Source organism: Duganella sacchari, assembly GCF_900143065.1.
GTDB lineage: Bacteria > Pseudomonadota > Gammaproteobacteria > Burkholderiales > Burkholderiaceae_D > Rugamonas > Rugamonas sacchari.
In genome coordinates this window covers 1-57,671 of sequence record NZ_FRCX01000006.1, presented here as the reverse complement: position 1 = coordinate 57,671, position 57,671 = coordinate 1, and the positions used below count along the sequence as shown (strand labels likewise).

General features: G+C 61.7%; 46 protein-coding genes (1 of these 46 running past the window's edge). 16 read left to right on the top strand and 30 right to left on the bottom strand.

Annotated features, from left to right (window positions below; all coding sequences use genetic code 11):
* The 6 genes from purB to BUA36_RS14160 form a co-directional block, all read left to right on the top strand.
* Positions 1-1,325: the 3' portion of an adenylosuccinate lyase gene (gene purB / locus BUA36_RS14185; RefSeq protein ID WP_072785593.1), read on the top strand. The gene continues 52 nt to the left of window position 1, outside the view; the window shows 1,325 of its 1,377 coding nt (coding positions 53-1,377); the start codon falls outside the window, past its left edge; its stop codon occupies positions 1,323-1,325.
* A gap of 149 nt (positions 1,326-1,474) precedes the next feature.
* Positions 1,475-2,002, top strand: a complete 528-nt coding sequence (locus tag BUA36_RS14180) for a cytochrome b (protein WP_072785592.1) — start codon at positions 1,475-1,477, stop codon at positions 2,000-2,002.
* A gap of 23 nt (positions 2,003-2,025) precedes the next feature.
* Positions 2,026-2,580: a YceI family protein gene (locus tag BUA36_RS14175; protein ID WP_072785590.1), complete on the top strand. Its 555-nt coding sequence runs from the start codon at positions 2,026-2,028 to the stop codon at positions 2,578-2,580.
* 19 nt (positions 2,581-2,599) lie between these two features.
* A complete protein-coding gene (locus tag BUA36_RS14170) occupies positions 2,600-3,166 on the top strand; it encodes a YceI family protein (RefSeq protein ID WP_072785588.1) in 567 nt (188 codons plus the stop codon).
* 152 nt (positions 3,167-3,318) lie between these two features.
* Entirely contained in the window at positions 3,319-5,472 is a 2,154-nt protein-coding gene (locus tag BUA36_RS14165; protein WP_072785587.1) for a S46 family peptidase, read from the top strand.
* Between the two features lie 104 nt (positions 5,473-5,576).
* Positions 5,577-6,143: an NADPH-dependent FMN reductase gene (locus BUA36_RS14160; RefSeq protein ID WP_072785586.1), complete on the top strand. Its 567-nt coding sequence runs from the start codon at positions 5,577-5,579 to the stop codon at positions 6,141-6,143.
* Here BUA36_RS14160 and BUA36_RS14155 read toward each other — a convergent pair whose 3' ends face one another.
* Positions 6,144-6,842, bottom strand: a complete 699-nt coding sequence (locus tag BUA36_RS14155) for a hypothetical protein (RefSeq protein WP_072785585.1) — start codon at positions 6,840-6,842, stop codon at positions 6,144-6,146.
* A gap of 183 nt (positions 6,843-7,025) precedes the next feature.
* Between BUA36_RS14155 and BUA36_RS14150 the strand changes: the two genes are divergently transcribed.
* From BUA36_RS14150 to BUA36_RS14140, 3 genes are all read left to right on the top strand, one after another.
* Positions 7,026-8,714, top strand: coding sequence for a M14 family zinc carboxypeptidase (locus BUA36_RS14150; protein WP_072785584.1), 1,689 nt, complete (start codon positions 7,026-7,028; stop codon positions 8,712-8,714).
* A gap of 83 nt (positions 8,715-8,797) precedes the next feature.
* The gene (locus BUA36_RS14145; RefSeq protein ID WP_072786170.1) at positions 8,798-10,942 is read left to right on the top strand and encodes an FUSC family protein; all 2,145 of its coding nucleotides are present in this window, start codon (positions 8,798-8,800) and stop codon (positions 10,940-10,942) included.
* Positions 10,943-10,959: 17 nt separating this feature from the next.
* On the top strand, positions 10,960-11,877 hold the full coding sequence (locus BUA36_RS14140; protein WP_072785583.1) for an EamA family transporter: 918 nt from the start codon (positions 10,960-10,962) through the stop codon (positions 11,875-11,877).
* Here the strand turns inward: BUA36_RS14140 and BUA36_RS14135 are convergent, their stop codons facing one another.
* Positions 11,878-13,170 (bottom strand): sensor domain-containing diguanylate cyclase, encoded by a 1,293-nt coding sequence (locus tag BUA36_RS14135; protein WP_072785582.1) that lies wholly within the window; start codon positions 13,168-13,170, stop codon positions 11,878-11,880.
* A 192-nt stretch (positions 13,171-13,362) separates the two neighbouring features.
* Between BUA36_RS14135 and BUA36_RS14130 the strand changes: the two genes are divergently transcribed.
* On the top strand, positions 13,363-13,584 hold the full coding sequence (locus BUA36_RS14130; protein WP_072785581.1) for a hypothetical protein: 222 nt from the start codon (positions 13,363-13,365) through the stop codon (positions 13,582-13,584).
* 204 nt (positions 13,585-13,788) lie between these two features.
* Here BUA36_RS14130 and BUA36_RS14125 read toward each other — a convergent pair whose 3' ends face one another.
* The 10 genes from BUA36_RS14125 to astC all read right to left on the bottom strand — a co-directional run bounded on the left by BUA36_RS14125 (position 13,789) and on the right by astC (position 28,917).
* Complete coding sequence (locus tag BUA36_RS14125) at positions 13,789-15,246, bottom strand: APC family permease (protein ID WP_072785580.1); 1,458 nt, start codon at positions 15,244-15,246, stop codon at positions 13,789-13,791.
* Positions 15,247-15,588: 342 nt separating this feature from the next.
* On the bottom strand, positions 15,589-16,095 hold the full coding sequence (locus BUA36_RS14120) for a DUF1993 domain-containing protein (protein WP_072786169.1): 507 nt from the start codon (positions 16,093-16,095) through the stop codon (positions 15,589-15,591).
* A 136-nt stretch (positions 16,096-16,231) separates the two neighbouring features.
* Positions 16,232-16,759: an EF-hand domain-containing protein gene (locus tag BUA36_RS14115; RefSeq protein ID WP_072785579.1), complete on the bottom strand. Its 528-nt coding sequence runs from the start codon at positions 16,757-16,759 to the stop codon at positions 16,232-16,234.
* Positions 16,760-16,851: 92 nt separating this feature from the next.
* On the bottom strand, positions 16,852-17,853 hold the full coding sequence (locus BUA36_RS14110; protein WP_072785577.1) for a succinylglutamate desuccinylase: 1,002 nt from the start codon (positions 17,851-17,853) through the stop codon (positions 16,852-16,854).
* Positions 17,854-17,857: 4 nt separating this feature from the next.
* Positions 17,858-22,561, bottom strand: a complete 4,704-nt coding sequence (locus tag BUA36_RS14105; protein ID WP_072785575.1) for an NAD-glutamate dehydrogenase domain-containing protein — start codon at positions 22,559-22,561, stop codon at positions 17,858-17,860.
* Between the two features lie 99 nt (positions 22,562-22,660).
* Complete coding sequence (astB, locus tag BUA36_RS14100) at positions 22,661-23,998, bottom strand: N-succinylarginine dihydrolase (RefSeq protein ID WP_072785573.1); 1,338 nt, start codon at positions 23,996-23,998, stop codon at positions 22,661-22,663.
* 12 nt (positions 23,999-24,010) lie between these two features.
* Complete coding sequence (gene astD, locus BUA36_RS14095; protein WP_072785570.1) at positions 24,011-25,480, bottom strand: succinylglutamate-semialdehyde dehydrogenase; 1,470 nt, start codon at positions 25,478-25,480, stop codon at positions 24,011-24,013.
* Positions 25,473-26,528, bottom strand: a complete 1,056-nt coding sequence (gene astA, locus BUA36_RS14090) for an arginine N-succinyltransferase (RefSeq protein ID WP_072785568.1) — start codon at positions 26,526-26,528, stop codon at positions 25,473-25,475. Before astA ends, astD begins: the two co-directional genes overlap by 8 nt.
* A 14-nt stretch (positions 26,529-26,542) precedes the next feature.
* Positions 26,543-27,580, bottom strand: a complete 1,038-nt coding sequence (locus BUA36_RS14085) for an arginine N-succinyltransferase (protein ID WP_072785565.1) — start codon at positions 27,578-27,580, stop codon at positions 26,543-26,545.
* 95 nt (positions 27,581-27,675) lie between these two features.
* Entirely contained in the window at positions 27,676-28,917 is a 1,242-nt protein-coding gene (astC, locus tag BUA36_RS14080) for an acetylornithine/succinylornithine family transaminase (RefSeq protein WP_072785563.1), read from the bottom strand.
* A 227-nt stretch (positions 28,918-29,144) separates the two neighbouring features.
* Between astC and BUA36_RS14075 the strand changes: the two genes are divergently transcribed.
* On the top strand, positions 29,145-30,998 hold the full coding sequence (locus tag BUA36_RS14075) for an ATP-binding protein (RefSeq protein WP_072785561.1): 1,854 nt from the start codon (positions 29,145-29,147) through the stop codon (positions 30,996-30,998).
* Here the strand turns inward: BUA36_RS14075 and BUA36_RS14070 are convergent, their stop codons facing one another.
* Both BUA36_RS14070 and BUA36_RS14065 read right to left on the bottom strand, forming a co-directional pair.
* Positions 30,999-31,943 carry a GlxA family transcriptional regulator gene (locus tag BUA36_RS14070; protein ID WP_072785559.1) on the bottom strand — a complete coding sequence of 315 codons (945 nt, stop codon included), beginning with the start codon at positions 31,941-31,943 and terminating at the stop codon, positions 30,999-31,001.
* A gap of 3 nt (positions 31,944-31,946) precedes the next feature.
* Entirely contained in the window at positions 31,947-32,861 is a 915-nt protein-coding gene (locus tag BUA36_RS14065; protein ID WP_072785557.1) for a DMT family transporter, read from the bottom strand.
* Positions 32,862-32,939: 78 nt separating this feature from the next.
* Here BUA36_RS14065 and BUA36_RS14060 point away from each other — a divergent pair, with 78 nt between their 5' ends.
* From BUA36_RS14060 to BUA36_RS14050, 3 genes are all read left to right on the top strand, one after another.
* Positions 32,940-33,401 carry a MarR family winged helix-turn-helix transcriptional regulator gene (locus tag BUA36_RS14060; RefSeq protein WP_072785555.1) on the top strand — a complete coding sequence of 154 codons (462 nt, stop codon included), beginning with the start codon at positions 32,940-32,942 and terminating at the stop codon, positions 33,399-33,401.
* 19 nt (positions 33,402-33,420) lie between these two features.
* A complete protein-coding gene (locus BUA36_RS14055; protein ID WP_072785553.1) occupies positions 33,421-33,702 on the top strand; it encodes a hypothetical protein in 282 nt (93 codons plus the stop codon).
* Between the two features lie 93 nt (positions 33,703-33,795).
* Complete coding sequence (locus BUA36_RS14050; protein ID WP_072785551.1) at positions 33,796-34,632, top strand: HDOD domain-containing protein; 837 nt, start codon at positions 33,796-33,798, stop codon at positions 34,630-34,632.
* Positions 34,633-34,845: 213 nt separating this feature from the next.
* Here BUA36_RS14050 and BUA36_RS14045 read toward each other — a convergent pair whose 3' ends face one another.
* The 8 genes from BUA36_RS14045 to queA form a co-directional block, all read right to left on the bottom strand.
* A complete protein-coding gene (locus BUA36_RS14045; RefSeq protein WP_072785549.1) occupies positions 34,846-35,463 on the bottom strand; it encodes a glutathione S-transferase family protein in 618 nt (205 codons plus the stop codon).
* Between the two features lie 64 nt (positions 35,464-35,527).
* Entirely contained in the window at positions 35,528-36,223 is a 696-nt protein-coding gene (locus BUA36_RS14040; RefSeq protein WP_072785547.1) for a helix-turn-helix transcriptional regulator, read from the bottom strand.
* Between the two features lie 19 nt (positions 36,224-36,242).
* Positions 36,243-38,981, bottom strand: coding sequence for an ankyrin repeat domain-containing protein (locus BUA36_RS14035; protein ID WP_072785545.1), 2,739 nt, complete (start codon positions 38,979-38,981; stop codon positions 36,243-36,245).
* A 67-nt stretch (positions 38,982-39,048) separates the two neighbouring features.
* On the bottom strand, positions 39,049-40,071 hold the full coding sequence (gene secF, locus BUA36_RS14030) for a protein translocase subunit SecF (protein WP_072785543.1): 1,023 nt from the start codon (positions 40,069-40,071) through the stop codon (positions 39,049-39,051).
* Positions 40,072-40,096: 25 nt separating this feature from the next.
* Complete coding sequence (gene secD, locus BUA36_RS14025; protein WP_072785541.1) at positions 40,097-41,959, bottom strand: protein translocase subunit SecD; 1,863 nt, start codon at positions 41,957-41,959, stop codon at positions 40,097-40,099.
* A gap of 65 nt (positions 41,960-42,024) precedes the next feature.
* Complete coding sequence (yajC, locus tag BUA36_RS14020; RefSeq protein WP_202413759.1) at positions 42,025-42,312, bottom strand: preprotein translocase subunit YajC; 288 nt, start codon at positions 42,310-42,312, stop codon at positions 42,025-42,027.
* A gap of 119 nt (positions 42,313-42,431) precedes the next feature.
* On the bottom strand, positions 42,432-43,571 hold the full coding sequence (gene tgt, locus BUA36_RS14015) for a tRNA guanosine(34) transglycosylase Tgt (protein WP_072785537.1): 1,140 nt from the start codon (positions 43,569-43,571) through the stop codon (positions 42,432-42,434).
* A gap of 3 nt (positions 43,572-43,574) precedes the next feature.
* Positions 43,575-44,600: a tRNA preQ1(34) S-adenosylmethionine ribosyltransferase-isomerase QueA gene (gene queA, locus BUA36_RS14010; protein WP_072785535.1), complete on the bottom strand. Its 1,026-nt coding sequence runs from the start codon at positions 44,598-44,600 to the stop codon at positions 43,575-43,577.
* Between the two features lie 87 nt (positions 44,601-44,687).
* Between queA and recG the strand changes: the two genes are divergently transcribed.
* Positions 44,688-46,754: an ATP-dependent DNA helicase RecG gene (gene recG, locus BUA36_RS14005; RefSeq protein WP_072785532.1), complete on the top strand. Its 2,067-nt coding sequence runs from the start codon at positions 44,688-44,690 to the stop codon at positions 46,752-46,754.
* 212 nt (positions 46,755-46,966) lie between these two features.
* Here the strand turns inward: recG and BUA36_RS14000 are convergent, their stop codons facing one another.
* The 7 genes from BUA36_RS14000 to BUA36_RS13970 form a co-directional block, all read right to left on the bottom strand.
* Positions 46,967-48,178, bottom strand: a complete 1,212-nt coding sequence (locus tag BUA36_RS14000) for an MFS transporter (RefSeq protein ID WP_072785530.1) — start codon at positions 48,176-48,178, stop codon at positions 46,967-46,969.
* A 71-nt stretch (positions 48,179-48,249) separates the two neighbouring features.
* Positions 48,250-49,245, bottom strand: a complete 996-nt coding sequence (locus BUA36_RS13995) for a Gfo/Idh/MocA family protein (protein WP_072785528.1) — start codon at positions 49,243-49,245, stop codon at positions 48,250-48,252.
* Positions 49,246-49,295: 50 nt separating this feature from the next.
* On the bottom strand, positions 49,296-50,093 hold the full coding sequence (locus BUA36_RS13990; protein WP_072785526.1) for a DUF3025 domain-containing protein: 798 nt from the start codon (positions 50,091-50,093) through the stop codon (positions 49,296-49,298).
* Positions 50,094-50,096: 3 nt separating this feature from the next.
* Positions 50,097-51,149 carry a dihydroorotase gene (gene pyrC, locus BUA36_RS13985; protein WP_072785524.1) on the bottom strand — a complete coding sequence of 351 codons (1,053 nt, stop codon included), beginning with the start codon at positions 51,147-51,149 and terminating at the stop codon, positions 50,097-50,099.
* 42 nt (positions 51,150-51,191) lie between these two features.
* Positions 51,192-52,553, bottom strand: a complete 1,362-nt coding sequence (locus BUA36_RS13980) for a DUF2314 domain-containing protein (RefSeq protein ID WP_084560160.1) — start codon at positions 52,551-52,553, stop codon at positions 51,192-51,194.
* A 59-nt stretch (positions 52,554-52,612) separates the two neighbouring features.
* Positions 52,613-54,061: an amidohydrolase family protein gene (locus BUA36_RS13975; protein WP_072785522.1), complete on the bottom strand. Its 1,449-nt coding sequence runs from the start codon at positions 54,059-54,061 to the stop codon at positions 52,613-52,615.
* Positions 54,061-54,786, bottom strand: coding sequence for an amino acid ABC transporter ATP-binding protein (locus BUA36_RS13970; RefSeq protein ID WP_072785520.1), 726 nt, complete (start codon positions 54,784-54,786; stop codon positions 54,061-54,063). The genes BUA36_RS13975 and BUA36_RS13970 overlap by 1 nt, the downstream gene beginning before the upstream one ends.
* A 219-nt stretch (positions 54,787-55,005) precedes the next feature.
* Between BUA36_RS13970 and BUA36_RS13965 the strand changes: the two genes are divergently transcribed.
* Positions 55,006-56,241: a dicarboxylate/amino acid:cation symporter gene (locus BUA36_RS13965; protein ID WP_072785518.1), complete on the top strand. Its 1,236-nt coding sequence runs from the start codon at positions 55,006-55,008 to the stop codon at positions 56,239-56,241.
* Between the two features lie 37 nt (positions 56,242-56,278).
* Here the strand turns inward: BUA36_RS13965 and BUA36_RS13960 are convergent, their stop codons facing one another.
* Entirely contained in the window at positions 56,279-57,604 is a 1,326-nt protein-coding gene (locus BUA36_RS13960; protein WP_072782653.1) for an IS4 family transposase, read from the bottom strand.
* Positions 57,605-57,671: the final 67 nt, after the last annotated feature.

Genomic DNA, 57,671 nt, shown 5'->3' with positions numbered 1-57,671 from the left:
GCTACGCCGGTAAAACCGATCTGCTGCGCCCTATCCTGTCCGAATCCGGCTTCATGCACCACCGCGTCAAAGTAGAAATCTCCTGGCTGCAAGCACTGTCGCAGGCCGGCTTCGCCGAAATCAAGCCGTTCTCGGCCGAAGGCAATGCCCTGCTGGACAAGATCGCCAGCGGCTTCACCGAACAGGACGCCGCCCGCATCAAGGAAATCGAAGCCGTCACCAACCACGACGTCAAAGCCGTGGAATACTGGCTGAAAGAGCAAGTCAAGGATGTGCCGGAACTGGTGGCCGCCTCGGAGTTCATCCACTTCGCGTGCACCTCGGAAGACATCAACAACACCTCGCACGGCATGATGCTCAAGGCCGCGCGTGACAGCGTCATGCTGCCATCGCTGCGCAACGTGATCGCCAAGCTGACCGAGATCGCCCACGCCAACGCCGACCTGCCGATGCTGTCGCGCACCCACGGCCAGACCGCCAGCCCGACCACGTTGGGCAAGGAAATGGCCAACGTGGTGGCCCGCCTGCAGCGCGCCATCAAGCGCATCGAGCAAGTGGAAATCCTCGGCAAGATGAACGGCGCGGTCGGCAACTACAACGCCCACCTGTCGGCCTACCCATCGTTCGACTGGCCAGCCTTCTCGAAAAACGTGATCGAGCAGCGCCTGGGCCTGGTGTTCAACCCGTACACCATCCAGATCGAACCGCATGACTACATGGCCGAGCTGTTTGACGCCTTCGCGCGCGCCAACACCATCCTGCTGGACCTGAACCGCGACATCTGGAGCTACGTCTCGCTGGGCTACTTCAAGCAAAAGCTCAAAGCTGGCGAAATCGGTTCGTCGACCATGCCGCACAAGGTCAACCCGATCGACTTCGAAAATTCCGAAGGCAACCTGGGCCTGGCCAACGCCGTGCTGAAACACCTGTCGGAAAAACTGCCGGTCTCGCGCCTGCAGCGCGACCTGACCGATTCGACCGTGCTGCGCAATATCGGCGTCGGCTTCGGCTACACCCTGCTGGCCTACGACAGCTGCCTGCGCGGCCTGAACAAGCTGGAAGTCAATCCAGCCCGCCTCGAAGCCGACCTGGACGCCAACTGGGAAGTACTGGCCGAGCCGGTGCAGACCGTGATGCGCCGCTATGGCATCGCCAACCCGTACGAACAGCTCAAGGAACTGACCCGCGGCAAGGGCATCTCCAAAGTGGCGCTGCAAGAGTTCATCAACGGCCTGGCCGTGCCACAGGAAGCCAAAGACCTGATGCTGGCGATGACGCCAGCCAACTACATCGGCATTGCTGCAGCTCTGGCAAAAGCCATCTGATGTAAACAGGCAATCTGCCTTACACTAGCCCCGGCGGCGCGATCAGCGTCCCCGGGGCTTTTTTCATGCAAATCCGGCCTCTTCAAGCACGTCTCAGAATTCTTTGGTATATTTAGTCCTAACACGTACTATTCCAACGGAGCTGCTTTATGCCACGCTATACCAAAATCGCCATGTTGCTGCATTGGCTAGTCGCCCTGCTCATCATTGCCACCTTCTTTCTGGGGCTGTCGATGGTTGCCATCCCCGGCTTTTCCCCCACCAAGCTGAAATACTTCTCCTGGCATAAATGGATGGGCGTCACCGTGCTGGGCCTGGCCGTGATCCGCGTGCTGTGGCGCAAGGCCAACCGTCCGCCGCCGCCGCTGGCCTCGATTCCCGTGTGGCAGCACAAAATTGCGGACGGCATGCACTACCTGCTGTACTTCCTGATCTTTGCCGTACCGCTGTCCGGCTACTTCTACACCTATGCTGCGGGCGTGCCGGTGGTCTACCTGGGCCTGTGGCAGATGCCTGCCGTGATCGCCCCAGATCCTGAACTTAAGGCAACTTTAAAAACCGTTCATTATGTTCTGACCATGACAATGGCAGCCGCCGTCGTTGCCCATGCCCTGGCCGCACTCAAGCATCACTTCATCGACCGCGACGTCACGCTCAAACGCATGCTGCCGCTGTAACCCTCACCCACTGGAGCCCTATCATGACCACCATCAAAAAAATCGCCCTTGTTTCCCTGCTGGGTGTCGCCTTTGCCGCCAGCGCTGCCGCCCTGAAAACCGATCCGGCCAAAAGCACCGTGACCGCCACCTTCAAGCAAATGAACGTGCCGGTCGATGCCAAGTTCAAGAAATTCACCGCCGCGATCGACTACGACGCCGCCAAGCCGGACGCGGCCAAAGCCACGGTAGAAGTGGAGACCGGCAGCATGGACCTGGGCGATCCCGAGTACAACAAGGAAGTCACCAAGAAAGAATGGTTCAACGCCGCGCAATTCCCCAAAGCCACCTTCGTCTCGTCCTCGATCAAGCCAGCCGGCGCCGGCAAGCTGACCGTGACCGGCAAGCTGACCATCAAAGGCAAGGCGACCGACGTCAGCTTCCCGCTGACCGTCAAGGCCGACGGCAAGAACCAGGTATTTGACGGCGTGCTGCCGATCAAACGCCTGGCCTACAACATCGGCGAAGGCGAATGGAAAGACACCAGCATGGTAGCGGACGACGTCACCCTCAAATTCCACGTGGTCGCCGGCCAATAAGCACGGAGAAACCGACACGATGAAAGCACAAATCCTGATTGCCGCGCTGCTGGCCGCGTCCGCGACTTCCGCAATTGCCGCCACCTACAACATCGACCCGACGCACACCTATCCAAGCTTCGAGGCCGACCACATGGGCCTGTCCGTATGGCGCGGCAAGTTCGACAAAACCAGCGGCACCGTCACCATGGACCGCGCCGCCAGGACGGGCGGCCTGGACATCAAAATCGACCCGGCCTCGATCGACTTCGGCTTCGACAAAATGAACAGCCACGCCAGGGGCGCGGACATGTTCAACGTTGAAAAATTCCCGACCATCACCTACGTCAGCAAATCCTTCAAATTTGAAGGCGAACAGCTGGTGAGCGTGGACGGCGAACTGACCATGCTGGGCGTCACCAAGCCCGTCGCGCTCAAAGTGAACAAATTCAAGTGCATCATCCACCCGCGCCTGAAGCGTGAAGTCTGCGGCGCCGACGCCACTGCCGAGTTCAAGCGCAGCGATTTCGGCCTCAACTACGGCCTGCCCGCCTTCTCGCCAGAAGTCAAACTGGCGATCCAGATCGAAGCCATCAAAGCCGAGTGAACAGTTCGGCCCACTCCGGGGTCAGGTCCGTCATTTCTACACGGTCTCTGCCGTAGCGTGCGCTACGGCAGAGACCGTGTAGAAATGACGGACCTGACCCCGGATTTCATTGTTATACTGCTCAGCGCTTTTCAACCACTTCATACCGAGACATGAAAAAAACTCTGATCGCGCTCGCTATCCTGAGCACCAATGCCTATGCCGACGAGGGCATGTGGATGCCGCAGCAGCTGCCACAAGTAGCCAAAGATCTCAAGGCCGCCGGCCTGAAACTCGATCCAGCCACCCTGACCAAACTGACTGAGTTCCCGATGGGCGCTATCGTGAGCCTGGGCGGTTGCTCGGCCTCGTTCGTGTCGCCGCAAGGTCTGGTGGCGACCAACCACCATTGCGTCTATGGCAGCGTCGCGCACAATTCGACGCCGGAGCGCAATCTGCTGGCGAACGGTTTCCTGGCCCACAATCTGGGCGAAGAGCTGCCGGCCGCACCTGGCAGCCGCATCTTCGTGACCAAGGCGGTCACCGATGTCAGCAAGCAGGTTGTCACGCCGGAAGTGGCCAAGCTGAATGGCAAGGCGCGCAGCGACGCGATCGAGAAAAACACCAAGGCGATCCAGACCGCGTGCGAAAAAGACGCCGGCCACCGTTGCACTGTATCGTCCTACTACGGCGGCCTGGAGTTCTACTTGATCAAGCAACTAGAAATCCGTGACGTGCGCCTGGTGCACGCACCGCCTGAAGGTGTGGGCAAGTTCGGCGGTGATACCGATAACTGGATGTGGCCACGCCATACCGGTGACTACGGCTTCTACCGCGCCTATGTCAGCAAGGACGGCAAGGCGGCTGACTACAGCAAGGATAACGTCCCTTACGTGCCGCAGCATTACCTGAAACTGGCCAAGGAAGGCGTGAAGGAAGGCGACTTCATCATGGTGCTGGGCTACCCAGGCCGCACCAACCGTCACCGTCTGCCATCAGAAGTGGCCTTTACTTTTGACTGGAGCTACCCGGCCTTCGTGAAGACCTCGGCGGAAAAACTGGCCATCATCGCCGACACCACCAAGGACAACAAGGACACTGCGCTCAAGTACGCTTCGCAAGTGGCCAGCATCAACAATTACTACAAGAACCGCCAGGGCATGCTGGACTCTTACGCCGGCAGCGATATGCTGAAGCGTAAAACTTCCGAGCATGAAGCGCTCAAGCAGTGGATCAATGCCGACGCCAAACGCAAAGCCGAGTACGCCAGCGATATCGAGGCCGTCGAGAAGCTGATTGCCCAGCGCGATGCGGAGTCTCAGCGTGACTATAACCTGGCATCGTCCAGCCCACGCCTGCTGAACACCGCGCGCACGCTGTACCGCCTGGCCAATGAAAACACCAAGCCCGATGCCGAGCGCAAGTCGGGCTTCCAGGTGCGTGACGTGCCGCGCATCAAATCGTCGGTGGACGCACTGGTGCGCAACTACGATGAGAAGGTCGACAAGGCGCTGGTCATGAACAGCCTGACCAAGTACGCCGCGCAGCCTGCGGCCCAGCGCAACGCTGCATTTGATTCCGTGGTCGGCATCAAGGACGGCATGAGCGCCGCCGATCTGCAAACCGCACTGGACAAGCTGTACGCAGGCAGCAAGCTGGGCGACGCCCCCGAGCGTAAAGCCTGGCTGGAGCGCAAGCCGGCCGACTTCAAGGCCAGCGACGACGCCTTCATCAAAGCTGCCGTGGCCCTGTACGAGCCCGACCTGAAATCGGAAGCGGAAGATGAAGAGCTGGGCGGCAAGCTGCAGCAAGCCTACGCCAATTACATGAAGGCCAAGATCGCCTACATGCACAGCAAGGGCCAGGCGGTTTACCCTGACGCCAACAGCACCCTGCGCGTGACCTTCGGCAAGATCGCCGGCCGTGACAAGGGCGCTGACGGCACCAGCTGGAAGGCCTTCACCACCGTGGAAGGCGTGGCTGCCAAGGCCACCGGCCAGGGCGAGTTCAACGCCCCAGCCGCACAGCTGAAAGCGATCAAGGACAAGGACTTCGGCAAGTACGTCGATCCTAAACTCAAGTCGGTACCGGTGGCTTACCTGGCCACGCTGGACATCACTGGCGGCAATTCCGGCTCGGCCGCGCTGAACAGCAAGGGCGAATGGATCGGCCTGGCGTTTGACGGCACGCTCGATTCCATCATCTCGGACTGGGACTTCAACAAGGCCATGACCCGCGACATCCAGGTCGACCTGCGCTACATCCTGTGGAACATGAAGCATGTGGACCACGCCGACAATCTGCTCAAGGAAATGAACGCCGAATAAGCCGCCATATCTCTTAAGCCAGAAGCCACGCCCCAGTAATGCGGCGTGGCTTTTTTTCTGGATGGGTTACATTACTGTTTCCGCCACCCACCGAAGGAGATGTCATGCCCGCCAAGAAGATCGCCGTTGTGATCGGCAGCCTGCGCAAGGATTCGCTGAACCGCAAATTCGCCCACGAAATCATTGCGCTTGCGCCGCCGTCGCTGGAATTCGAGATTGTCGAAATCGGCGAGCTGGCCATCTACAACCAGGATCTGGAAGAAAACGGCGCGACCGCACCGCAGGCGTGGACGCATTTCCGCCAGCGCATCAAGGACGCGGATGGCGTGCTGTTCTTTACGCCGGAATACAACCGCTCGATTCCCGCACCGCTGAAGAATGCCATCGACGTTGGCTCGCGTCCTTACGGCAGCAGCGTGTGGAGCGGCAAGCCGGCCGGCATCGTCAGCATTTCTCCGGGCGCGACCGGTGCGTTTGGCGCCAACCACCATCTGCGCCAGTGCACGGTGTTCCTCGACATGCCGCTGCTGCAGCAGCCGGAAGCGTATATCGGCGGCGCCGCCAACCTGCTGGGCGCTGACGGCAAGCTCAATAACGACAGCACCAAACAGTTCCTCAAGAAATTCATCGACACCTACGCCACGTGGGTGGAAACCAACGCCAGGAAGTAATCAGCGTTTGATGGCGGTGAAGGTGTAGCCGGCCGCCGTCAGCGCAGCGGGCGCGCCGGACGGTGCGCCGCGGTTCAGCTGCAGCAGGCTGGGTCCGGCCACCAGCGCCAGGTCGGCGCCCGGCATGCGCTGGGCCAGTTCCGCCGCTGCCGCCTCCGCCGCGCTGACGTACAGCCGGTATGATGAACGGCTGTTGCCCATCTCCAGCATGTAACCCGCAATCGCCGCCGCCCCTGCGGCTCCCGCCATGGCCGTCACGCGCAGCCGGGTGTTCTGCTTGCGCAGGTCCAGCGCATTCCACACCTGCATCGGATACAGCTGCGGCCCGCCTGCGCTCACCGGCGCGGCGTCCACCTCGCCGACGATCACCGGCGCGCCATTCCGCAACGCCTGCAGTGGCGCGAAGCCAGCGTAATGCCCCGCGCTGGCGGGCAGCACCAGCAGCAGGTCCGCCTCGGGCCATGCGCGCGCAGCATCCTCGCTGTAGGCCTCGCCATCCGCATCCACCACCAGCAAGCTCAAGCCCTGAAAGCGCACCAGCGCCAGCCCGTGCGCGACCAGTTGCACGCGTCCTTGCGCCATGCCAGCCGTCGCTGCGCCGCCCGGCCCGCGCAACTCAATCACATACTTCGGCCCGATCTGGGCCACGCCCCAGCGGCACACCAGCGCCAGCAATATCACCACTATCACGGCCCGCATACGGTTCTCCCGGCTGATCGACAAGAAAACCAGTAAAGCACCATTAGATAAATTTACCTTGCAGCAACTCAACACCTGTGAGCGGGCGCTTAAAAAACGGGCATCGATGATACAATCTCGCCCTCGACAGCCAGCTTATCCAGCTTGCATTCCCTAGACATTCCCGCTGAGATCCAGACGACCATGCACCCAGACATGCCGACGCCGTACGAACAAGGTAATCAAAACCAGACCACCACCTGGAGCGACTGCATCGCCTTCTACGAAGAGCTGGCGCAACGCTTCCCGCACGTGCTGCGGTTTGAACAGATCGGCACGTCCGACGGCGGCATTCCCGTGCACGCCGGCGTCATCAGCGCCGACGGCGTGCATGACCGCGCCCAGATCAAGGCCGAAGGCCGCACCGTCTTCTTCAATAACAACGGCATCCACCCGGGCGAACCCGAAGGCGTGGACGCCTGCATGGCCATCGTGCGCGACCTGTGCTTCGATCCCGTCAAGCTGGCAGCGCTGGGCAAGACCGTGCTGCTGTTCGTCCCGCTATACAACGTCGACGGTGCACTGAACCGCGCCAACACCTCGCGCGTGAACCAGGACGGACCGGAGCAATTCGGCTTCCGCGGCAACAGCCGCCACCTGGACCTGAACCGCGACTTCGTCAAGTGCGACACGCTCAACGCCCGCATCTTCAACCAGCTGCTGACCAGCTGGGACCCAGACGTGATGGTCGATACCCACACCTCCAACGGCGCCGACTATCCGTACACCATGACGCTGATCCACACGCAGGCGGACAAGCTGGGTTACGGCCTCGGTCCCTTCCTGCGCGAGACCATGCTGCCGCATATCTACAAAGAGATGGACGCCAAAGGCTGGCCAACCTGCCCGTATGTCAATCCGGTCAAGGACACACCGGACGACGGCATCGCCGAGTTCCTGGAAGTGCCGCGCTTCTCGACCGGCTTCGCCGCCCTGCACCACGTGATCGGCTTCATGCCGGAAACGCATATGCTCAAGCCCTACAAGGACCGCTACGATTCCATGCGCGCCCTGCTGGACGTGACCATGGACTTCACCATCCAGCACGGTGAACAGATCAAGCAGCTGCGCGCCGCCGCCCGCGAGCAGGCCGCCAATGCCAAGGAATGGACCGTGGCCTGGAAAATGGACGAAGCCAATCCATCGACCTTCCGCTTCAAAGGTTACGCAGCAAAGCGCAGCGCCAGCCTGCTGGGCAACTACCAGCGCCTGTCCTACGACCGCAGCCAGCCGTGGGAAAAGGATATCGCCTACTACAACAGCTTCGTACCGGCAGCCACCGTGCGTGCACCGAAAGGCTACATCGTGCCGCAAGCCTGGCGCGAAGCCATCGAACGCCTGCAATGGAACGGCGTCGAGATGGCCCGCTTCGACGAAGCCTCGACCGTGGAAGCGCAGTACTACCACATCACCTCCGTGACCTCGCGCGCCAACGCCTACGAAGGCCATATGTACCACGACGACGTGCAGCTCGAAGCGCGCATCGGCAGCTTCACCGTGCAGCCGGGCGACTACTTCATCCCGCTCAAGCAGGCCAACGCGCGCTACGCTGTCGAGACGCTGGAACCGCAAGGCCACGACTCCTTCTTCCGCTGGGGTTTCTTCAACAGCGTGCTGGAGAAAAAAGAAACCTTCTCCGACTATGTATTCGAAGATCTGGCGCTGGAGATGCTGGAGACCGAGCCTGAGCTGAAAGCCAGGTTTGAAGCATGGAAGACCGCCAACCCGGCGCTGCTGTCGGACCAGGATGCGGTACTGGGCTTCATCTTCGCCAACGGCAAACGTCATGCGGAACCGGAGTGGCGCCGCTATCCGGTTCTCTCTGTACTGTAAAAAAGTAGTCCCTCTGCGTCATTCAACATGCACATCACGGCGATCCTGTGGTGTGCATGCAAGCTGCCCACAAGGCCCAGGCCATGCATTACGCGTTAAATTTCCGAACCTTCTTTTATAGCCACTATTTCTCGCTTGGCCTGCGCTTTGCTGCGGGCCTGGTCGGCGTCACCCTCATCACCCTGCAATTCGCCGACATGGCCGTCGCCATGACGGTGTGTATCGGCGCGCTCTGCACCGCGCTGATGGACATGCCCAGTCCCTTGCGCCACAAGTTCAACGAGATGAGTGCATCGGTGCTGCTGTGCAGCGCGGTCACTCTGTTAATCAGCCTTTGCGCGCCGTTCCACTGGCTGCTGATGGCGATGCTGGTGGTGGTCAGCTTTGGCGCCTGCATGATGGTCGTCTACGGCAAGAAGTCCATGCCGCTGCAACTGGCCACGCTGTTCATCATGACCATGTCGATGGAACACGACATGACGGCGCGCGAGTCCTTCATCCACACCGGCTTGTTCACGCTGGGCGCGGTGGCCTATCTGGCCTACGCCATGGGGATCTCTTGGCTGCTGCGTCACCGCATCAAGCAGCAGGTGCTGGCGGAGGCGCTGTTTGAACTGGCGGCCTACATCGACATCAAGGCCGACTTCTACGACACGCGCTACAACCTCACCGAGCAATTCAATAAGCTGATCCGCCATCAAAGTCTGCTGGCCGACCGCCAGCAAGCCTCGCGCGACCTGATCCTGCGTTCGCACCAGAACGAGAAGGATGCCATCGTGGTGCAGGTCCACGTCTGCATGCTGGATCTGTACGAGCTGATTCTCTCCACCCACACCGACTACGCGCAGCTGCGCGCCCACCTGGTCGATTCGCCAGTGCTGAAAACCCTGCACGACCTGGCCTACAAGGCGGCACGCGATATCGAATCGGTGGCCTACGACGTCACGCGCAAGAAAGCCTCTTACGCCGAGATCAGCTACGAACCGGAGCTGGAAGCGATTGAAGCGGAACTGGCCGCGATCCAGCAGCGCATCGACGACGGCAAGCCGCAGCAGGAGGCGCTGGCAGTGCTGCGCGCGCAGCGCAACAAGATCCGCGCCATCATCAAGATGATCGGCGAGCTGCATCAGGCCAGCCAGAAGATCTACGACACCACGCCGTTCTGGGCCGACGCCGACATGGGGCCGTTCCTGTCGCAGCAGAAGTATGAACTCCGCATGATCCTGTCGCACCTGCGCTGGGACTCGCCGATCTTCCGCTTCTCGCTGCGCGTGGCGATGGCGATTTCGGCAGGCCTGGTGGTTGGCGCATGGCTGCCGTATGCGGCGCACAGCTACTGGATCGTGCTGACCATCGTGATTATCCTGAAACCGAGCTTCAGCATGACCAAGCAGCGCCGGCGCGACCGCATCGTGGGCACGGTGATCGGCTGCGTGCTCACCGCGCTCATCATCAAGTTCCTCAACTATCCCGCCTTCATCCTGGGCGCGCTGATCCTGTCGACCGTGGCGATGCCCACCTTTGTCTACCTGCGCTACCGCTACGCAGCGGTGGCGGTCAGCGTGATGATCCTGCTGCAAATGTATCTGATCGCCCCGGGCAACGAGAACCTGATTATGGAGCGCCTGGTCGACACCATCGTCGGCGCCGCAGTGGCGACGGCGTTCAGCTTCGTGCTGGCCAACTGGGAATATCAAACCCTGCCACGCCTGGTGCGCCAGGTGCTGGACGTGAACCTGAGCTATATGCAGGCCAGCTTCGATCTGCTGCAAGGTAAAAGCAAGGACGATTTCGCCTACCGCATCGAACGCAAGCGCCTGATGGACAGTCTGGCCGCGCTGAGTTCCGCACTGGTGCGGATGCTGGACGAGCCATCGAGCAAACAGCGCGCGGTGGAAGACATCAACCTGTTCATCGTGCAGAACTACCTGCTGGTGGCGCACGTGGCGGCGTTGCGCGCCATCCTGCGCCGTCACACGAAAGAGCTGCCGGTCGGCCCGGTCCACGCGATGCTGGAACAAAGCCACGATCAGGTAGTGCAGATCCTTGAGCACGCGCTCGATCCGGACAGGGCTGACATCGAACCGCTCATGACGCCGATGGCGCCGGACGCCAATGCCGTGCCGTGGTCCGGCTGGCCGCTGGTCCAGCGCCGCATCCGCCTGCTGCAGGCCGACGCCGTGAAGATCATCACCCACCGCGAAGCAATCCTGCGCGACGTCAGCTAGGCTGCTACCATAGGACGATGAATCCATCGTCCTCTCACCTTACCACCCGCGACCTGCTCTCCGCCCTGGTGGTGGTCCTCATCTGGGGCACCAACTTCGTCGCCATGAAGGTTGGCCTGCGCAACCTGACGCCGTTCCAGATGGGCGCGGCGCGCTATGTCTTCGCCATCCTGCCGCTGATTTTCTTCGTGCGCCCGCCCAAGCTGGCGCCAAGGTGGGTCATCGCTTATGGCCTGAGCCAGGGCGTCGGCCAGTTCGGCCTGCTGTTCCTGTCGCTGAAAGTCGGCATGTCCGCCTCGCTGGCCTCGGTCATCCTGCAAACGCAAGTCTTCTTCACCGCCATCTTCGGCTTCATGCTGTTGAAGGAACACGCCAGCCGCGCGCTGATCGCTGGCCTGATGCTGGCGGCGCTGGGCCTGGCCTGCTTTGCCACCAGCTCCCTGCAATCCACCAGCGCCAGCGACATCACGCCCGCCGGCTTCGTGCTATGCCTGACCGGCGCCGCCATGTGGGCCGTCTCCAATATCGTCGTGCGCCGCGCGCAGAAGGAGACGCCGGACTTTGACGTCATCAGCTTCATCGTCTGGTGCGGCGCCGTGCCGATCGCGCCATTTGTCCTGCTGTCGCTGGCGTTCGACGATCCCGCCACGCGCTGGCAGTGGACCAGCGCACCATTCACAACCTGGATCGCGGTGGCCTATATAGGCTGGATGTCCACCATCATCGGCTATGCGATGTGGACACGCCTGCTCAAGCGCCATCCCGTCAACCGCGTGGCGCCATTCAGCCTGGGCGTGCCGGTGGTCGGCATCACCTCCGGCATGCTGGCCCTGGGCGACAGCATCACCGGCTGGCAGTGGGCAGGCATCGTGCTAATCGTTTTCTCGCTGATCTGCACCATGTTCGGCGGCCGCTGGCTGGACCGCCATTCATAGTCAGGAGAAGCAGACGCGGTTGCGGCCCGTCTCCTTGGCGCGGTACAGCAGTGCATCGGCCTTTTGCAGCATCGCTTCCGCCGTGCCGGCCGCCAGGTCGGCATACACGCCCATGCTCATCGTGACCTTCAACTCCGGATGCACCTGATGCCATGGGAAGCTCTCGATGATGCCACGCAGCTTGTCGCACAGCGCAGCTGCTTGCGGCAGCTCGGTCTCCGGAAAAGCGATCACGAACTCCTCGCCACCGTAGCGCGCCACCAGGTCGCTCAACCGCATATGGCTGCGCAGGATCTCGCCCACCTGGCGCAGCACGATGTCGCCGGTGGCATGCGAGAAGTTGTCATTGATACGCTTGAAGAAATCAATATCGCCTATCACCACGCTGAATGGCCGCTTGTGGCGCACCGCATGGCTGAACAGGGTGGTGGCTTGCTCGTCGAAGTGGCGACGGTTATGCAGCTTGGTCAACGCATCGCGCACACTGAGCTCGCGCAGTTGTTCGGCCTGAACCAGGATGGTCTGGTGCGAGTCGCTCAACTCTTCATGCGAACGCGCCAGCTTCTCGCTCATGGCATTGAAGGCAGCCGCCAGTTCGGCCACTTCGTCCTTGCCCTCGACCGGTACGCGCTGCAGCAGCGAACCGCCATGCATGGCGCGCACGGCGCTGGTCAGATGGCCCAGCGTACGACCAAGGCTACGGCTTAACAGCAGGCCAAGCGCCAGCGCCAGCACTGCCGCGCCACTGACGCCAAACCACAGCGCATCGCGCATGGCGTCCAGATACTGCTGTTCTTCCTTGCTGGGCGTGAGCACGCCCTCTGGCGAAACGTAAGCCACCACGCGGCCTTGCACCTCGACCGGCCGTGCATTCTTGCGCGCCGATTCCGGCAACGGCTCGCCATGTTCATAGACCCCGGCGCCCAGCACCACATTGAAATTCTGATCGGCCAGGATGAAGTGGAATGGTGGCTCGCCACGCCGCCCGGACTCCGGTCCCGGTCCACCATCTTCGCGCGGCGGCCGGCGTCCCTCCGGCGGCGGCGGACGATCCTCAACCTGCCTGCGGCCATGCATGAACGTATCAAAGCCATCCTTGCCGGGACTGGCCTGCCAGCTACCGTATTGCTGCACATACGCCGTGACAGCTTCATGGAAGTGCTCCGCCGCGCGTTCGCGCCGGATGCTGTCCACCTTCTTGGTCATGCCGACATAGGCCAGCCCGCCGACCATTGCTACTGCCGCCAATCCGGTCAACAGCAAAGCCAGCATGAATTTTGTGCGCAGAGACATCCCAACCCCATCAAACTATTGCCAATTGGACAGCAATCATACCGCAAGGCAGTGGGCTTCAAGCGCTTTTTTTCATTGGGGAAACTCGAGTTATATTGAATACTTATGGCTCGTATCATAAATCAAAAGTTTATTTATTACTGAAATGCGAGCATACTGCAACGCAACAAACGAATATTTATGGAGTCTCTGATGAGTGCAACGACCTACGACAGCATCGCCACCCCTGGCTACTTCGCCAATATTGCCACCGCAGCACGTCAACTGTTTGACGCGATCTTCGCGGTGCAGCCAGCTGTGTCGCAGCGCAACACGGAAGAAACCATCTGGTGGCTGAACAGCCTGGCGAATGACTGCGAGCGTCACTCCCCTAGCCTGTCCGCCGAACTGCGCTACTTCGCCTCGCGCGGCTAATCGAATATCACCTTACTGGAGAAAACTATGCTGACCATCATCGAAAACCTGCCTGCTGCAATCGCCCTGTCCGGCCTGGTGCTGCGCCTCTACCTGGGCAGCCAGCCAGAAACCAAAGCGGAATAAGCTGCTTTCGCACACGTCAAAATGGCAAAAAGCCCCGGCACGCATCAGCGGCCGGGGCTTTTTTAGTTTTGCAGTGCCTTAGTTCAGGCGCGAATGGCGCATCCCGTACAGCAGGTAGGTCAGAATCGCCGCGCTCATCCAGATGCCAAACACCGTGTACGTGGTCAGCGACAGGCCGAACATCAGGTACAGGCAGGCGGCGATGCTCAGGCCAGGCACCAGGTAAGGACCGCCCGGCACGCGGAAGCCTTTTTCCGCCGAAGGCCCCGCCTTGCGGCGCATCACCGGCACCGCCAGCGACACCACGCTGAACGCCGTCAGCGTCCCCATGCTGACCATATCCCACAGGAAGGTCGCATCCACAAAACCTGCCACCAGACCAACCACGATGCAGACGATCAGCGTGTTATGCACCGGCGAACCGGTGCGTGGGCTGACCTTCTGGAACACCGGCGAAATCAGGCCATCCTTGGCGATCGCGTACAGAATCCGGGTCTGACCATAGATGGTCACCAGCGTCACGCTGAACACCGAGATGACCGCGCCAACCGCCAGTACCAACGCCGGCCAGGTCTGACCCGTCACGTTTTGCAGGATCACGGCGAGGCCGGCTTCCTGCCCGGCGAATTTGGCCGCCGGCTGTGCGCCCATCGCGGCCACGGCGACCAGCATGTAGAACACCGTCACGATACCCAGCGCGGCCAGAATGCCGATCGGCACATTGCGGGTCGGATTCTTCACTTCTTCGCCGGCGGTCGCCACCGTGTCCAGGCCGATGAACGAGAAGAACACCGTCGCCGCAGCAGCTGTCACGCCAGCCATGCCGGTGAAGTGCGTGCCGCCGTCCGGGCTGAAGAATGGGTGGAAATTGTTTATATCAAAGCCGCTGAAGGCAATCACCACGAAGAAGATCAGGATGACCAGCTTGATCATCACCATGATGGCATTGGTGCGGGCAGACTCCTTGGCGCCGCGCACCAGCAGCAGGCAGCACAGGCACACCAGGATAATCGGCGGCAGATTGATATGGCCGCCGTGGAATTCAATGCCATGCGCGGTCGAGACAATGCTCGGTGTGCGCAGCATCTCGGGGATGTGCCAGCCGAAGGCATTGTTGAGGAAGTTGTTCAGGTAGTCCGACCAGCCGATCGCCACCGCACTCGCAGCGAGGCCATATTCCAGCAACAGGCAGGCGGCCATGATGAAGGCCAGGAACTCACCGACAGTCGCGTAGGCAAACGAATATGACGAGCCGGACGCAGGAATACGGAACGACAGCTCGGCATAGCACAGCGCGGTCAGGCCGGCGGTAATTGCAGCAATGAGGAAGGACAGGATCACCGATGGGCCAGCCTTCGGCACAGCCTCAACCATGGTGAAGAAAATGCCGGTACCGATGGTGGCGCCGACACCGATCATTGTCAGGGGAAACAGGCCTACAGAGCGGTGCAGGGTATTGCTGCTTGAAGCGTGTTCTGCGTTTTTATTATCGACCAGCTTGGTACGGGTCAGTTTCTGGACCAGCGTTTGGTTCACAGGCAATCCTTGTGGGAGATATGTTCGGGCAAAAACACAGCGATTATAGGGCTTTCCGCGCCACGGCCCTATAGGTATTTTGTGCCAGAAAAACAACTTTAACCCTTACGCCACAAGGGTTAGGTTACAAGTGCTTACTTTTGATACAGCGGCATGTATAGATTGGAAATAGCGTGCGGGTTACTCTTGAGTCAAGTGTTACCCCAAGCCAAGAAGGAGCCCAGCCATGCCGATCAAAAAAATCCCGACCGTCTCCCGCCGCGTACATCCGGCAGCCATTACCGGCGCCGCCATGGTGCTGCTTGGCCTGGCTGTCACCCTGACTGCACTGCTGGTACGCGCTTAAGCGTAAGGTCCCAGATAATCGCGCTTGCCGACTGCGATGCCCTGATTACGCAGGATGTCGTGGGCGGTGGCGATGTGGAAGTAAAAGTTGGGTAGTGCAAAGGTCAGCAGATAGCTCTGGCCGGTGAAGTCCGGGAAGCCGCCAAAATTCAGTTTGACCGTGCGGGTTTCGCTGCCGTCAAACTGCTCCGCATTGACGCTCTGCAGATACGCGATGGTATTGGCGATACGCTGCTGCAGCTGATCGAAGGACGTTTCGTTATCTTCAAACTTGGGCGCAGCCACGCCGGTCAGGCGCTCCACCGACATCTTCGACGTATCGCTGGCGCGCTGTACCTGCGCCGACAGCGGCAGCATGTCATCGGCCAGCCGCGCAGAGATCAAGGCATCGGGCACAGAGCCATGCTGCTCCACATGCGCCTCGGCCTTCTTAAGCAAATCCGCCAGCACCGTCAAGCCGCGCACAAACGCCGGCACCGTCAATTGATACATCGATATCGCCATCATCAACTCCCTGCGGAAGGAAAACTGCGAGTGTAGCGCAAGCGTTCAAACGATGCGCTGCGTGCCGGGAATCTTGCCGGCTTCAGGATCCCGGCATGCAGGCCGCGCTTGGGGCTTGCGCGGCCCCAAGGCTTGCTTAGGCCAACTGGTCGATGTTGGTGCCGAGATTGGCAGGGTTGGTGGCAGCGGCCTTGCTGGCCTGGGCCAGGTCGTAGATCAGCTGTTCCTGCTGGGTGACGGTGCCGTCTTCATTTTTGTCAGCGGCCTCGTAGGTTTTGCTGGCGCTGCTGGCGCTGACGCTGCTGCTGCCACCTGAACCGCCGCCACCGCCTGCGCCACCCGCACCATGCGCTGCATCGCCGCCTTGTGCTCCGCCTTGTGGACGCGGCGGTTTGAAATCGCCGCTCTTGATGGCTGATTCAAGATCGTCTTTGGTGATCGATCCGTTCCCCTGCTTGTCGATGGCGTCGAACTGCTTGGTCGCGTCGTCGGACGAAACGCCTTTAGATTCAAGGCCTTTAACAAATTCGTCTTTGCTAACCTTGCCATCGGTATCCGTATCCATGTCTTTAAAGACCTTGGATGCGAAACGTGCCGCGCCTTTGGATGGATCGAATGTGGCGGCGCCGGTGCTGCTGGATGTGCTGCTGATTGCGGTTGTCATGGCTCTTACTCCGTGGTTAAGGACAATGCTGTTCCTGTTAACGAACTAATCCATGTATCCATGACCCCGCGAGGTGTAAAGACGCGTAAAGATCAGGCCACGCGCACCACCATCAGGCCCGCGCGCAAGCCGACACGCACATCGGGATTCGGAAATACCACCAGCTCTTCCGGATACTGCACGGTGTAAACCGTATCGCCATCACGCGCAATCTCTTCACCTTGTTTCATGGCGGTGAAGTTGTGCGTCTCTTTACCAAACGCCATCTGGAACTGGTCGCTCAGCTTGATGATCTGGCGTGCCGTGTTGAAGATATGCGGACGCTGCGTGCCTGCGCGCAGCGGTGCGCCGCGCAGCAGATCATCGAGCGCTTGCGATGCCGCCTTGAACTGCGTCAGGTCGTTCTGGCCCAGCGTGCCAATGCGGCCCAGTTCAATCGTGGTGCCAGCCGCTGCATGATGCTCGGCCGAGTAGTAGCTATACGTGCCCACCGACGCCGGATTCATGATGATGGCGCCGATCTCCGCAAGACCCAGCCAGTCAATCAGCTGCGTGCGCGGTTGATCGGCAATCAGCTCCGGCACAATGGCGAAGGTTGGATACACCGACGGACGGATCGCCGTATGCAGGTCGAGGTGCCAGCGCACCGGGCCTGCATCGTTGAAGAAGTCCGTGGTCGCCGCAATCATCACATCCGCGCGCGCGGCTTCCGCCGTGCCTTCCAGTGTACCGCGCTGCGCACGGAACATGCGGTTCAAGTCAGCGTCGATAAAGCGTTTGCCAGCGCGGATTGCGCCGATGTTGCCGACGCAAAGCATCAGGTCCACCGCGAGCGCGGAAGGCTGATGCGATAAGGCGTCCAGCAGATAGGCCACGACCTCGATCGGCCCTGTCTCGTCGCCATGCACGCCGACCGAGATCAGTACCGCCGGCCGCGCAGCATCACGCGGACCAGCCGCTTTGATCGTGATGATCCCATCCGCCGGCTCGGCGACCGTAAATCCGGCCGCCGTGAAGCGCTGCACGACGGCGCTGAAATCTGCTGCCGCCAGCGAACGGACTGCTTCAGGCAATGCTGCTGGCAAATCGCTCATCGTATTACGCCGCCAATGCCGCCGTGCTGGCGTTGACCGCCTCGGACAGTGCCCACACATCCAGCATCGCCTGCTCCAGATCCGTCGCCAGCGCATAGCCGGATAGGCCCAGCGTGTTGGCAACCACTTCCACCGCTTCCAGTGCCGAGTGGCCGCCGGTAGCGTGCTTCAGTACCTGCGCCAGCAGACGTTGCTGCGTGCGGCGCAGTGCGTTCTGAGCGTAGCTGCGCAGCTGTTCCTGCGAGCGATTCGCTGCCGGCAGTTTCAGGCCGCGTTCCAGCGTATCGATGCCCACTTGCGCGCGCAGCGCCAGACCAACTTGCAGGAAGGCCGGCAGGTCCATGCCTGCTGGACGTTGTACCGACAGCGCCGCAAACACAAACGCCGCCACCGATTCCAGCGCATCCACTGCTTTCCAGGCACGCACAAACTCGGCATGCAGGCCAGCGGTCAGTTCAGCTTCGGACTGGCCGTCGGTGGTGCTCAGCTGCGCCAGCGTTTCTGCTTTCGAGAACAGCTTGGTCAGTTCGGCCACGCCATTGCGCAGCTGATCAGCAGGCACCGACAGCGCGCCTTCGATAACCGCTTTTTGCAGCACGCGGGTCCGTGCATCGACCTTGATCGACACCGCACGCGGGATCTTCAACGCATCCGCATCCAGCGCGTTGAACACAGGCGCCAGATTCAGCGCAGACCATGCCTGGCCCCAGGCCAGGATCACATCCGCTTCATCCACGCCATGCTCGCCAGCCAGCTGGCGTAACATCAGCGGACCGCAACGGTTGACCGATTCATTGGCCAGTACCGTCGCCAGGATGGCATTTGCCAGCGGGTGCGCCAGCGCAGGGCGGGTCGCCACCAGCAGATCCGGGAAGTACGGTTTCAGGACCGATTCAGCCCAGCTGTTTTCCGTCAGCGGCAGTGCCGACAGGATGCGCTTGTAGCGGTTCTTCACGTTGGCGATGACCACCGCCAGTTCCGGCGTGGTCAGGCCGCGGCCATCGGCCTTGCGGCGCGCCAGTTCAGCCACCGATGGCAGCTGCTCCAGCTCACGCGACAGCGCGCCCTCTTCTTCCAGCGATGCGATCAGCGCGGCGTAGCCATCCTGCACAGCGGCGTCGGTTTGCGCTTGCAGCTCGCGTACCAGCAGCTGCGTTTGCAGCGTGTTGTCGCGCAGGACCAGGCGCTCGATATCCAGCGTCATGTCGTTCAGGATGCGGTTGCGGTCAGCTTCGGTCAGCTGGCCGGCATTCATTTCCACGTCCAGCCACATCTTCGCGTTCACTTCGTGGTCCGAGCAATCCACACCGGCCGAGTTGTCGATCGCATCGGTGAAGATGCGGCCACCCGACAGCGCAAACTCGATACGGCCAGCTTGCGTCGCACCCAGGTTACCGCCTTCGGACACCACCTTGCAGCGCAGCTCATTGCCGTTGACACGGATGTTGTCGTTGGCGCGGTCTTTCACCTGTGCGTGGGTTTCGGTCGATGCCTTGATGTAGGTACCGATACCGCCGTTGTAGAACAGGTCCACTGGCGCCAGCAGGATGCGGTGCATCAGTTCTTCAGGCGCCAGCGAGGTTTCTTCGATATCCAGCACGGCGCGGATCTGCGGCGACAGCTCGATGCTGCGCGCAGTACGTGGGTACACGCCGCCGCCCGCCGAGATCAGTTCCTTGTTGTAGTCATCCCACGAGGAGCGTGGCAGCGCAAACATACGCTCGCGTTCCTTGAACGAGACTTCCATGTCCGGGTTCGGGTCCAGGAAGATATGACGGTGATCGAACGCCGCCACGATCTTCAGTTTGCGCGACAGCAGCGCGCCGTTACCGAACACGTCGCCCGACATATCACCCACACCCACCATGGTTACTGGCGATGCGTGGATGTCGTGGTCCATCTCGTAGAAGTGGCGCTTGACCGCTTCAAACGCGCCCTTGGCGGTAATGCCCATCTTCTTGTGGTCGTAGCCGTTCGAGCCGCCCGATGCAAACGCGTCGCCGAGCCAGAAGCCGCGCTGCACAGCGATGCCGTTGGCGATGTCGGAGAAGGTTGCGGTGCCCTTGTCGGCCGCCACCACCAGGTAAGGATCGTTGCCGTCGTAGCACACGGTATCAGCAGGCGACACGATGTTGCCAAGCACGCGGTTGTCAGTCACTTCCAGCAGGCTTGAAATGAACAGACGGTAGACTGCTTCGCCTTCCGCCGCGATGGTTTCACGCACGGCGTCTTTCGGCATCTGCTTGCACACGAAGCCGCCCTTGGCGCCAGCCGGCACGATCACGGCGTTCTTCACCATCTGTGCCTTGACCAGGCCCAGGACTTCGGTGCGGTAGTCTTCCATACGGTCCGACCAGCGCAGGCCACCACGGGCGACCGGGCCGCCGCGCAGGTGCACGCCTTCAAAGCGGCGCGAGAACACGAAGATTTCGCGGAACGGACGTGGCTCCGGCACCAGCGACAGATTGCTGGTGTCGAACTTGAAGATGATCTTGTCGCCCTTCTGATTGTTCTGGAAATAGTTGGTACGCAGCGTGGCGCCGATCAGCGTGGCCATGGCGCCCAGCACTTCTTCACTGTCGGCGTGGTTGATGGCCGGCAGACGGCTCTTGATGTCGGCCAGCTTGTCCAAGGCCGCAGCGCGGGTGGCTTCGTCCAGCGCAGGGTTGAAGCGCAGCTGGAATGCATCCACCAGTTCTTTCACCAGCGCAGGCTGCTTGCGCAGCGTTTCAGCGATGTAGCGCACCGAGAAGCGGGTGCCGGTCTGGCGCCAGTAGCTCATGTAGGCACGCACCAGCTGCACTTCGCGCACGCTCAGGCCACCTTCGATGACCAGGCCATTCAGGCGGCCATCTTCCGCTTCGTTGTTGAACAGGGCCGAGAACAGTTCTTCCGCCACCGGAATCACTTCCGGCTTGGCCAAGTTGGCCGCGCTGTCGGCATCCGTCGACAGGCTGGTCACAAAGTGACGCTCGCCATTCACGCGCAGCGAGTAAGCCTGTTCGCGGTCAATCGCGACACCAGCGTTTTGCAGTGCAGGCAGGATGGTTGACAGCGACGGCACGCGGTCCACCGAATACAGGCGGATGGTGGTCGAACCATTGTCCGCTTCCACACGCACGTTCACGCGCGATGGATCGGTGTTGCGCAGGATTGCGCCCAGATCGTGGAAGGCAGCAGACGGCTTGGTGGCGGCAACGTAATCGGTCGGCAGCGTGGCGCACATCTTGCGCAGGCTGGCGCGCAGCGGCACGTCGGTCACAGCATCGGCCAGTACGGAGAACTGGTCATGCCAGCCATCCAGCACGGACAGCAGCGGCTGCTGGATGTCGGTTTCCAGGTCCAGCGGATAGCGGGCGCCCTGGGCGATCAGGTAGACGCGGGCCAGCGGGCCATCGGCCACCAGTGTTTGCGAGCTGACATGCTGTGCGCCGGAGCTGGCTTGCAGCGCCTTGGCCAAAGCCGAACCGACGCTTGCGCTATAACGCTCGCGCGGGATATACACCAGCACATTCAGGTGACGTGCATAGACGTCGCGGCGGGCAAACACCTTGGCGCGCGGCTGTTTGTACAGCGACACCACGGCGCCGCAGACTTCAGCCAGCCATTCCGGTTCTGCTTCCAGCGCTTCGGTGCGCGGCAACGATTCAAGGATCTCGACAAACTTCTCGGCGCGGAAGCCTTCCTGTCGCACGCCAGCGATGCTCAGCACGCGCGCTACGCGGCCACGCGCAAACGGCAGGCGGTTCAGCGGGGTGGACGTCGCAGCGCGGGTGAACAGGCCAACGAAGCAGTATTCGCCGAGGATCGCGCCTTGCGCGTCGGTGTGGCGGATGCCGATGAAGTCCAGCTGTGCATCGCGGTGCAGCGTGCCTTCCACGTCGGCCTTCACGATCGACAGCGTGTGCGCACGTTTGGACAGCGTATCGAAATCGCCAGGGATGTTTGCCAGGCAGGTGCCGTACACCGGATGCGACGTATCCTGCAGCACGCCGATGCGGCTAGGGACGTCGCGTTCCAGTTCACGCACGCCCGGTTTGACCTGATAGTAGGCGTAGCCGAACGGCTCGAAGCCTTCGGTCTTGGCCCACTCCAGGAAAGCGGCAACTTCCTTGCCTTCTTCGCCATGCGATGCGGCTTCTGCGCCGATGCGGCTGAAGTGTTCCAGCATGGCGGCGCGGTAGCGGCGGACCACGGCGGCGTCGCGCGACACCATTTCAATGCGGTCTACCAGTGCGCCAATTTCTGCCTCCGGCAGGTCTTCGGACAGCAGCACCAGCACATACGATTCCAGCTTGTCGCCGGCATTGCCGACGGCGCTGACTGCGCCATCCGCACCGCGCGCCACTGGCAGCACGGCATTCAGCACGCCATTCGCGGTCACGCGCAGTTTGCGCAGTGCCATCACGATGGAGTCCACCAGATATGGCATATCGTCGTTCAGGATCAGCAGCGCGGTGGCCTTGCCGCCGCGGCCATCGTCGTAGCGCAGCTTGGCGATTTGCGCGCCCGTGCCGCTACGTTTGGCAGCTTGAGTGAAACCCTCCCACAAAACCGGCGCCAGGCTACCGGGCGCAGTGCCCGCCAGGTCCTCGTCATCCAGAGCGCCCAGCCAGGCGCCGATAAGTGCTGCTACCTCGCTGGCAGGTTTGCTTGCATGGACCAGATCCAGCGTCTGTTTGCGCAGGTCTTGTGGTGTTTGTTTCATCTTCGCTTCTCCAATACATTGTAGGTATTTTTTGTTGCAGGGGGCCGCGCCGGCTTGTGGCTACGCGGCGCCTCCCCAGATGGGGGTGAAACGACGGTATTACAAGTCGTAGAGTCCCGGCATCCCCAGTATACGGCTCAATTCTTCCAACGCGGTATGCACTTCGATGGCCAGTTGCGGATCTGCCAGATCAGCAGGCTCCAGACGGTCACGGTAATGCTTCTCCACCCAGGCCACCAGCGTATGGTACAGCGCTTCGGTCATCACCACGCCTTGATGCATGGCCTTGGCCTCGGCATCGGTCAGCGCCACGCGCAAACGCAGGCACGCAGGACCGCCGCCGTTGCGCATCGACTGGCGCAGGTCGAAGTGAATCAGTTCATCGATTGCGTTGCCGCTGGCGACCAGGCCTTGCAGGTAGGCGGCGACCGAAGCCACCTCCTGGCATTCCTGCGGAATCACCAGCGCCATCTTGCCATTGTCCTTGCTGAGCAGCTGGCTGTTGAACAGATAGCTGGCTACCGCATCGGCCACCGGCACCTGTGCGGTATCGACGCGGATCGCATTCAGGTCAGCGCCCACGCCGGCCATTGCGCGGCGCAGCTGATCGAGCGCGCCTGCTTCGTCGGCGAATGCCTGCTCGTGGTAGAACAGTGCATTGGCATTCCCTACTGCGATCACGTCGTTATGGAACACGCCCTGATCGATGACATCCGGATTCTGCTGAATGTAGACGCTGCGCTCCGCCGACAGGCCATGCAGTCGCGCGACCGCCTGCGATGCTTCCAGCGTCTGGCGGGCAGGATATTTCTTCGGCGCCGAGATCGAGGTATCGAACTCGGAACGGCCGTAGACGAACATCTCGACGCCAGCGCTGCCATGGTCCTTGCACAAGCGGGTGTGGTTGGCCGCGCCTTCATCGCCAAACGCCGGCGTACCTGGCAGCGCATCATGCACGGCAAAGTGCTTTTCATCCTTGAAGATGGCGCGCAGCGAACGGGCCGACTGGGCGTGCTCAAAAGCGCGGTGCAGCTTGTTGTTCAGGTTAGCCGCAGTAAAGTGCAGGCGCCCATCGGCGCTGTCAGCCGACGGGCTCACGGTCGCAGCATTGGCAGTCCACATCGGCGAAGCCGAATACGCGCACGCCAGGATCACCGGCGATTCCTGCGCGGCCTTGGCCAGCACTTCAGCATCGGAGCCGGTGAAACCCACGCTGCGCAGCAGGCGGAAGTTCGGACGGTCCTGCGGCGGCAGCAGCGCCTGGCCAAAGCCACGGGCTGCCAGGGCGCGCATCTTGGCCAGGCCTTGCAGCGCGGCCAGCTTGGGATTGGAAGCACTCTTGACGTTGTTGAACGACGCCACATTGCCGAACGACAGACCGGCATAGTTGTGCGACGGGCCGACCAGGCCGTCGAAGTTGAATTCGCGTGCGGACATTGCTGCTACCCTTTAGAAGTGCATGCCCGGCGACAGCTTCGCAGGCATTTCAAGTACATTGTTTTCAATCGATGCCACCGGATACGCGCAGTAGTCCGCCGCGTAGTATGCGCTTGGACGATGGTTGCCCGACTGGCCCACGCCGCCAAACGGCGCCGAGCTGGCGGCGCCGGTGGTTGGACGGTTCCAGTTGACGATGCCGGCGCGTGCGCGCACCTGGAAAATCTTCCACAGGTTTTCGTCGTTGGAGATCAGTGCAGCGGCCAGGCCGAATGCGGTGTTGTTGGCCGCCTTGATGGCGCCGTCGAAGTCCGCCACGCGGATAATCTGCAGCAGCGGGCCAAACCACTCTTCGTCCGGAATGCCTTGGACATCGGTGACATCAACGATACCCGCCGACACGAAGCCCGCATTGGCGTCCAGCTGTTTCATCTCCAGCAGCAGCTTGCCGCCTTTGGCCACCAGGTCAGCCTGCGCCTGCACCAGGCGCTTGGCCACGGCAGCAGATACCACAGGCCCCATGAACGGCGCCGGTTCCGCAGCAGGACCGCCGATGGTCAGGCGGCTGGCCACATCGACCAGACGTGCAACGATGGCATCGCCCGCCGCGCCTACCGGCAGGATCAGACGGCGCGCGCAAGTGCAGCGCTGGCCGGCCGAGATGAAGGCCGACGATACCGCCATGAACACGGCAGCATCCACTTCCTTGGCGTCCCAGATTACCAGCGGATTGTTACCGCCCATTTCCAGCGCCAGCATCTTGCCTGGCTGGCCGCCGAATTGTTTATGCAGCGCGGTGCCGGTCTGGCAGCTGCCGGTGAACAGCACGCCGTCCAGTACCTCGTTCTGGCCCAGCGAGATGCCGGTTTCGCGGCCGCCGTTGACCAGGTTGATCACGCCTTTCGGCACGCCAGCCTTTTCCCACAGCTGCACGGTTTTCACGGCGGTGCGCGGAGCGTATTCGCTAGGCTTGAACACCACGGTGTTACCGGCGATCAGCGCCGGCACGATATGGCCGTTCGGCAGGTGGCCCGGGAAGTTGTAAGGACCGAACACGCCAAACACGCCATGCGGACGGTGACGCAGCACTGCTTCGCCATCCGCGACCTTGCTGCTGGTTTCGCCGGTGCGCGCGCCATGTGCCTGGACCGAGATATCGATCTTGTTGGCCATGGTGGTCACTTCGGTGCGCGCTTCCCACAGCGGCTTGCCGACTTCTTCAGAGATCAGCAGCGCCAGCTCTTCGGCATCCTGTTTCAGCAGATCACGGAAGCGGGTGCAGACGGCGATACGGTCCGCCAGCGGCGTCAGTGCCCACGCGTCAAATGCCGCGCGTGCTGCGGTAGCGGCTTGCGCCACATCCTGCGCGGTGGATTCGTTGCTGGACCAGGTCTGCTGGCCATTGGCCGGATTGACGGTCACCAGTTCGACGCCGCTGCCCGCGAGCCATTCGCCGTTAATGAAGTTGCTGATATTAGCCATTGTTCTTCCTCGGATTGAGAGTCAAGGTACGCACGGTGTCGCCGCTTTGGCAGCGCAGCAGTTGCTGCTCTGCTTCCGGCAAGGCGACAGTGCCGTTGACCGGCACCGCCTGCGACAGAATCATGCGGAAATCTTTAAGCGTGGTGTTGGACACCAGGATAGGTTCGGCCGCCGCAGCCTCCGGCGCGCACGCCGATTCCCAGTCGGTGGTGGGGCCAATCTCGGCCAGCGTGCTGTCGCGCATGGCGCGCAGTTCGGACACGCGGGCCTGCAGCACCGGACCGGCGTCGAAGATATCGACGTAGCCTTCGAAGTACATGCCCTCCTGTTCCAGCAGGCGGCGCGCCGGTGCGGTCGACGTATGCACCTTGCCGATCACCTCCTGCGCATCCTGCGGCAGATAGTCGACGTACAGCGGCTGGCGCGGCATCAGTTCGGCGATGAAGGACTTCTTGCCGACAGCGGTCAGCGCATCGACATGGTCGAAGTCCATCTTGAAGAAGTGACGGCCCAGGCCTTCGTAGAACGGCGAGCGGCCGCTCTCCTCCTGGTAGCCGCGCATCTCAGCGATCAGCTTTTCGGTGAACAGATGCGGGAACTGCGCGATGAACAGGAAGCGGCTCTTCGACAGCAGCTTGCCGTTGTTGCCGCTGCGGTAGTCGGGATGCAGGAACAGCGAACACAGTTCGGTGCTGCCGGTCAGGTCGTTCGACAGGTACAGCGTGTCCATGCGCGTAAACACATCGAGCTCGCGGCTCGAGTGCACCAGCGTGCCGATACGGTAGTTGTAGAACGGCTCCGTCAAGCCCACCGAACCTTTGATGGCGCACACGCCAGCCATGCGGCCGGTGTCGGTATCCTCCATCACGAACATATAGTCACGCTGTTCGGGCGGGATGGTTTCGGCAAACGAGGCCACGGCGATGTTCAGGCGGTCGCCCATCATCTTCATGTCCGGCTTGAGCGTGGTCATGCCGCTGCCCACCTGGGTGGCCATCACGTACAGGGCGTCGAGGTCTTCGGCTTTGATTGCGCGTACTACTAACATAGGTGGTCTCGTTCTTATATTCTGACGCAGATGACGGTATCGCCTTCGGCGACTTGCAGCGCTTCTTGTACCTCTACCGACAGCGCTACGCTCAGTTGGGATTCCAGCGGCGGACAATGCGTGACCACGGCGCGGAAGTTGTGTTCGGAACCGGACGACACGGCATAACGCAGCTGCGGCTCGCGGCCACGGTCTGGCGAATCGACCGACGTCGCCACGCGGCGCTGCAGCGCGCCAGTAAAGGTGCGCAGCGTGTTCTTATGCGCCTGCAGGATCGGGCCGCCGTCGAAGATGTCGATGTAGTCATCGGCCTCGAAGCCTTCCGCGGTCAGCAGGTTGAACGCCAGCTCGCCCGATGGATGGATCTGGCCCATGGCCGCCTGCGCGTCGCCCGGCAGCAGCGGCACGTAGACCGGATAGTGCGGCATCAGCTCGACGATCAGCGTGCGGTTGCGCGCACCACCGATGACGCGTTCAGCGTCGAGGAAATCCATCTTGAAGAATTTACGGCCCAGCGCATCCCAGAACGGCGAACCGCCTTCGCTGTCGGTCACGCCGGCCAGCGGTACGAAGAAGCGGTCCGAGAAACGGTGCGGCGCCAGCACGGCCAGCATCAGACGGGCACGCGACAGCAATGCCGCTTCCGGCGTGCCGTGTTCGCGTTCGCCGACGTAGAACGACGACAGCTGCGAGTAGCCAGTCAGTTCGGAGCACAGCGTCAGCGCGTGCACGCTATGGCTGATGTTCAGGTCACGCGAGACCTGCTGGATCACGTCGTTACGGAAGGAGAAGTAAGTACCATTGGAACCTGCGGCCGCAAACATGGCGGCGGTGCCGACGATTTTTTTATCGCCAGGCGATTCCAGCACCAGCAGATAAGCCTCTTCGCTGGGGATATCAACATGCGCTGCAAACGACGCGATCGACAGTTCGATCATGGCGAGGATTTTCTCGCGCGTCTTGGGCAAGGTATGCACTCCCGGCATGGGCACTGCGGCCAGCGCTTCAAGGGCTGCAATATCCGCAAGTTCAACCGGACGGACTACATACATGAGAACTCCTTAAGAATGCGAACAGGCCCGGCGCGCATGACGCGCTGGGCCGGAAAGTAAAGCGGCGGATCATTAATCCGCCGCCGTGATACAAATTAAGCTGCTTTCAGCATGCCGTCCAGCGACAGGCGCAGGATGCGGTCAGCTTCAGCGATCTGCTCATCCGACACGATCAGCGCAGGCGCCAGGCGCACCACGTCCATGCCAGCGATCAGCACCATCATGCCGTTGGCTTCCACGGCTTTCTGGATGTCTTTCGAACGGCCTTTCCAGGCATCGGTCACCACCACGCCCAGCAGCAGGCCCGCACCGCGCACTTGCGCGAACACTTGCGGGTAATCGGCCACCAGTTTTTCCAGCGTCGAACGCAGCTTGTTGCCCGCTTCTTTCACACGCGCCAGGAAGGCTGGCTGGTTGATGGTTTCCAGCACGGTCAGCGCCACGGTGGCAGCCATCGGATTGCCGCCGTAGGTGGTGCCGTGCGAACCGACGTTCAGCGTTGCGGCCAGTTCGTGGGTGGTCAGCATGGCGGCCACCGGGAAGCCATTGCCCAGCGCTTTGGCAGAGGTCAGGATGTCCGGGGTAATGCCATAGCTCATGTAGTGGAACAGCTCACCGGTACGGCCCATGCCCGATTGCACTTCGTCGAAGATCAGCAGGGCGCCGGTTTTGGTGCACAGGTCGCGCAGCTCTTGCAGGAAGGCTTTGTCGCCTGGTACCACGCCGCCTTCGCCTTGCAGCGGCTCAACGATCACGGCGCAAACGTCATCACCGATGGCGGCGCGGGCCGATTCGATATCGTTGTAGGTGATGTGATCGATCGACGGTGGCAGTGGCTCGAAGCCTTCGGTGTATTTCGACTGGCCGCCCACCGACACGGTGAACAGCGTACGGCCGTGGAACGACTGGTAGCACGAAATGATGCGCGATTTGTGCGCGCCGAATTTGGTGTGGGCGTATTTACGGGCCAGCTTCAGTGCCGCTTCGTTGGCTTCGGCGCCGGAGTTGCAGAAGAAGGCGCGGTCAGCGAAGGTGGCTTCGGTCAGTGCCAGCGCCAGGCGCAGCACCGGCTCGTTGGTGTAGCCATTGCCCAGGTGCCACAGGGTGTTGGCCTGGCGGGTCAGCGCTTCCACCACGACCGGGTTGCAATGGCCCAGGGCCGCTACCGCGATGCCCGAGGTGAAATCCAGATAATGCTTGCCAGCCTGGTCCCACAGGTCCAGGCCCGACGCACGCACCGGAACCATCGCTGCTGGCGCATAAGTCGGCACCAGGACCTCATCAAAAGTCTGACGAGTCACAGGACGGGTGGTTACGGTCGTATCTTTGGCGTTCATGGCATTCCCTATCAATTGTGGGTACGGTGCGGCACAGCGCCGCGTGGGACCCATTATAAAAAGCGGGATGCTAAAACTCTTTTCAAATGGCGACAAGAATTTTTACTTTTGGCCGCAAAGTAAACTTGCCAGAACGACCATGCCAACAAGCAACAGCCTGCTTGTCTTCGTGGATGCTAGTCTTTATGCTATCCAGACACGGCAAGCGGTTTTCTTCCAGAGGCGCTATGAGACAGCTCGGACTAGCTCGGATTGCACGCATAGCATGCTGGCTGTGGCTGGCTGCCGTAGCCACGCCACTGGCAGCCGCGCCGGAGCTGGCCTCGCTCTCGGCCGCGCAACGCGGCTGGCTGGCCGCCCATCCCGTGATCCGCGTGGGCGTGGACACGGCCCGCGCGCCCATCGAATCGCTGGGCGAAGACGGCAAGCCGCACGGCATTGCGCTGGAGTTCGTGCACCGGGTCGAGCAGTTGCTGGGCGTGCGCTTTGAGCTGGTGCCCATCGCTGGCGCCGCCAACGTCGTCAACCAGCTGGACCAGCACCAGGTCGATATGCTGTCCGCCATCTCGCAAACCGACAGCCGCCAGCGCTTCATGACGCTGACCGAGCCCTACCTCACATCGCCGATCGTGATTTTCACCGCCGCCAGCGCGCCGCCCGCGCCCACCCTGAGCCATCTGAACGGCAAGAAGGTGGCCGCCAGCACCCGTGCCGGCGTGGCCGAGGTGATGCCGCGCGACTGGCCGACCATCGTGCCGGTGCAGGCGGAAAGCTTCAAGGTTGCGCTCGACCTGCTGCACCGCGACGAAGTCAGCGCCGTGGTGGCGCCGCTCTTGACCGGCACCCACCAGCTGGCAGCACTGGGCGCCAACGATATCCGCGTCTCCGGCGAAACCGAATACAGCTACCAGGTCGGCTTTGGCGTGCGCAGCGACTGGTCCGAGCTGGTGCCGATCCTGAACCAGGCGCTGGCCACGATTTCCAAGTCCGATCGCGAAAGCTTCCGGCAGAAATGGACCGTGGTGCGGTTTGACCATGAAATCGACTACCGGCCGCTGGGCGCGCTGGTGCTGGCCATCGTCATCGCCATGGCTTTCATCCTCCAGCTGCGCGTGATGGTCAAACGCCGCACCGCCGAGCTACAGCAGGAAGTGGTGGTGCGCCGTGCGCGCGAGGAAGAGATTCAGCAACTCAATGCCGCACTGGAGCTGCGCGTCGAGCAGCGCACCGCCGAGCTGCGCCAGGCCAACGAAGACTTGCGCGTGGCTGCCGACCAGCTGGTGCAGACCGAAAAAGTGGCATCGCTGGGACGGCTGGTGGCCGGCATCGCCCACGAGCTCAACACGCCGCTGGGCAGCACCCTGACCGCCTCCACCACGCTCAAGGCGCACCTGGCCAGCTTTGGCCAAGCGGCGCTGGACGGCAAGCTGAAACGTTCATCCGTGGAAGACTTCGTCACCCAAAGCGGCCTGGCCTGTGAAATCATCGAGCGCAACGCCCACCGCGCCGCCGGGCTGATCGACAACTTCAAGGAGCTGGCGGTCGATCAGGCCAGCGCGCGGCGCCGCCAGTTCCCGTTGCGGCGTACGGTCGAGGAAGTCATCGCCAGCAGCCACAATACATGGAAGGCCACGCCCTACCGCATCGAGGTCGATATCGAGGACAGCCTGCAGATGGACAGTTTCCCCGGCCCGCTGGCGCAGGTGCTGGGCAATCTGCTGGAAAACACGCTGGTGCACGGTTTTGCCGGCAAACCGAGCGGGCAAGTCCGCATCAGCGCGCGCCAGCAGGATGACCGCGTCGATATCCAGTACGTGGACGATGGCGCCGGCATCGCGCCCGAACACCGCGGCAAAATCTACGATCCCTTCTTCACCACGCGCATGGGCCAGGGCGGTTCCGGCCTCGGGCTGTACATCGTGCAGACCATGGTGACGGGTGTGTTGGGCGGGCATATCGCGGTGCACAGCACACCGGGCCACGGCGTCACCTTCCAGATCGTGCTGCCGCGTTCAGCGCCCGATCTGACCGACAGCACGGTGGCCAGCGCACACGGCATGGCGCCGCTGCCGGCGACGTGATCAGGCTGGCGGCGTCAGCTTACGCTGGCGTTCCTCGCGCGGCGTATTGCCGAACAGCGCGCCAAACGCCGTGGAGAAGTGCGAGCCGGACGAGAAGCCGCACATCAGCCCCACCTGCACGATCGAGTGGTTGGTATCGAGCAGCAGTTGGCGTGCCCGTTGCAGGCGCAGCTCCAGGTAATAGCGCGACGGCAGGCTGCCCAGATATTGCTTGAACAGCCGCTCCAGCTGGCGGCGCGACAGGCCGACCAGGTTGGCGATATCGTCGGTGGACAGCGGTTCCTCGAGATTGGTTTCCATCAGCGTCACCGCCTCTGACAGGCGCGGCTGCAAGGCGCCAAAGCGCGCCTGCAGCGCCACGCGCTGGCGCTCCTCCGGCCCGCGCACGCGCTCCACGCACAGGCTCTCCTTGATGGTGGCCTGCACCGTGGCGCCAAACAGCTGCTCGATCAGCGTCAGCGCAAAGTCCAGGGACGCGGCGCCTCCGCAGCAGCTCAGGTGGCGGCCGTCCAGTTCGAACAGGTGCGGCGTGAGGATGGCGCGCTCGGTGATGTCTTCCGTATCGGCATACAAGGCCCACGGCAGCGCGATGCGCACACCAGCCATCAGGCCGGCCTTGGCCATCCACAGCACACCGGCGCCCACGCCGCCCCAGTACTGCGCCGAGCGGCAGCGCTCGAGCACGGCACGGGTCTGCTCGGGCGACAGCGGTGTCTGGTGCTCGTCGGCGACCAGCAAGGCGACATGCCAGCCCGGCTGGGCCAGCACGACCTGGGATGGCGTCATGACCTCCAGTTGCAGCAGCTCGCGGCCCACCAGGGCAGCGGCCAGGCGCAAGGGCTGGATCAGCCCGGCCCAGGTGATGGTATCCGGCTCGCCCGCGTTGACCAGCAGCAGGCGCAAAGGCTGTTGCTTGGCGAGGCAGGATAAATTGGCAAACGACATCGACTACTCCGGCGCCAGGGCAGTAGCGGGACGCTCGGTGCTCCATTGGCTCACTATCATACCGGAGATCAACAGTGCCGCGCCCAGCAGGCCGTTCCAGGCCAGCGTCTCGCCCAGCCAGAAATAAGCAAAGATGGCGGCACAGCCCGGCTCAAACGCGTAGATCACGGCCGCCTCGTTGGCGCTGCTGTGGCTCTGGCCCCAGGTTTGCAGCGAAATGATGGCGGCGGTGGCCACCACGCCCAGATACATCAGATTCACGCTATACCGCTGCAAGCCCTGGCTCACGTACGCGATGTAATCCGGCAGGTCCTGGCTGCGCTCGGCCCAGCCCAGCGGCACCTCGGTCAGCAGCAGCCACAGGGCGGCGCACACGGCCACCGTGATGATCTGCGAGGCGGTCAGCGCCATGAGCTTCTCCACCTTGCGCGTGGTGGTTTCCATGAGCTTGACATAGATGCCGAAGAACAGCGCGCACAGCAGCGCCAGCGTATCGCCGCGTCCCCAGTGGAAGCTGCCTTCCCAGCACAACGTAAACAGCCCGGCCACCGAGATCAGCAGCGCGATCACGATGCGGCGCTCCAGCTTCGCACCCAGCAGCACGCCGATCAGCGGCGGCACCAGCACATTGAGGCCGGTGATAAAGGCGTTGCGGTTGGAGCTGGTCAGCGCCAGCCCCTCGATCTGGAACACGTAGCACAGGAACAACACCACCCCGGCCACTATGCCCCAGCGCAGATCGCGCCAGCGCGCGCGCCACAGAAACGGCAACAGCAGCACGCCCGCCAGCGCAAAGCGGCACAGCACGATCCAGCTGGCGGACAGATAGCCCGTCATATTCTTCATGGCAGGAAAAGTCGTGCCCCAAACCAGGGTCACGACCAGCAGGGCGAGCACGCCACGCAGGTGTAAAGGCATCGTTGTTGTTATAAATTGTAATTTTGCATAGTGTACCTCGCCAGAAAGGCAGATGCGAAGCGGCTATAATCTTGGACTATGGGTGAACGATACTTGAAAAGCATCCGGCTGCTGGCTGAGTGCATGCAGGGTTATGAACGGCTCTCCGGCGAATACGTGCGCCGGAGTGGTTTGACGCACGCGCAGTTCGACATCATCGCCACGCTGGGCAATACCCCCGGCATGTCCTATAAAGAACTGGGCGACAAGACGCTGATTACCAAGGGTACGTTGACCGGGGTGATCGAGCGGCTGGAACAAAAAGGGCTGGTGGAACGTCAGCGCAGCGATTGCGACAAACGTTCTTTCTTCGTCAAACTGACCAAGGAAGGCGAGCGCACTTTCTGCACCGTGTTCCCGGAAGTCATCTCGCAAAGCGGCAAAGTATTTGCCGATTTCACCGAAGACGACTACACCAGGCTTGAAAAAACCCTGTCCGAGCTTAAAACTGTGATTATGTCTGGCCAGACCGGAAACCCGTCTACCCAGGATTGCGACTAAAAAAACCAAGGAAACAGATTTGAAAACCTCTCTGCTGGAAGGCAAAAAGCCTGCCAAATTCGACAAACACATCATCGGTAACCTGCTGCTGGACGTAGCGCCTGCGGACGAAGTGCGCCAGGAAGCGCTGATCGTCGGCGTACGCAACGAAGACGGCGAAATCTACCGCCTGATCGGTGCAAGCACCCACAACAGCTTCATGAACGCAGTGGAAGAGCTGTTCGACCTCGAACTGACCGACGAACTGCAAGATACCGACGAAACCGTAGAAGGCTGCGACGCCATCTTCAGCGAGCAGTAAATCCTGCCTGGCGTTGTTGGCTGAAACCCACGCTGCAAAAACTATTTTCATAAAAAGTGCCACAAGGCAATATTTTGAGTATAATTTTTGGCAATGGACAGACTCGACGCCTTCAAGAATATTGCTGCTCAAGCGAGCCGGGGCGACCTCACGTTCCCGGCCAACGTCAACGCCTCGCTGCGCTTGCAGCAGGCGTTGACCGATCCCGACTGCCACGTTGAGCAGGCAGCCAAGCTGATACAGGCAGACCCGTTGCTGGCCGCGCGTAGCGTTGCCATTGCCAACTCGGTGGCCTACAACCGCTCCGGTACCGAAATTTCCAGCGTGCGCGCCGCCGTGCAGCGCCTGGGCGTGCGCACCTTGCAATCGCTGGTGGCGGCACTAATCGTGCGCCAGATCGGCAGCCAGGTGACCGAACCGTCGCTGGCCGCCAAAATCAGCCAGTTGTGGGAGCACACGGCGCACGTCGCCGCGCTGTCACAGGTGATTGCGCGCCGCGTCACCCACGTCGATCCCGATACGGCGCTGTTTGCCGGCATCATGCACGAAGTGGCGGGGTTCTACATGCTGTCCTGTGCGGGCGACTATCCGCAGGTGATGGAAGGCGAGCCGGAAGACTGGGTCGAGCACGGCGAAATCGACATCGGCCGTGGCGTCATGACCAAGCTCGGCGTGCCGGAAGGCGTGTTCAAAGCCATCGAATCGATGTGGGTAGGCTTGCGCGCACTGCCGCCGGAAACCCTGGGCGACACCCTGCTGCTGGCGAACGACCTGTCACCGGTCCACTCGCCGCTATACCAGCGCCCGGGCGCCACAACCTTACAAGGCGCGCGCACCATCGACTTCGTGGTCGGCGAAGGCACGCTGAACGCCATCATGACCGAATCCGCCCACGAAGTGCAGTCGCTCTACGCCGTGCTGATGCTATAGCCCAAGTTCGGGGTCAGTGCCGACATTCGGACATTTCGCTAGCAAAATGTCCGAATGTCGGCACTGACCCCGAACTTTTTGGCAAAAAAAAGCCCGCTGGGCAGCGGGCAAAGTCCAAAACTAGGGATCTCCTCCAGAGGAGACGTTTTTAGAATACCTCTGCCCCTGGTTCCGCTCTGTGCGCTATTTCACATAACAGTAACTTTTTCGCAATTACCAGACGGGCTCGGTCTGCTTCCAGGCGTCCAGCTCTGCCACGCGCGCCAGCCAGGCCATCAGTTTTGGGTAGTGCTTGACCGGCAGCTGGGCTTGCTCGATGTAAGTCAGTGCCGGGGCGATCGCCAGGTCCGCCAGGCTCAGCTTGTCGCCGACGATCCAGTCGCGGCCGGCCAGATGCTGCTCCAGCACGCCCGCGAATTGCGCCACCAGCCGGCTGGCACGGTCGATTTCCACCGGATCGGGGCCGCCATTGCCCGTCAGCCCCTTCCAGATGTGCTCGTAGACGATGACGCCGATCGGCGGCGCAAAGTGCTGCGCCGCCCACAACAGCCAGCGATTGATGTCCGCCCGGAGAAGAATATTGTCGGGATACAGCGTCTGGCCGTGCGTGCGGTCTGCCAGGTACTGCATGATGGCGCACGATTCCCACAGGATGAACTCGCCGTCCTGCAGCACCGGCACCTTGCTGTTGGGGTTGAGCGTGACCAGGCGGCGGCGGTCTTCCTCGCTCATCAGGTTCACTTCGGTCAGCTCCAGCGGCGTACCCATGTGGATGGCGGCCAGCATCACGCGGCGCGAGCTGGAGGAAGCGGGATGGTAGTAAAGGCGCATTTGAGGTCTCCGATGAAGGTGGTGTTGAGGACTTCATCGTAGAACCGGACCGCGACAGTTTTTGTCAGGAGTCTTCGCGGATCTGATGTTCCTGGCGCCAGGTCTTGAGCAGGTCGTGGCGGCGGGCCGGGTAGCGCTGCTGCAGCGACTCCACCGCCGCGATGCGGTCGATGCGGAAATGACGGAACGCCATCCGCATCTCGCACCATGCCGCCAGCAGCCGCTTGCCTTCAAAGAACGCCAGCGCGAACGGCCACACCACGCGGTCGGACGGCGCGCCATGCTCGTCCCGGTAGGACATGCGCAGGCGATGCTGGTAACGGATCGCCTCACGCACCGGACGCACATGCACATCGCTGACGTCCTGCTGGTCCACGCCTATCGGCACCCACAAGCTGGTTTCCGCCATGTCGTCGCGCAGGTCTTTGGGCGTGGCGGCGGCGATCTTGGCCAGCGCGTTGCTGGCGGCAGCGGCCAGCGCTTCATCGCCCTGCCGTCGCACCCAGCGCGCACCGAGCACCAGCGCTTCCAGTTCATCGGCGCCAAACATCAGCGGCGGCAGGAAGAAACCGGTCTTGAGCATATAGCCGACACCCGCCTCGCCTTCCAGCGGCGCTCCCAGGCCAGACAGCGTCTGGATGTCGCGGTAGATGGTACGTTCAGAAACGCCCAGCTGCTCCGCCAGGCGCGCAGCAGTCACAGGGCGGCGATAGCCGCGCATGGCGTCCATCAGCATGAAAAGGCGGCCGGTGCGGCTCATTGTGCTTGTCTCGCGTGGTTTAAAGTCCGGGCACTACTATGCCATAGTCGCTGAACTTTTTACGCATGCGCTCAGTCTCTTTTTGCACCTCCGGCGTGCGCTCGCCGCGGAGTTTTTCCAGCTCGATCTGCACCCGTTCGGCGGCGACGCCAAACTGCGCACGTGCCTCTTCCTGGCGCTTCAATCCTTCCAGCGCCAGACCGATCTGGAACTCCGCGCTCGAATAGCCGGGCTGCGATTTCAGGCCTTCGCGCAGCGCCGCGATCTCTTCGTCGTAGCGCATCAGATTGTGCAGCGTCAGCGCGGTGTGATAGCTGGCGCGCATGCCGGCGCGGCCCCACACCTTGATGCCGATGTCCGCCGCCACGCGCAGCGCGCGCAAGCTCTCCTCGTTGTGAAAGCGCTCACGTTCAGCGCTGGCGTAGCCGATCAGGCGCGTGTACTGCGCCTCCTGGTGCTGGCGGTTGCGCGCAGCCAGATCCGCCGCGAAATTGCGCGTGCCGGCGCCGATGTTCTTTGCGCAGTTGCGGTATTCCGTTTCACCGCCCTGTCCCCACACACTGAACACCAGCTGATCGTCGATGCGTGTCAGCAGCGAGGACATCACCTCGTAGTCGCCGGCCTTGCAGGCGAAGTAGGCATAGGCGTTGAGGTTCCACGGATCGGGATAGGCCTCGACCATGGCGTCGAAGCTGGTCTTCATATCGTCCCAGTCAACCATGCTGTCCTCAAACAGCTTGCCGCGATAGTAGATCTGGTCCATATACCAGTAGACGCGCGCATACATCGCGTCGCGGTCCGCGCCCTTGCCCTTGGCCGCCAGGCGGGCGACCTGCTCCACGCCATCCGGTGCACCGTTCCACATCGGCGTCGAATAAAACGCGGCGGCGAAATACTGTTCGTGATAATCAGGATAGACCTTGGCGCCACCCTCCCACGCGTAACGGAAGTGCGTGTAGAAGTTGCGCGAATAAGGCAGCACTTCCAGCCGTGCGCGATACCAGTTGGCGTCCGTGGCGCCGCGCTTTTTGGCAGCGTTGGCGCCCATCTTGTCGAGGCGCTGATAGGCTTCTTCCACGGCCTGATTCATGGGCTCCAGGTCTTCCTTGCGGATCTCCGCGTACTTGCCGTTGCCGCGGAAGGACAAGGCGCGGTTGTACAGCAGGTAGATGTGGAACTGCGGCGCGGCAGCGGACTTGGGGAACCTGGTTTCCCATTCCGTGGCGCGGGCCTCTTCCTTCTTCCAGTAGTCGAGATCGCGCGTACGCATCGGGTAGTTTTTGAGCCCGGCGTAATCGCGTTCGCGCAGCATGCGGCGGGTGTCATCGGTGATGGCGGCGCGGGCTTTGGCTTCCGCGCCTTCACGCGATCCCGCCCGGCCTTTCTGCGCCAGCTCGGCACAGCGCTGGCCGATGTCCGGGTCGGCGCCCATGTCCAGCAAGGCTTGCTGCAATGCGGGCCGTTTCGCTTCGCCCGCGATCGAGTACGCCGTCCGGCAGTTCGCGCCGAGGTAGTTGATGTTGGCGCCGCCCGCCAGCAGGCGGCGCGCGATCTGTTCGACCGCGGCAAAGCGGTCTGCGGAATAGGCGTTCATGACTGCGGCATGCAGCGCGCTGCGGCCGTCATCGGAGGTCAGGTTGTCGGCCGCCGCGCCGTTCTTGAGCAGCAGATCGACCAATCCATAATGCAGCCGCGCCGCTGCGCGCGACAGTATGCTGGGCTGGACGTTGAGGTTCGGTCTGGCGCCGCGCTTGAGCAGCAGCGCGGCCATCTTCTCGTTGCCGGCATCCACCGCTTCGCTCAACGGCGATGCGGAGACGCGCTCGTTTGGCGTCCGGGGATCAACCGGCGGATCGACACGCGCGCCTTTGGCCAGCAGGTACTCCACCATCGCGACATCATCGGCATGCACCGCAGCGCGCAGGGCCGCGCTATCGCCACCGTTGATGGGCTGCCCATGGCGCAGCAGAAAATCGATCGCCGTCTTCTGGCCGCTGGCGGCGGCGATGACGAGCGGGTTTTCGCCTTCCGCCATCAGCGCCTTGCCGCGATCCGGGGTCTGGTCCAGGATGCGCTGCATCTGGTTCACATCGCCGCGGCACACTGCTTCGCCGAAGGCTGCGGAGCGCCCTTGCGCGGCCCGCCTGGCCTCATAGCTGGCAAACTCCGCATCCGACAACGCCAGGCGCTGCACGGCCGTATCCATGCGCCCCGCGTCGGCGCTGCTCATCTGCTGCGGATTGCCGACGCCGAGCCACTCGCTCACCGCCACGGGACGCTGCAGCGTTTTGCCGTCCACATAGATGCTGACGAAGCCCATGTAGTTGAGCAGCGCCGCGCCATTGCCAAGCACGTTCTTGTCACTGGCCTGGTCCGGCAGCGGACGGAAGTTCATCACCTCGCGGATAAAACGATCGGTCTTCGCCACCTCCAGATCGCTGCACTTGCCCGGATTGCCGCGGCTGAAATTGCATACCTTGGCGGTGCTGCGCGTCTTGATGAACCAGCTGCCATAAGGGTCGCCGGCATGGCCGTCCGGCCGCTCCAGCAGCAGCGACGCCTCGATCGGCTCGCCCTCGTAGCTGGCCAGCAGTTGGTGAATCGCGCGCTGCGGATAACGCTGCGGCCAGAAGGCCATGAATTCACGCTCATTGAGCGGCTGCGCGCGCAGCGCGGACTGATAGCTCAGATCCCAAGGCAGCTCGGCTGCCTGCGCCGAACAGCACAGCAGCAGTGCGGCGATCCATTTGTACGACATAAAAGAAAATCCCCCAGAAGCTTTAAACCGCTGGGGGATTTTACTGGCAAAACAACAAGCTTGGTGATTAAACCACTGCGCCGTCCGTTTCGTCTTTTTCCTTGACCGGCTTGATCAGGTCTTCGCGTTTCACACCCAGCCACATGGCCACGGCGGCAGCCACGAACACCGACGAGTAGATACCGAAGCAGATACCGATGGTCAGCGCCATCGCGAAGTAGTGCAAGGTCGGGCCGCCCAGGAACAGCATGGACAGCACCATCATCTGCGTACAGCCGTGGGTGATGATGGTACGCGAGATGGTCGAGGTGATCGCATTGTCGATCACTTCATGCACCGACGCCTTGCGCTGCTTGCGGAAGTTTTCGCGGATACGGTCGAAGATAACCACCGACTCGTTGACCGAGTAGCCCAGCACCGCCAGGATACCGGCCAGCACCGTCAGCGAGAACTCCCACTGGAAGAACGCGAAGAAGCCCAGGATGATGACCACGTCGTGCAAGTTGGCGATGATCGCTGCCACCGCAAACTTCCACTCGAAGCGGATGGCCAGGTAGACCATCACGCCCAGTACCACCATCACCAGTGCGTTCAGGCCGTTCTGTGCCAGCTCGTCGCCCACCTGCGGACCAACGAATTCCACCTTCTGCAGCGACACCAGTTCAGCATCGCCAGCACCGGCGCAGGATTGCTTGACCACGTGCTCGCCCTTGGCGGTCACGGTGTCGATCTGCTTCAGGCTACCCGTTTCAGCTTTGCACAGCGCGTCGAACACCTTGGCCGAAGCATCCTTCGACGAGATGTTCTTCACCACCGGCAGACGCAGCATCACGTCATGCGCGGTGCCGAAGCCGGTGGCTTCCGGCTGTTCGTAGCCGATGGTTTCCAGCGTGTGGCGGATGCGTTCCAGATTCGCCGCCTGCTGGTAGCGCAGCTCCATCACGGTACCGCCGGTGAACTCCACCGAGAAGTGCAACGGACGGGTGATCAGGAAGAACACGGCCGCAACGAAGGTCAACGCCGAAATGACGTTGAACACCAGCGCGTGGCGCATGAACGGGATGTCTTTTTTAATGCGGAAAAATTCCATGTTTCGTGCCCCGAGTTATTTCTGACTATTTCTGACCAGGTACCCAGACGGTACCAATGGCGATCGATTGCAGCTTCTTCTTGCGGCCGTACCAGAGGTTGACCACACCGCGCGAGACAAACACGGCGGAGAACATCGAGGTCAGAATACCCAGCGTGTGCACCACGGCGAAGCCGCGGATCGGACCGGAACCGAATACCCACAGCGCCACACCGACGATCAGCGTGGTGACGTTGGAGTCGATGATGGTGGCCCAGGCACGTTCGAAGCCGGCGGCAATCGCTGCCTGCGGCGTCGCACCGGCGCGCAGCTCTTCGCGGATACGCTCGTTAATCAGCACGTTGGAGTCAATCGCCATACCCAGCGCCAGCGCAATTGCGGCCATGCCCGGCAGGGTCAGGGTCACCTGCATCAGCGACAGGATGGCCAGCAGGAACAGCAGGTTGCAGGCCAGCGCAAACACGCTGAAGAAGCCGAAGATCATGTAGTAGGCGATCATGAACACGGCAATCGCCGCGAAACCGTACATGGTCGAGTGGATACCTTTGCTGATGTTTTCAGCGCCCAGTGCCGGACCGATGGTGCGTTCTTCGATCACGTCCATCGGCGCCGACAGCGCGCCGGAGCGCAGCAGCAGGGCCAGCTCGGCCGAGTTTTCGGCGTTGCCCATGCCGGTGATCTGGAAGCGGCTACCCAGTTCGCTCTGGATGGTGGCTACCGACAGCACTTCCGGCTTGCCTTTTTCCTTGAGCACGATGGCCATTTTCTTGCCCACGCGGTCGCGGGTGGCTTCACGCATGCGGCGGCCGCCGTCGCCGTTCAGGTCGATGCCGACGGCTGGCTGCTGGTTCTGGTCGAAGCTGGCGACCGCGCTGGCGATGTATTCACCGCTCAGCACCACGTCTTTGAGCAGCACCACCGGCACGCCTTTACCCACGGTGAACAGTTCCGAATTGAACGGAATGGCGGCAGTCAGTTCGGTGCCTGGCGTGACGCTCTCGTCCACCATGCGTACTTCCAGCGTGGCGGTGCGGCCGATCACCGCACGCGCGCGGGCCACGTCCTGCACGCCTGGCAGTTGGACCACGATGCGGTCCGGGCCTTGCTGCTGGATCACCGGCTCGGCCACGCCCAGTTCGTTGACACGCTTGGACAGGGTCGAGATGTTCTGCTTCACGCCATCGTCGATGGTTTGCTTGAGCGCGGCCGGCTTCAGGCTGACCACGGTTTTCAGTTCACTGCCTTCGCCGGCATCGGCATAGGTCAGGTCGGCAAGCGCGCCGGACAGCACGTCCTTGGCTTTCTGGCGGGTGGCGTCGTCGCGGAATTTGATTTCCACGGTGTCGCCCACCACCTCGATACCGGCGTGGCGCACGTTCTTGTCGCGCAGCGAGGAGCGGGCGGCCGACTGGATGCCCTGAATACGCTTGGCCAGCACGGCCTTGCTATCCACCTGCATCAGGAAGTGCACGCCACCACGCAAGTCGAGGCCGAGATACATCGGCAGCGCGTGCAGGCTTTGCATCCATTTCGGCGTGTCTTCCTGCAGGTTCAGCGCCACCAGGTAGGTAGGATCTTCAGGATCGGTGTTGAGGCCTTTTTCCAGCACCGACTTGGCCTGGAACTGGATGTCCGGCGTGGCAAAGCGCACGCGCACCGAGGCGTAGGTGCCGCTGCCGTCAAAGCTCAGACCGTTGTTGGCGATGCCGGCCTTGGCCAGCACGTCAGCCACCTTGGCCGTCATGTCGGAGGTCATCTTGACCGTCGACTTGCCGCTGGTGACCTGCACTGCCGGCGACTGGCCGAAGAAGTTAGGCACGGTAAACAGCGTGCCCAGCAGGATGGCAACGGCAATAAGGATATATTTCCAGACTGGATAACGATTCATATTGTTCTAACGTTCAATGTGGGCGTTGGACGCAACACGGCCCGCACACAGGCGGGCCGGCAAGATTACAGCGCCTTGATCGTGCCTTTTGGCAGAACCATGGTCACGGCGTTCTTCTGCACCATCATTTCGGCGCCGCTGGACACTTCCAGGGTCAGGTATTGGTCGTTAATCTTGGAGATCTTGCCCAGTACGCCGCCGACGGTGACGACTTCGTCGCCTTTGGCCAGGGCTTCCATCATGGCTTTTTGTTCCTTGGCGCGCTTCTGCTGAGGACGGATCATCAGGAAGTACATGGCCACGAACATCAGAATCAGGAAACCATACTGGCCCAGGAAGCCGGACGAGCCCATCGCTTCGAGTGGATTGGATTGGGCATAAGCATTGGAAATGAAGAACACAGGTGACTCCGATATCTATAGTTTAAAAAACAGCGCTGTATTCTAGCACTGGCCGGATGGCGTTAGGACTTTTACACCCCTCGTGCGCGGTCGGCGTGGAATTGCTGTACCCACGCCGGGAAACGGTCTGCATCCAGGGCGTCGCGCATCTGCTGCATGATGTCCAGGTAATAGTGCAGGTTGTGGATGGTATTCAGGCGCGCACCGAGGATTTCCTGGGTACGGTTCAGGTGGTGCAGATAGGCGCGCGAGAAGTTCTTGCAGGCGTAGCAGCTGCAGGTGCTGTCGAACGGCTCCTTGTCATCCTTGTAACGGGCGTTCTTGATCTTGACGTCGCCAAAGCGGGTGAAGATCCAGCCGTTGCGGGCGTTACGGGTAGGCATCACGCAGTCGAACATATCGACGCCATGGGACACGCCGGCCACCAGGTCTTCCGGCGTGCCGACGCCCATCAGATAGTGCGGCTTGTTGGCCGGCAGTTTCGGGCCGACGTGTTGCAGAATGCGCATCATGTCTTCTTTCGGCTCGCCCACCGACAGGCCGCCGATCGCCAGGCCCGGGAAGTCGATTTCTTCCAGACCGGCCAGCGACTCGTCGCGCAGCTTCTCGAACATGCCGCCCTGGACGATGCCGAACAGCGCGTTCGGGTTCTCGCCGCGGTGGAATTCGTCATGGGAGCGTTGCGCCCAGCGCAGCGACATGCGCATCGACTTGGCCGCTTCGTCCAGCGTGGCCGGGCGGTTGTTGATTTCGTATGGCGTGCATTCGTCGAACTGCATCACGATGTCCGAATTCAGCACGCGCTGGATCTGCATCGAGATTTCCGGCGACAGGAACAGCTTGTCACCATTGATGGGCGAGTTGAAGTGCACGCCTTCTTCGGTAATCTTGCGCATCGCGCCCAGCGAAAACACCTGGAAGCCGCCGGAGTCGGTCAGGATCGGCTTGTCCCAGCCCATGAAGTCATGCAGGCCGCCGAATTTGGCCATGACGTCATTGCCAGGACGCAGCCACAGGTGGAAGGTGTTGCCGAGGATGATCTGGGCATTGATTTCCTTGAGTTCCAGCGGCGACATGGCTTTCACCGAGCCGTAAGTACCAACCGGCATGAAAATCGGCGTTTGCACCACGCCATGGTTCAGCTTGACCTCGCCACGGCGGGCCTTGGTCACGCCGGTGGTATCGGTCTTGTGCAGTTTAAATTCCAGCATGTCTTATTCCTTGTTTTGCGTCGTCAGCAGCATGGCGTCGCCGTAGCTGAAGAAGCGGTATTCATTGGCGATCGCATGCGCGTAGGCGGCGCGGATCTCTTCAAAACCGGCAAACGCCGACACCAGCATCAGCAGCGTCGACTTCGGCAGGTGGAAATTGGTAATCAGGCGGGTCACGGTCTTGAACTGGTAGCCTGGCGTGATGAACAGCGCCGTATCCGCGCTGCCGGCCTCCAGCTGGCCGCTCTGCGACGCCGACTCCAGCGCGCGCAGCGAGGTCGTGCCGACCGCCACCACATCCCGGCCGGCAGCACGCGCCGCGCGCACCGCATCCACCGTCTCCTGCGGCATGGTGTACCACTCGGTATGCATCTGGTGATCGGACAGGTTTTCGTGACGCACCGGCTGGAAGGTGCCTGCGCCCACGTGCAGCGTCACGTAGGCAAAGTTGACACCCTTGGCTTTCAGCTTCTCCAGTAACGGCTCGTCAAAGTGCAGGCCGGCGGTGGGCGCGGCAACGGCGCCCGGCACCTTGTTGAACACGGTCTGATAGCGGTTTTCGTCAAACGAATCCGCATCGTGCTCGATGTACGGCGGCAGCGGCAGACGGCCATGCGCTTCGATGAGGTCAAACACATCGGCATCGAAATGCAGCGTGAAGAACTCGCCGGCGCGCTCGCCCACGGTCACGTCAAACGCATCGGCCAGACGCATCTTGGTGCCCGCCAGCGGCGAGCGCGAGGCGCGCACCTGGGCCAGCACGGTGCGGTTATCCAGCACGCGCTCCACCAGCGCCTCGACCTTGCCGCCGCTCTCCTTGGTGCCGAAGAAACGCGCCTTCAGCACGCGGGTATTGTTCATCACCAGCAGGTCGCCGGCTTGCAGCTGCGCGACGATGTCGGCGAACTGGCGGTCGATAATCTGCTTCCCGTCCAGATGCAGCAGACGGGAAGCGCTGCGGTCTGGCAGCGGGAATTGCGCAATACGTTCTTGCGGCAAGTTAAAATCGAAATCGGAAAGCGAATACATGTGCGGACTCTGTTAACAAAGATACGGTAGGCCTTAAGCCGGTGCTAGCCTTACAATACCGGCGGCCAACCCTCTATTTTACGCTATATGCCTGTTTCACCGCCGAAAACTGCTAAAAAAATCATCAGCGCAGAGGCCAAACTGGCCAAATTGGGCCTGCACACCGATATGGACCTGGTGTTGCACCTGCCCATGCGTTACGAGGATGAGACTCAGGTCATCACCATCGAAGAGGCCCGGCTGCACGGCGGCGACACCTCCCAAGTTGAGGGCGTTGTTGTAAAAAACGAGATCACCTACAAGCCCCGGCGCCAGCTGTTGGTGCATATCAGCGATGACACGGGCGAATTGCAGCTGCGTTTCATGAATTTCTACGGCAGCCAGGTCAAGCAGCTGGCCGAGGGCACGCGGGTGCGCGCGCGCGGCGAATTGAAGCACGGCTTCTTCGGCGCCGAGATGGTGCACCCGGCCTACAAGGTGGTCAACCAGGGCGCGCCGCTGCCAACCTCGCTGACGCCGGTCTATCCGTCCGGCGAGGGCCTGTCGCAGCCCGTGCTGCGCAAGGCTATCAACGAAGCCATGAAGCGTGTCGACTGGACCGACACGCTGCCCGCCTCCCTGCGCCAGCAATTACAGCTGTCCGACCTGGAGCCGGCCGTCAAGCTGCTGCACTATCCGCCGCAGCAAGTGGACAACTACGCACTGGCCGACCGCTCGCATCCGGCGTGGACGCGGGTCAAGTTCGACGAACTGCTGGCGCAGCAGCTGTCACTCAAACGCGCGCAGCGTGCGCGCCGCGCCAAAGGTTCGCCGGCGCTCACCAAGGTTGGCACGTTGTCGCGCGACCTGCAGGCGGTGCTGCCGTTCAAGCTGACAGGCGCGCAACAGCGCGTGCTGGCCGAGATCAGCGCCGATCTGCGCCAGCCCTATCCGATGCAGCGCCTGCTGCAGGGCGACGTCGGCAGCGGCAAGACCGTGGTGTCCGCGCTGGCGGCTGCGCAGGCGATCGACAGCGGTTATCAGGCCGCGCTGATGGCGCCGACCGAAATCCTGGCGGAACAGCACTTCCGCAAGATCGCCGCGTGGATGGAACCGCTGGGCGTCAAGGTCGCCTGGCTGACCGGCAGCCTGAAGAAAAAAGAAAAACAGGCCGCCTACGACATGATCGAATCCGGCGAAGCCCGCCTCGTGGTCGGCACCCACGCGCTGCTGCAAGACGTGGTGACGTTTGAAAACCTCGGTCTGTCCATCGTCGACGAGCAGCACCGCTTTGGCGTCGGCCAGCGGCTTTTGTTGCGCAACAAAGGCGTCGCCGGCTCCGTGCCGCACCAGCTCATGATGTCCGCCACGCCGATCCCGCGCACGCTGGCCATGACCTACTACGCCGACCTGGAAGTCTCCGTGATCGACGAACTGCCGCCCGGCCGCAGCCCCATCGTCACGCGCGCCATCGACCAGAACCGCCGCGACGAAGTGATCGAACGCGTACACGCCGCCGCGCAGGAAGGCCGCCAGGTGTACTGGGTCTGTCCGCTGATCGAAGAATCGGAAGCGCTGCAACTGCAAACCGCGACCGAGACGCACGCCCTGCTGGCCGAAGCCCTGCCCGACCTGAATGTCGGTCTGGTCCACGGCCGCATGAAGCCGGCGGAGAAGCAATTGGTGATGGACGCCTTCACCGCCAACGAGATGCAGGTGCTGGTCGCCACCACTGTGATCGAAGTAGGGGTTGACGTTCCGAATGCATCGCTGATGGTGATTGAGCACGCCGAGCGTTTTGGCCTGTCGCAGCTGCACCAGCTGCGCGGCCGCGTGGGCCGGGGTTCGGCGGCGTCAGTCTGCCTGCTGCTGTATCAAAGCCCGCTGGGGCACGTCGCCAAGCAGCGCCTGATGACCATGCGCGAAACCACGGACGGTTTCGAAATCGCCCGGCGCGACCTGGAGATCCGAGGCCCCGGCGAATTCCTCGGCGCACGCCAGTCCGGCCAGGCCATGCTGCGCTTCGCCGACCTGGAAACCGACAGCTGGCTGGTCGACCAGGCACGCGACGTCGCCCACGACCTGCTGCACTCCGACAGCCCGGAAAAAGCCGCCACCGTCGAAGCCCACCTCGCCCGCTGGCTAGGCGGCCGCGAAGAATTCCTCAAAGTCTAAGTTCGGGGTCAGTACCGACATTCGGACACAGCCTCTGCCGTAGGCACGCCTACGGCAGAGGCTGTGTCCGAATGTCGGCACTGACCCCGAACTATACTAAAAGCAGAGGTAGATGCGGTTCGCTAGATCGACCACAAAGTCTGGCTGCAAGTACGACGCGAAGATCAGCGCCAGCACCACGGCGACGATGGCGCGTAGCAGCCTGGTCTTCATCATGCCACCTGTGCGCGCACCACTGGGCGTTCGCTGATCGGCAGGTTGATCAGGCCGGACATCACGCCCAGCGCTATCGCGATGCCCCACACGATGTCGTAGCTGCCGGTGCTGGTGTACAGATAACCGCCCAGCCACACGCCCAGGAAGCTGCCCAGCTGGTGCGAGAAGAAGACGATCCCGGCCAGCATGGACATATGCTTGACGCCAAATACGCCGGCAATGATGCCGTTGGTGAGTGGCACCGTGGACAGCCACAGCACGCCCATCGCCGCCGCAAACAGGTATACCGATGCCGGCATCAATGGCGCCAGCAGGAATAGCGAGATCACCACGGAGCGCGAGAAGTAAATCGTCGACAGCAGGTAGCGTTTGGGGAAGCGTCCACCCAGCTTGCCCGCGTAGTAGGAACCGAAGATGTTGAACAAGCCTATCAGCGCCAGCGCCATCACCGCCACGCTTGGATTGGCAATGCCCTTATCTTTCAGATACGCGGGCAAATGCACGCCGATGAACACCACCTGGAAGCCGCAGACGAAATAACCGGTCAACAGGAACAGGAAGGAGCGATTCCCCAGCGCCTCGCTGGCCGCCTCGCGGATGCTTTGCTGCGGGCCGTGTGCATGCGTCACCGCAGGCTCGCGCAGATGGAAGGCCATCGGCACCATCAGCAGCACGATCAGGCCGCCCAGGATGTAGAAGGCGCTCTGCCAGCCGACGGCGGAAATCAGCTGCTGCTCAATCGGCATCATCATGAACTGGCCAAACGAGCTGGCCGCGCCGGAAATACCAAACGCCCATGAACGCTTCTCCACCGGCGCCACACGGCCAATGATGCCGCTCACCGCGCCGAACGCGGTACACGCCAGGCCTATGCCGATAAACACGCCGGAGCCCAGCACGAACATGGTCGGATGCGTGATCGTCGCCATCCACACCAGGCCGAGCATGTACGAGACGGCGCCCACCAGCACCACGCGCATGGTGCCGAAGCGGTCGGCCGCCATGCCGGCGAACGGACCAAACGCGCCCCACATCAGATTCTGCATCGCCTGCGCCAGCGAATAGGTCTCGCGCGTCCAGCCGTTGGCCTGGGAGATCGGCTGCATCCAGAAGCCAAAGCCATGGCGCACGCCCATGGCCAGCGTCAGCACGACGCCAGTGGCGAGCAGCACGGTTTTCAAGGAGGGTGCGCGGTCGGCGGTGAACATGGTCTATCCCCGGTTATTAAAATCATATTCCCCGATTTTAACCAGTTCGCGCCAACCGCGCTTGAGACGCCCTACTCGTCGGATGGATAACGCAGACCGATCTGCGCGCGGATTTCGTCGAGTGCGCCCATGATGGACAGGGTTTCTTCGTGCGGCATCACCGGGCTTTCGATCAGGCCTGCGCGCAGGCAGCGGCCAACTTCCTGCGCTTCGTGCGTGTAGCCGTTGCCGCTTTTCGGCAGCGTGATAGTGCGTTCGCCGCGCGAGCCGCCGTCCACCAGCGTAACGCTGATGCTGTCCGTGCTGTGGAAGCGGTCATGCAGGCGCACAAAGCCCTTGGTGCCGGAGATGGTCAATTCGGTCGGCGTGCGCGAACGCAGGCTGCACGAGCAGGCCGACACGGCGCCGCCTTTATGCTGCAAGGTGAATGCGGTCTGCATATCGACGCCGGTGGCCGTCATCTCCGCCTGCGCCTTGACGCCCGTGACAGGACCGAGGAAGTACGACGCCATCGACAGCGGATAGATGCCCAGGTCCAGCAGCGCGCCACCGCCCAGCTCCGGCGCGAACAGGCGATGCTCCGGGCCAGCATCCGACGTGAAGCCGAAATCGGCGCTGACATTGGCCGGCTTGCCGATCTCGCCGCTGTCGACGATGCGCTTGGCTTCCACAATGGCCGGCATGAAGCGCGTCCACATGGCTTCCATCACGAACAGTTTTTTCGCGCGCGCGAGATTGATGATGTCTTCGGCCTGACGACGGTTCATAGTGAACGACTTCTCCACCAGCACCGCCTTGCCGCCGTGTAGGCACATCAGCGCGTTCTCGTGGTGCATGGGGTGCGGCGTGCCGATGTAGATGACATCGACGTCAGGATCATCAGCCAGCGCCTGATAGCTGCCGTGGGCACGCCCGGCGCCATACGCCTGCGCGAAGGTGTTAGCGCTATCTACAGTGCGCGAAGCAACGGCGGCCAGTTGGGCATCAGGCGTGTCCTTCAATGCAGTAGCGAAGGCTTTGGCGATTTTGCCGGTGCCCAGAATACCCCAGCGGATTGGCTGCGTCATGGCGTGCACTTTCTGCCGCGTCGGCGGCGAATTGGTTGATGTCGAGCGGATTATTTTACTGCGCTTATGCGTTTCGGGCGGAACACCGTTGCGTCGGCATAGAACGCCTGGTCCTGCTCCGGCCACCAGCCAGGCACACCCAGCGCCTGCATCGGCGTGAAGCTGGAGGTGGTCAATTCCTCGTCCAGCAATTGCTGCGCGACTTTGGCATCCAGCCATGCGCGGCGGCCTTCGTGGTCCAGCGTGAAGAATGCGTCGCTGGCCAGCACGATGCGTGTATGCGCGGTCATGGCCTTGCGCGGCGCGACCAGCTTTTCCATCAGCGCGTGGCCGAACAGCCAGACCTGGGCATCCGTCCCCCATTGCGCGCGGCGCGTCAGGAACGCTTCCTGCCAGCGATGCTCACGCAGCGCATCAATCAGTGCATGGCCGTCTGCGTTATCGCGTGCCACCAGCAGAGCTGCGTTCTCATCGAAGATGGTCGCAGCATCACGTGCGGGACCGCGCGATTTGCCGACGCCATCCTGCGCGATCTGCGCCGCCTGCAAGGCGTTCAGCTGCACTTTGATGCGCGGGAAGGTCAGCCATACCAGGCCGTTGAAGAAATCATGGAAGTTGTCGCGGGTCGGCACGCAGCCGCTGGCGCCGATGTGCTCTTCATATGCGGTCCCCTCCGGCAAATCCTCCTGCGGCACAAACGAGATCGGCAACCCGAGGTGATTGCGCAGGCCCAGCGCGGCGGCCTGCTTGCTGAATTCATCGCGGAAGTGGGCTTGCGCCGACAGGCAGCCAGCCGCGCCGCGTACGGACTCGTACCAGGGGCGCGACCAGTCGACTGCGTCCAGCACTGCTTAAACCATTTTCCAGTTGATGGTTTCGCCAGCGTTCAGCGGGATTACCTGCTGGTCTGCCAGCGGCAGGGCTTCCGGCAGCGTCCACTGCTCGCGCTTCAGCGTAATCTTGCCTTCGTTGACCGGCAGGTTGTAGAAGGCCGGACCATTCAGGCTGGCGAAAGCTTCCAGCTTGTCCAGCGCACCGGCGCGTTCGAAGGCTTCGGCATACAGCTCCATCGCGTGCAGCGCGGTGTAGCAGCCGGCGCAACCGCAGGCGGCTTCCTTGGCGCCTTGCGCGTGCGGCGCCGAGTCGGTGCCGAGGAAGAAGCGCTCGTCGCCGCTGGTGGCCGCCGTCACCAGCGCCAGGCGGTGCTCTTCACGTTTCAGCACCGGCAGGCAGTAGTAATGCGGACGGATGCCGCCCTTGAAGATGTCGTTACGGTTGTACAGCAGGTGGTGGGCGGTGATGGTCGCGGCGATCGGGCCTTCCGCTTCCGCCACGTACTGCGCGGCGTGCTTGGTGGTGATGTGTTCGAACACGATATTCAGCGCCGGGAAGTCGCGGCGCAGCGGGCGCATCACGCGCTCGATGAACACCGCCTCGCGGTCGAACAGGTCGATGTCCTGGTCGGTCACTTCGCCGTGCACCAGGAACGGCATGCCGACTTCCTGCATCTTTTCCAGCACCTTGTAGCAGTTGGACAGATCGGTCACGCCGGCGTCCGAGTTGGTGGTGGCGCCGGCCGGGTACAGCTTGACCGCGTGCACCACGCCGCTCTCCTGCGCGCGCAGGATTTCATCTGGCTGCGTGTTATTGGTCAGATAGAGCGTCATCAGCGGCTCGAACGACATGCCTTCCGGCAGCGCCGCCAGGATGCGCTCGCGATAGGCGACTGCCGCCTCGGTAGTGGTGACCGGCGGTTTCAGATTCGGCATCACAATCGCGCGGCCGAACTGGCGGGCGCTGTGCGGCAGCACGCTGGCCAGCGTCGCGCCATCGCGCAAGTGCAAATGCCAGTCGTCTGGGCGGATGATGGTGATGCTGGATGGGGCTTGTTCGAGGTCGGACATGGCGGCGGGCTTTCAGGCTATCAAATGCGAATAGCCGATATTTTACCTGCTTTGTGCGTCTTTTTTGCCAGCGTACTGGGCTTCCATGAGCTTACCGGTCTCGTTACCGTCCTCTTTGCCGTCGCCGTAGCGGTGGATGTAGTCGAACACATCGTCCATCGCCACCTTGACAATTTGACCACTATGCAGCGTTGGAATTTGGGCAGGTTCATTGTTGAGCAGGCCGGTGATTTGCTTGTCGCGCCACTGGGTCACTTCCACCCACATCCATTCGTTGCGCTGGTCAGGCGTCGCAAACGGCGCTTTGACCAGCAGGTACTCGCCCGGTTTCAGGCCGGCATTGAAGGCGGTACGCAGCGCAGGCAGCTTTGCCTTGGCGGCCTTGCTGGCGGCGAGTATGGCGTCGGTGTGTTTGATTTTCTGAACCTCATCGCTGAAGCCATACAGGTCCATGAACAGCGCGACCTGCCGCGCGTAACGGTCAGGGCCGGGGTAACGTTCAAAACCCAGTTCCAGCAGGCGGTTTTGTGGGTCGCCCTGCTCCGGTTTGCTCTTGTACAGCACAATCTGCACGCTGGGTTTGGCATTGGGCTTCGAGGTATGCCGTTGCGCGCTTTTGACGTCCTCGTGTTTGAGCTTGTTCAGACTCAGCGTCACCGTGCCATCCTGGCCGACGGACTGGCCTTCCACCATGGCTTGTGACAGCGCCACGATGGCATTGCCGACCTGGGCGTTGTTCGAGCGCGAAAAATCATTCACCACCACGTCCGGCAGGCCGAACTTGGCCATACCCAGCGTAATGGCGCGCAGCATTTTGTCGCCCTGATAGGCGTGGATGACGGTTTGCGTGAGCGCATTGGGCGTGTCACCCTGCCAGCTGTCGACATGCCGTTTGCGCCACGCATCGGGGGTGAAGATTTCACGGGTTTCTTCGTCCCAGATCAGGCCCTGGGTCTGCTCGGCGACCTGGAGCACCAGGCGGTCGGCGGCTTGCTGGCCGGCGTAGGTCGGCGTGGCCGGCATGGCAAACTCGAGCGACAGCACATGCTGGGCCTGCTGCAATGCCTCCGCCTGCGCGGGCGTCAGGCCACGGCCAAAGTATTTGATGTGCTGCAGGTCGGGCGGCGTGTAGGTCTTTTGCGCGGTGTCCACCCAGCTGGCCATGGCCAGCGGCTGGGTCAGCTCCTTGGGGAAACTCTGCACCAGCTTGATCTTGTTGCCCTGCCTGGCATCCACCTCGGCCAGTACCGCCAACGGTTTGCTGGCCGGCGGCGTGGCGTAATACACCGCATAAATAAAACTCACCGGTCCGCGCATCGGCGCACCGGCCGGGAACACCTCCGCCGCACCGGCGGCAGAGGCTAACCAGATCAGGCAGAAAAACAGGGAGCGAAATAGCGGCATGACGGTCTCAGTTAATTATCAAACCGACATTATGCCGCTTTTCGCACGGCGGTTGGCGCTTACTCCGCTGTGGTCTGTGCCGCCCAGGCCTTGGTGTCGGCCAGGATTTTGTCCAGGCGCTTGCGGTCATAAACGCTGCCCCGGCTGATGACGGTGCGGATCTTGCGCGTGGCCGCAATGTCTTGCAGCGGATTGGCGTCCAGCACCAGCACGTCGGCGGCCTTGCCGGCCTCCAGCGCGCCATAGCGGTCCAGCTTGCCAAGGAAGCGCGGGCCGTTGATCACGGCCGTTTGCAGCGCTTGCGGCGCCGTCAGGCCATAGTTCACGTACAGGCCGATTTCATCATGTAGCGCCTGGCCGGGATAGTCATATGAATTCAGGAAGCCCGCGTCCGTGCCGGCGATGATGCTCACGCCCTCCTGCTGCAGGATAGGCAGCAGCGAGGCGGCTTTCTCAAACACCGCCTTGCGCTGCGCGATGGCGGCCGCATCATCTTGCGCCGCGCGCTGTACGCGCCAATCGTAGGTAGCACGCAGGCCTTTGCCGATGTACTGCAAAGCTTCGTCATGCGCGTGATCGTCATGGTCCAGATACGCCACCACGCGCGACACCGACAGGGTCGGCACCATGGCCGTGCCCTTGGATGCCATATAGCGGAACGACGCACGTGCCGTCGCCTCATCATAGGTCGCCAGGCTTTGCTGCATGGCTTCCTTGCTGGTCAGGGTGCCTGCAGCAACCTGATCGGTCAGCTCTTTCTCTTTGGGCGTGGCCGCGCGCAGCAGGTAGGACTGGTGCTCGACCGTGCCCAGTCCCGCATCAAACATCGTGGCCAGGGTCAGCTGCACCGGAATATGGCCCGAGGTACGCATGCCGCGTTCCTTGGCCTGGCGCAGCGCTTCCAGATAAATCTCCGGCTTCAGCGTGTTTTCGGTGATCTTGACGAAGTCCACCTTCTGGCCTTGCAGCTTGTCGAGCGCCCTACTGACTTCTTCCGGCGTGCCGACTTCAATCGTGCCCTTCCACAGCGGCTTGTAGCCTTCCAGCTTGGCGGCCGAGGTAAAGATGGTCGGCCCTTCCAGCTGGCCTGCGTTCACCTGGTCGCGCCACTGCAGCACGGTGTCCGGCAGGTCGCCCGAGCAATCGCGCACGGCCGTGATGCCATACGCCAGATACAGCTGCAGCAAATGCTTGTTCTCGTCGATCAGCGCCGGACCGCCGCCAAAATGCACATGCGTGTCCCACAGGCCCGGCATCACATACTTGCCCGGCAGGCTGATGGTTTTTTTGGCAGCATAGCGGGACAACTGCTGGTCATCCACCACCGCCAGGATCGTGTCGCCCTTGAGCACCACCGATTTGCCTTTGACCGCCTTGCCGCCCGCCACATCGATCAGCGTCGCCTTGGTCAGCACCAGGTCGGCAGCGATCTTGTCTGCCGCGTGCGCGGCGCTCAGGAGTCCCAGCGCCAGCATCGCGCCACTTAATTGCTTAAGAGAAATTTTCATCAGTGAATTATACGAGCCAAGAAATCGCGCGCGCGCTCGGTTTGCGGCGCGTGGAAAAATTCGTCCTTGCTGCTGTCTTCGAGAATGCTGCCCTGGTCCATGAACACCACCCGGTTGGCGACCTTGCGGGCAAAGCCCATTTCGTGGGTAACCACCATCATGGTCATGCCCTCCTGCGCCAGGCCGACCATGACGTCGAGCACCTCGTTAATCATTTCCGGGTCCAGCGCCGAGGTCGGTTCGTCAAACAGCATGGCGATCGGGTCCATGGCCAGCGCGCGGGCAATGGCCACGCGCTGCTGCTGGCCGCCCGACAGCTGGCTCGGGAATTTATCCTGCTGCGCCAGCAGGCCGACCCGGTCCAGGTACTGCAAGCCACGCGCCGTGGCCTCCTCGTCGCTGCGGCCCAGCACCTTGATCTGGCCCAGCGTCAGGTTGTCGCGCACCGACAGATGGGGGAACAGCTCGAAATTCTGGAACACCATGCCGATGCGCGCACGCAGCGCCGGCAGATCCGTGCCCTTGGCGCCGACCGCCGTGCCGTCCACGGTAATATGCCCCTGCTGGAACGGTTCCAGCCCGTTGACGGTCTTGATCAGGGTGGACTTGCCGGAGCCGGATGGGCCGCAAATCACCATCACATCGCCCTTTTCCACCCGGGTGCTACAGTCCTTCAACACCTGGAATTGCCCGTACCACTTGCTGATATTTGTAATTTCGATCATAGGTAAAAAGAATATTCTGTCCGCCCCACAGCCCTGTATACGCGGCATTCTGCGCGCTTGACAGCGCCCTTGCCCACAAGGATACTGCGGAACTTGCCAAGAGTTTCAGCAGTCGGCGCACCCAACAACCGGCTGTCGCCACGCCAAGAAGACCGCAACGGCGGCCATCCCGCCCCATGCGCAGGCCCAGAGAGACACTACCACAGGAAACCCAAAAACATGAATAAACAAAGCCGATTGACTACGTACATCCTGATTGGACTGGTGCTAGGCATCATTACAGGCTACTTCGCCAATACCAATCTGGAACATCCGGCCGGCTTTGCCGATACCATGGCGCTGATTACCACGCTGTTCCTGCGCCTGATCAAGATGATTATCGCGCCGCTGGTGTTCTCGACGCTGGTGTGCGGCATTGCCAAGATGGGCGATGCGTCGGCAGTGGGCCGGGTTGGCGTGAAAACGCTGGGCTGGTTCTTCCTCGCCTCGCTGATGTCGCTGAGCCTGGGTCTGGTGCTGGTCAACCTGTTCCGTCCCGGCGACGCGCTGCTGGGCCACATGGCCGCCACCGCCGCCAAGGCTGATCTGGCAACCTCCAGCCTGACCCTGAAAGATTTCGTCACCCACCTGGTGCCATCGTCGATCGTCGACGGCATGGCCAAGAACGAAATCCTGCAGATCGTGATTTTCTCGCTGTTCTTCGGTTCGGCAGCGGCAGCCATTGGCCAGAAAGCCAACGCGCTGATTGAAGCGCTGGACGGCGTTGCGCACGTGATGCTGAAAGTCACCGGCTACGTGATGAAATTTGCCCCGTTTGCCGTGTTTGCGGCTGTGGCAGGCACCATCGCCAAGAGCGGCCTGGGCGTACTGTCGACCTACGGCGTGTTCATGGCCGAGTTCTACTTCGGCATCGCGCTGCTGTGGGCGCTGCTGATCTTCATTGGCTTCCTGTTCCTCAAAGGCCGCGTGTTCGCGCTGATGAAGGAAATGCGCAGCCCGGCGCTGCTGGCCTTCTCGACCGCATCGAGCGAAGCGGCTTATCCAAAAACGCTGGAAGGCCTGGAGCGTTTCGGCGTACGCAACCGCATCGCCTCGTTCGTGCTGCCCATCGGCTACTCGTTCAACCTGGACGGCTCGATGATGTACTGCACCTTCGCCACCGTGTTCATCGCCCAGGCATATGGCATTGAAATGTCGCTGGGCCAGCAGATGACCATGATGATGGTGCTGATGCTGACCTCCAAAGGCATGGCCGGCGTGCCGCGCGCATCGCTGGTGGTGATTGCGGCGACGCTGGGCCAGTTCAACATTCCGGAAGCCGGCATGCTGCTGCTGCTGGGCATCGACCACTTCCTCGACATGGCGCGCTCCGCAACCAACGTCATCGGCAACGGCATCGCCACCGCCGTCGTCGCCAAGTGGGAAGGCGAGATGGACCCGCCGAAAACGGCATAAGCATCAACCAAAAAGCCACCTCGCGGTGTAATGCCGTTCAGTTAAGGTCTCGTTTTAAGACTCGTACGGTGTAACGTTTAGGCAGCGCTTTAACGGCCCGATCGTAATGGCGATCGGGCCGTTCTTCATTTAGAAGATCGACGAGCCGTTTGCGTAGGCGCTGAAGTAAAGCCGGTAACTTGCCGTAGGAACGAACAACCGCAGCCCAATGCAGTTCATATTGAATAATGTGGAAGGCACGGATAAAGCTGATTTCGGTCGGATCGCATTTGACTGCGAGTGCCGCCTTGGCCATTTCAAGGCGGACCAAATTGTAAGCAGTCAGTGTCCCCCAGATTTCCTGATATACCCCATCGACTGTTTTGCTGCGCAAGGTTAATGCCTTACCCAGCATGCTTTGCTTCAGTTCCCGGTAACTCGTTTCGATTTGCCAGCGTCGCTTGTAGTAAGCCGCAATATCAGCGCTCGTATAACGCTTACGGTCCAGAAGCGACGTCAGCAAGACATGCTTGCGCGCTTGGCTATCGATCACCGTGATGGCTCGCGCCTGCCAGAACTCAGGCAGGTCAGGCCGTTTCTTCCGTACCTGCTGAGCCAGTCGCAGTTCGATCAGCACGTCATCGGATGGTGGTTCCAGTAATTGCCATTTGGTGTTGGCTTTGGCGGGAATGATGTAATGGCGGTTATTGCCATTGCCAGTCAGGCCGCAGAGGATTTCCGCTGCCATGAAGCCCTTATCGAAGGCTGTCAGTGAGTTATCGGGGATCGACGGCAGGAGCTCTTTTGCATACTGCATTTCATTGCTACCGTAGGGACCGAAGGCGGCGCAGCGAATCAGGTGGGTTGATACGTCCGTCAGCGTAACGGCGCGTACTTGCGGATAACTTGACACTACCTTGGCATAAGCTTGAGCACCGAAATGCTCCCGCTGTTCTGGTGTGTCGGCGGTCTTCAAGGTCGTACCATCGAGTGCGAATAAGCGCAGCCCTTTAAGTTGATACTGCTTCGCGTCTTGCTCACCCCACGCCTTGGCAGACAATTCAAATAGCATCTGCAGCGGCGCTGCCCCCACACGCTGGCGAGCCTGCGCAATGGCGCTCTTGCTCACATAAGGCACTTGCAAATCCGGTAGCGCAAGCTCCAGATCATCAAGCACCTCACTGATCGATTGATGGCGGTACAGTGCCAACGCCACGACCAACCAAACCACTTGCTCAGCAGGCAAACGACGTTGACGGATACTGGCTTTGCCTGTGTACTGGACGGCTTGCTCTATCCACTCAACAGGCAAGTGCTGGCCCAGACGCTCCCAGTTCGGGACATCTTGGGTTTCGGCTAAAAAATGGATCGCGTCATCAAGCATGAACCGAAGGTTAACAGGCCATTCTTACGTTTACAACTCTTCAAAATAAAAATGCCGTTCAGTCTTA

Bases quoted from the DNA above. Each gene is read 5' to 3' on its own strand.
- BUA36_RS14110 (WP_072785577.1), bottom strand. From the start codon at position 17,853: ATGAGCGATTTGCCAGCAGCATTGCCTGAAGCAGTCCGTTCGCTGGCG.
- BUA36_RS14075 (WP_072785561.1), top strand. From the start codon at position 29,145: ATGAGACAGCTCGGACTAGCTCGGATTGCACGCATAGCATGCTGGCTG.
- BUA36_RS13965 (WP_072785518.1), top strand. From the start codon at position 55,006: ATGAATAAACAAAGCCGATTGACTACGTACATCCTGATTGGACTGGTG.
- pyrC (WP_072785524.1), bottom strand. From the start codon at position 51,149: ATGTCCGACCTCGAACAAGCCCCATCCAGCATCACCATCATCCGCCCA.
- queA (WP_072785535.1), bottom strand. From the start codon at position 44,600: ATGTATTCGCTTTCCGATTTCGATTTTAACTTGCCGCAAGAACGTATT.
- yajC (WP_202413759.1), bottom strand. From the start codon at position 42,312: ATGGGCTCGTCCGGCTTCCTGGGCCAGTATGGTTTCCTGATTCTGATG.
- BUA36_RS14065 (WP_072785557.1), bottom strand. From the start codon at position 32,861: ATGCCTTTACACCTGCGTGGCGTGCTCGCCCTGCTGGTCGTGACCCTG.
- BUA36_RS13995 (WP_072785528.1), bottom strand. From the start codon at position 49,245: ATGACGCAGCCAATCCGCTGGGGTATTCTGGGCACCGGCAAAATCGCC.
- BUA36_RS14045 (WP_072785549.1), bottom strand. From the start codon at position 35,463: ATGCGCCTTTACTACCATCCCGCTTCCTCCAGCTCGCGCCGCGTGATG.
- BUA36_RS14085 (WP_072785565.1), bottom strand. From the start codon at position 27,580: ATGTATGTAGTCCGTCCGGTTGAACTTGCGGATATTGCAGCCCTTGAA.
- tgt (WP_072785537.1), bottom strand. From the start codon at position 43,571: ATGCTGGAATTTAAACTGCACAAGACCGATACCACCGGCGTGACCAAG.
- BUA36_RS14140 (WP_072785583.1), top strand. From the start codon at position 10,960: ATGAATCCATCGTCCTCTCACCTTACCACCCGCGACCTGCTCTCCGCC.
- BUA36_RS14150 (WP_072785584.1), top strand. From the start codon at position 7,026: ATGCACCCAGACATGCCGACGCCGTACGAACAAGGTAATCAAAACCAG.
- BUA36_RS14170 (WP_072785588.1), top strand. From the start codon at position 2,600: ATGAAAGCACAAATCCTGATTGCCGCGCTGCTGGCCGCGTCCGCGACT.
- BUA36_RS14145 (WP_072786170.1), top strand. From the start codon at position 8,798: ATGCATTACGCGTTAAATTTCCGAACCTTCTTTTATAGCCACTATTTC.
- BUA36_RS14160 (WP_072785586.1), top strand. From the start codon at position 5,577: ATGCCCGCCAAGAAGATCGCCGTTGTGATCGGCAGCCTGCGCAAGGAT.
- recG (WP_072785532.1), top strand. From the start codon at position 44,688: ATGCCTGTTTCACCGCCGAAAACTGCTAAAAAAATCATCAGCGCAGAG.
- BUA36_RS14180 (WP_072785592.1), top strand. From the start codon at position 1,475: ATGCCACGCTATACCAAAATCGCCATGTTGCTGCATTGGCTAGTCGCC.
- BUA36_RS13970 (WP_072785520.1), bottom strand. From the start codon at position 54,786: ATGATCGAAATTACAAATATCAGCAAGTGGTACGGGCAATTCCAGGTG.
- BUA36_RS14070 (WP_072785559.1), bottom strand. From the start codon at position 31,943: ATGTCGTTTGCCAATTTATCCTGCCTCGCCAAGCAACAGCCTTTGCGC.
- BUA36_RS14135 (WP_072785582.1), bottom strand. From the start codon at position 13,170: ATGTCTCTGCGCACAAAATTCATGCTGGCTTTGCTGTTGACCGGATTG.
- astC (WP_072785563.1), bottom strand. From the start codon at position 28,917: ATGAACGCCAAAGATACGACCGTAACCACCCGTCCTGTGACTCGTCAG.
- astA (WP_072785568.1), bottom strand. From the start codon at position 26,528: ATGTTAGTAGTACGCGCAATCAAAGCCGAAGACCTCGACGCCCTGTAC.
- BUA36_RS14120 (WP_072786169.1), bottom strand. From the start codon at position 16,095: ATGGCGATATCGATGTATCAATTGACGGTGCCGGCGTTTGTGCGCGGC.
- BUA36_RS13975 (WP_072785522.1), bottom strand. From the start codon at position 54,061: ATGAAAATTTCTCTTAAGCAATTAAGTGGCGCGATGCTGGCGCTGGGA.
- BUA36_RS14000 (WP_072785530.1), bottom strand. From the start codon at position 48,178: ATGTTCACCGCCGACCGCGCACCCTCCTTGAAAACCGTGCTGCTCGCC.
- BUA36_RS14060 (WP_072785555.1), top strand. From the start codon at position 32,940: ATGGGTGAACGATACTTGAAAAGCATCCGGCTGCTGGCTGAGTGCATG.
- astB (WP_072785573.1), bottom strand. From the start codon at position 23,998: ATGTCCGCACGCGAATTCAACTTCGACGGCCTGGTCGGCCCGTCGCAC.
- BUA36_RS13960 (WP_072782653.1), bottom strand. From the start codon at position 57,604: ATGCTTGATGACGCGATCCATTTTTTAGCCGAAACCCAAGATGTCCCG.
- secD (WP_072785541.1), bottom strand. From the start codon at position 41,959: ATGAATCGTTATCCAGTCTGGAAATATATCCTTATTGCCGTTGCCATC.
- BUA36_RS14175 (WP_072785590.1), top strand. From the start codon at position 2,026: ATGACCACCATCAAAAAAATCGCCCTTGTTTCCCTGCTGGGTGTCGCC.
- BUA36_RS14165 (WP_072785587.1), top strand. From the start codon at position 3,319: ATGAAAAAAACTCTGATCGCGCTCGCTATCCTGAGCACCAATGCCTAT.
- BUA36_RS14130 (WP_072785581.1), top strand. From the start codon at position 13,363: ATGAGTGCAACGACCTACGACAGCATCGCCACCCCTGGCTACTTCGCC.
- BUA36_RS14035 (WP_072785545.1), bottom strand. From the start codon at position 38,981: ATGTCGTACAAATGGATCGCCGCACTGCTGCTGTGCTGTTCGGCGCAG.
- BUA36_RS14155 (WP_072785585.1), bottom strand. From the start codon at position 6,842: ATGCGGGCCGTGATAGTGGTGATATTGCTGGCGCTGGTGTGCCGCTGG.
- BUA36_RS14105 (WP_072785575.1), bottom strand. From the start codon at position 22,561: ATGAAACAAACACCACAAGACCTGCGCAAACAGACGCTGGATCTGGTC.
- BUA36_RS13980 (WP_084560160.1), bottom strand. From the start codon at position 52,553: ATGCCGCTATTTCGCTCCCTGTTTTTCTGCCTGATCTGGTTAGCCTCT.
- BUA36_RS14115 (WP_072785579.1), bottom strand. From the start codon at position 16,759: ATGACAACCGCAATCAGCAGCACATCCAGCAGCACCGGCGCCGCCACA.
- astD (WP_072785570.1), bottom strand. From the start codon at position 25,480: ATGGCTAATATCAGCAACTTCATTAACGGCGAATGGCTCGCGGGCAGC.
- secF (WP_072785543.1), bottom strand. From the start codon at position 40,071: ATGGAATTTTTCCGCATTAAAAAAGACATCCCGTTCATGCGCCACGCG.
- BUA36_RS14050 (WP_072785551.1), top strand. From the start codon at position 33,796: ATGGACAGACTCGACGCCTTCAAGAATATTGCTGCTCAAGCGAGCCGG.
- BUA36_RS14040 (WP_072785547.1), bottom strand. From the start codon at position 36,223: ATGAGCCGCACCGGCCGCCTTTTCATGCTGATGGACGCCATGCGCGGC.